We start from the raw sequence: 55,376 nt of genomic DNA, 5'->3' as shown, positions 1-55,376 counted from the left end.
CGAGGTCGATCTCGGTGCGGATCGTCGTCTGCCCGCGCAGGGCCGCGTCCCGGTCGCGCCGCAGCAGCGCGGCGATCTCCTGCGCCTTCAGCCCGAGGCGGGCCGGCCCGTCGAACGGCCGCGCGCGGGGCAGGGCGAGCGCGGCGAGCAGCGCCAGGATCAGGAGCGCCAGCGCGAGTTCGAGCAGCACGAAGCCGCCGGCTCTCTCCCGCGCGGGTCCGCGGCCGGGCGGGCGGGGGGCGGGCATGGGGCGAATCGGGATCATCCGGTGGTGGCCGCGCGGGGCCGCGATCCTGCCCGGGCGGCGCCTCGGGCGCCAGCCCGGCGGTGCGCCGGGCCGCTCAAGCACTTGCCGACGAACACTCGCCGACGAACACTCGCCGACGAATAGGCCGCCGGTTCGTCGCGGACGATGCGGCACGATCAAGAATTTCGGGCAGGATCCGATCGCGGCGCGATCGGATCCTGCTCTGGCCGGGAGCGGGCCGCGCCCGCCCCCGGTCTCGTCCGACCTTACGAGTTCGGCGGGAACACCGCGCCCTGGGTGCCGGTGTCGTTCGGGCAGCGCGGATGGCCGCCGGTGGCCGGCGTCGCGTTGTTGACGAAGGTCAGCTTGTCGGTCTCCGGGCCCTGCAGGTTGAGGAGCCGGCGGGTGCGCCACGCCACCGAGTGGTCGGCGCAGGCCGTGTCGCCCGACAGGCCGAGGCCGCCGACGCGGAACGGGCCGCTGTAGAGCGCGAGGCCGCCGCCGAAGGTGATCGTGCCGCCGACGCGCTGCGTCAGCATCGGGTCCTGCGTGGTGCCGAACTTGGCGTAGTCGCCCGCGTAGACGAGGCTGCTCTCGACGTTGCCGCCCTCGAGCCCGAAGAGCGGGTTGCCGCCGCTCGGGGCCGGCTGCACGAAGCCGTAGAGCTGGGCCGTCGAGAGCGGGCCCTTGGGCAGGTTGAGGCTGAAGGCATTCGCCGTGTAGGCCTTCGCGGCCGCGATCTGGCGGCTGCCCAGCCACTGCGATTCCTGGAACGGCCCGGACTTCGCCACCGCGCAGACCTGGCCGGTCAGGTTCACCACCACCGCCCAGAAATCGTTGTCGAGGCCGGTGGAATCCGCCGCCGCCGCCTGGCGCACCGCCGATTCCAGCTGCGCCTGCTCGACCGGGCAGGGCGACTGCAGCGTGTTCAGGGTCGGAGCGGCCTGCGCCCGCGCCTCCTGCCCCCAGGCGAGCGCCCCGAGCAGCGTTCCGGCCAGCGCGGCAGTCACTCCGTGCAGAGTGCTCTTTGTCATGTGTCGCGTCCCCTATTTTGCCAGCTGATGAGCAGAGTTGCGCCCGCAGCGAACGCTCTAGCTTGGCAGCACCAATGCATCCTCGTTTCCCGAGCCGAAATCCATACGCCTCGACTGATGGAGCGCAGGTCGCGCCGGAGCCGCCCGGGCGCCGCCCTGACCGAAAAACCGCAATGGTTGAGGCATGTTAACCCTTTTCCAAGCCGGATCGGACAGGATCGGGCGGGTCCTGGCCCGCAAAAGTCGAAGCCAAGTGTTGCAACGTAGCAACAAAGCCGCATGACTCGGAGATGTTGTAGTCGATTTGCTTATTAATTATTCGTGAACATGAATTTCAGCTGCGGGCCTGACGCAAGCTGCTGATTCCCGGTGGATTCCCGGAGATTGGCTGATAAACAGCCTTCGTTCAGGATGCGAAATCGGCGGCACCAGATCACGCGGCCGTGATCCCGCGCCGTCCACTCAGCTTTGATTGTCGGTCGGCAGCGGCGCGATCTGTCGAGGAAGTGAACTGGACGACGGCGAGGGGCGGTCCGGAGCGCTCTGCCGGCGCGCCGCCGCCGGATCGAGCGATCCGGCCGCCGCCGGTCTGGCCTCGGCCTCGCTCCGGCGGTATCCCGGCAATCCTGCGCGTCCCGGGTGAGGCCGCCGCCCGGTCCGGGCGGCGGGTCCGGCGGCCGGCGGACATGCGTGCGAGACGGCCCTCCGGCCGGGGGATGCCCGTGAAGAGAAGCCTCGTCATCCTGATGAACTGCCACGGTCGGGAGGTGGGACGCTACCTCGCCTCGCACCCCGTCATCCGCGAGCAGTACGAGATCACCACCTTCGTCACCTACCTGAGCGCCGACGACGCCGCGGCCCGCGCGGCCATCGAGGCGGCGGTGGCCGCCGCCGACGTCGTCATCTGCCAGAACGTCAAGAGCATCCCGTGGCTGCGCAACGAGGCCCTGCGGGCGCTCACCGGGAAGGGCTGCGCCTTCCTGCCGCTCGAGTTCTGGCGCTGCAACGGGTTCTGGCCGATCCCGCTCGAACCCTTCTCGAACTGGCTGAAATTCCCGCCGGACGACGCGCCGGGCCGCAGCTTCGCCGAGTACATCGCGCATGATCCCGGTCGGACCTGGACATTCCAGCACTTCGATCGCGCCCTCGACACCTTCCGGGAGGTCGACGCGCTCTCGGAGATCCCGATGTTCGATTACTTCGTGAATAATTACCGCAGCGACAACCTGTTCACGGAACACTTCCATCCGACTTCGCTGTTCTTCCTCGAACTGTGCCGGCGGATCCTGCGCTGGCTCGGCCTGTCGGACGCGATCGGCCTGCTGCCGAACGACGCGATCGGCGCCGACAGCTACCGGCTGATCCTGGACCCGGTGGCCGAGACGCTCGGCCTGCGGTTCGACCGGACGCTCCTGCACTTCCACGACACGGTGATCGACCGGCAGACCTACTTCGAGTTCGCCCGCCACGCGCAGCGGCAGCTCCCGCCCGACACCTCCTACGAGGCGGCGCTGCGGGCCTTCTACGCCTGGGCGGCGGACCAGGGCATGCGCAGGGAGCTGCGCGACGTGGCGGGGCTCGGCCGGCAGGGCCGGGACCCGGCCGGGCGCGCCCCGGCCGAGATCGACCTGGGCGAGATCCGCGACCTGCGGGCCGTCACCTTCACGGCGCCGGCCCCCCTCGGGCCGGGTCTCGAGGCCTACGGGTCTGTGGACGGCGTCCGCTGGGAGCGCCTCGGCCCCCCGGAGGCGACGGGGCCGCGCGAGGTCCGCTTCGCGGCCGCCCGCGCCGCGGATGGCGGCGCGGCCGGGGGCTCGGCCTGCTTGCGCCACCTGCGGGTCGGCGGCGGGGCGCCGCTGCCGGCGGGCGGGCGGATCGGCGCCCTCGTGGAGGCCCTGGTCCATCCCGCCTGCGACCTCTCCGCCCCGCGTCCGGGCGGCCCGGTCGCGGCGCCCCTGCGGGTCGACAGCCCGCAGGACTGCTTCTTCACGCACACGATCGAGCTGCCCGGCCACGGCCTGATGCGGGGCGAGTGGGACGCGCGGGGCCGCGTCGAATCCTGCCTCGGCCACGTCGACGTCGCGGGAAAGCGGGTGCTCGACATCGGCTGCGCCAGCGGCTTCCTCAGCTTCGAGCTGGAGGCGCGCGGGGCCGAGATCGTCTCGCTGGACATCCCGGGCGCCCGGCACTGGGACGTCGTTCCCTTCCCGGAACTCGACGGCGACGCGGCCCTCGACCTCCTCGGGCGGCACCTCGACGCGATCCGGCGGGCCTATTGGCTGTCGCACCGGGCCCTGGGATCGCGGGCGCGCTACGTGCAGGGCACGGCCTACGCCATCCCGGCCGAGGTCGGCCCCGTCGACGTCGCGCTCCTCGGCAGCGTGCTGCCCCACCTGCGCGACCCGTTCCGGGCGCTGCACGCCGCCGCCCGGATCGCGCGCGACAGCCTGATCGTGATCGAGGTCGCCCCCCGGCGCCGCTGGCCCTTCGGGTCCCCGGACCGGCCGCCGGCCTTCCTGCCCCGGGCCTCGCGGCCCGACCGCTGGGAATCCTGGTGGCGCCTCGCCCCGGGGACGATCCGCGAGATGCTCGCCGTCCTGGGCTTCGCGGACGCGGCGCTGCATCGCCACCGCCTGATCCATGCCGGCCGGCCGCGGGACTGCACCACGCTGGTGGCGCACCGCACGGCGCCGACCAACGCCGCCTTCGGCCCGGACTAGAGCAGCGCCCGATCACGCCGCACTCGGGGGCTGCTCTCGGTCCGTCATGCTGCCGTGTTGTCTCCGACGGACCGGCATCCACGTCGTCGGAGAACGCTCTCGCCGCGGGCGCCCGCTCAGTGCCGCGCGCCGGCCAGGACCGCGACCGCGTCCCCGTCCCGCCGGGCGCGGCGCGGGATGCCGATCACCCGGCCTAGATCCTCCGGCCGCGGCAGCCGGGCGTGGCACGCCCGCATCACCGCGAGGTTGGCGAGGATGTCGGGCGGGAAGGGCGTCACCCGGCGGCTCGTCGCGTCGACGTGCAGCGCCATGTTCTCGGACGACGCCGCCACCCAGCCCTCCTGGGCGTGGCGGATCTCCAGGTAGAAGTGCAGGCGCTTCTCGTCGAAATCGACCAGCTGCAGCGTCACGCGCACCCGGTCGTCCGCCGTCAGCTCCCGCCGATAGCGCACGTGAACCTCGGCGGCGAAGTAGGTGGCGCCGCGCTCCGCGATATATTCGGGCCCGAGCCCGACGATTTCGAAGGCCTCGTCGACCGCGCGATCGAAGATCACGTGGTAGTAGGCCATGTTGAGATGGCCGTTATAGTCGATCCAGGCCGGTTCGATCGGCATCGTCGACGAGACGAATGGCGCGAAGAAGAATACCGATGCGGAACGCTCGTCTGCCATGGCGGACTCCTGGCAAGCGCGGCGGGATCTCGGGACAGCGTCACCCGAGGTAGCACGCTCGGCCAAAAGGTCTACCCCCCAGGAGGAGGGGGCCGATGCGGCCAAGCCGGCCCTCAAAGACTTGACCGTGATATTTGCACAACAAATCAGCAGGCGCGACATTCCGCCGCAAAAGCAGCGGGATGGGTTCGCGGCCGGCAAGCCCCCGGCAGGTCCCCCGGCAAGCCCCCGGCAGGTCCCCCGGCAAGCCCCCGGCAGGTCCCCCGGCAAGCCCCCGGCAGGTCCCCCGGCGGGATTTCGTATGACACCGGGATGAAGGGCGCGTAGAGGGCTTTGGAAGAATCGAGGCCCGGGGACCGGACCGGGCGCGCCGGCCGCGTCCGGAGAGCCATGAGGGAGACGAGCATGAACGCCGCGAGCCCCGCCCCCCTGCCCGCGCTGCGCGAGCGCCCGAGCCCGGAGACCGTGGCGGCCGTCACGGCGGCGCTGGCGGCGCAGTTCGGCAACCGCCTCGTCACCTCCCAGGCGGTGCGCGAGCAGCACGGCAGCACCCTGACCTGGGTGCCGAACCAGCCGCCGGACGCGGTCGTGTTCGTCGACAGCACCGAGGAGGTGCAGGCGGTCGTGCGGGTCTGCGCGGCCCACCGCATGCCGGTCGTCGCCTTCGGCACCGGCACCTCGCTGGAGGGCCACGTGAACGCCCCCTACGGCGGCGTCTCGGTCGACCTCTCGGGCATGAACCGGGTGCTGGCCGTGCACGCGGAGGATCTCGACTGCGTGGTGCAGCCGGGCGTCACCCGCAAGGCGCTGAACGAGCACCTGCGCGACCAGGGGCTGTTCTTCCCGATCGATCCCGGCGCGGACGCCTCCCTGGGCGGCATGGCGGCGACGCGGGCCTCGGGCACCAACGCGGTGCGCTACGGCACCATGAAGGACAACGTCCTGGCGCTGACCGCGGTGCTGCCGAACGGCGAGATCCTGCGCACCGGCTCGCGGGCGCGCAAGAGCTCGGCCGGCTACGACCTCACCCGCCTGCTCGTGGGTTCGGAGGGCACGCTCGGCATCATCACGGAGCTGACGCTGCGGCTCTCGGGCATCCCGGAGGCGATCTCGGCGGGGATCTGCCCCTTCCCGACCATCAAGGCCGCCTGCGACGCGGTGATCCTGACCATCCAGTCCGGGCTGCCGGTGGCGCGGATCGAACTCCTCGACGAGGTGCAGGTGGCGGCCTGCAACGCCTACTCGAAGCTCTCGCTGCCCGAGACGCCGCTGCTCCTCGTGGAGTTCCACGGCTCGGAGGCCGGCGTCGCCGAGCAGGCCGAGCGCTTCGGCGAGATCGCGGCCGAGTTCGACGGCGGCCCCTACGAGTGGGCGACGAAGGCCGAGGAGCGCTCGCGCCTCTGGCAGGCCCGGCACGACGTCTACTGGGCCGCGAGCGGGATGCGCCCCGGCGCCAAGGTGATCGCCACCGACGTCTGCGTACCGATCTCGCGCCTCGCCGAATGCGTCGACGCGACCAAGCGGGACATCGTCGAGAGCGGGATCATCGCGCCGATCGCCGGCCATGTCGGGGACGGCAACTTCCACACCTCGCCGCTGGTGATGATGGACGATGCCGACGAGATCGCCCGCGTGACGGGCTTCATCGAGCGCCTCGTCGCCCGGGCGATCGCCATGGAGGGCACCTGCACGGGCGAGCACGGCATCGGCCAGAAGAAGATGCGCTTCATGGAGATCGAGCACGGCGCCCCGGCCCTCGCCCTGATGCGCGGCCTCAAGCGGACGATCGACCCGGACAACATCATGAATCCGGGCAAGGTCCTCCCCCTCTAAGCGGCGGCCCGCCTACCCGCCCGGGGCGTGCAGGCTCAGCACCCGCGCGGCCCGCTCGCGCGGCGCCTCCTCGCCCCGCGCGCCCCGGCAATCGGCGATGGCCGCCCGGGCCGCGTCCACCGCCAGGATCAGCGCGCTCATCGTGCGGATGTCGGTGTCGTGGGCGCGGGCATGCCCGACCACGTCGACCACGAGCCCGTCGATCTCGACCGCGAGCGCGTCGAGCGCGGCCGGGTCAGGGGCGGTGCGGGCCTCCCTCAGGATGCCGAGCAGCCGGTCGAGCACGGCGTCGACGCGCGCCCGCTTCTCCCGCGCCAGCCGCTGGCCGATCCAGGCCCCGGCCGAGCCCAGCCCGCCCCCGAAGAAGGCCACGAGGTAGATCAGGTCCTCGTAGCGCTGCAGGAAGGTCTGCTGCTCGCGCTCGAAGTAATCCACCGCCCCCGGGTGGTTGGGGAGCCGCGCGCTCGTCGCCGCGACGGAACTGTCGAAATCCGGCGCCTTGACGAGGTTCGCGGTCGTGGTGCGGGCCGCGAGCCGGGAGCGCAGCTCGAACAGGTGCTGGGTCACCCGCGCGGCGGTGTCCCGGTCGAGGGAGGCCCGCGCCATCAGCCGGTAGGAGGCGCCGACCGTGCGCACCTCCTCGTCGGGGCGCTTGGGGCGTCCCCCGAAGGTGCCGGCCGGGATGGTCACGCTCTGCAGTTCGGGCAGGCGCTGGAGGATCGCCTCGCCGTCCGGCACCGCGACGAAGCTCGCGCGGTGCTCCGGCGAGGCGGCCTCCACGGCCCGGACCACGTGCCCCGCCCAGCGCGAGGACGGGGCGGCGATCACCGCGACCGCGTCGATGCGCCCGCCCGTCAGCGCCGCCGTCACCTCCTCGGCCCGCAGGGGCACCAGCGCCACGGTCCCGGGCACGCCGGCCCGCTCCGCCGGAGCCTGGGCGAGGTCGTAATAGGTGAGGAGGCTGGCCATGAAGGGCAGGTCGGCGCCGTGCCGGGCGACGAGGCCGAGGCGCTTGCCGGTGAGTTCGGGGAGCTCGCCGAGGCCGGCGCCCGCGGGAGCGGCGATGATCAGCGCCTCGTCGTGCAGCACCGCGAGCGTGAGCCCGTTCTCGGGCAGCTTCACGTCCGGCCGCACCACCGCGAGGTCGGCGCGCCCCTCCTGCAGGGCCGCGGCGCTGTCGCGCACGTCGTCGTAGGGCACGACCTTGAGGCGTATATCCTCCTGGCCGCGGGCGAGCGCCTCCGCGTAGGCCGCGATCAGCCGGGCCTCGACGCCGTCGCGCGGCCCGACCGCGACCCGCAGCGTCGTCGGGCGGGTGAGGACGAAGGCGAGGGCGGTCACGGCCACCAGCAGGAGGCCGACCGTCAGGAAGAGGATATCGCGCCTGTGCAGTATCGTGGGCATCGCTCCTCGCAACGGATGCGCCCTATGAACCCGGACGAGCCCCGCGCGATCCCTGCTCCCGGCCAGGATGCCGACCGGGATGGCGGAAAGACGGCGCGGCCGATCACCCCGGCCTCCCTGGAGCGCGCGGCCCTGGCCTACCTGGAGCGCTACGGCGCCTCGACGGAGATGCTGCGGCGGGTGCTGCTGCGGCGCGCGGAGGCGCGCTGCCGGCTGCGGGGCGAGGCGCCGGAGGATTTCGCCGCGATGGTGGAGGCGGTGGTGGCGCGGGCCGGGCGGGCCGGGCTCGTCGACGACGCCTCCTTCGCGGATGCCAAGGTCCGCAGCCTGCGCCGCCGCGGCGGCTCCGCCCGGGCGATCCAGGCCAAGCTCGCCGCCAAGGGGGTCGACCGCGACACGGTGCGGGCGGCCCTGGCCGCGCATGCGGGCGAGGGGCAGGAAGGCCCCGAGGAGGACGAGGAAGCGGCGGCGCGCGCCTATGCGCGGCGGCGGCGGCTCGGGCCCTGGCGGCGATCTCAGGACCGGGTCGAGGCGCGTCAGCGCGACATCGCCGCGCTGGCGCGGGCGGGTTTCGCGCCGGCCCTCGCCCGCCGCATCGTCGACGAGGAGGACGAGCCGGCCCCGTGAGCGCGGGTCAGAGCGGGCGGGCCCGCAGGATCGCCGCGCGCACGGCGTTGCGCCGCGCCGTCGCGACGATCGCCTCGTCGGCGACCACGCGGCAGGCCCATTCGTGCGCCGCCACCGCCGCCGCAATGTCGAGGCGGATGCCGCGGGCGATCTCGCGCGGACCGGGCCGCGGATCGGCGAAGAAGGACGTCACGGCGGCGCTCAATTCGCCATCGGTGACAGCCCGGACCCGGAACAGCTCGCCCAGCGTCGGAATCTCGTTGCCCGTCATCAGCCCTCCTGACGGATGCCGCCGGTCCCCGCCGGCCCGCCAGCTCCTGCCCGAGTTGCGTTGCAGCAGGATTGCGTGGGCCGGGCGCCGCGTCCCTGCGCTGGCGCACGGGGCGGATCAGCGCCCCATGCTGCGGAAGACGCAGGCCCGCCCGGTATCCTCGAAGCCGCCCGGGCAGCTGCGCACGCAGGCCCCGGCCGCGACCTTGTAGCCCGGCGGGCAGGAGGAGGCCTGCGCCGCGGCGGGACCGGGCCCGGCGGCGAGCAGGGAAGCGGTGAGGGCGAGTGCGCACCGGAGGCTCGAGAGCATGACGCATCCTCTTCGGCGGGGCGCGGGCCGCGCGGCCCGGCGCCCTCTGCTGCGCGCTCCCTCCTTGGCCGCCCGGCCGGCGTGGTAGTTTAGGGCCGGCCCGGGAAAAAGGGACCCCGCTCAGCCCCGGCGGCTGACGAGGGAGCGGTAGGGGCGCAGGCGCGCGTTGAGGATCGCGCGGCCCGCGACCTGCCGGCCCTCGCGGGTCTGGGCGCGGGCCTCGTGCGACCGCGCGTCCTGCGCCCGCAGCGTCTCGGCGGCGGCGAGCGGCACGATCGCGAGGCCGGCCGAGGCCAGCGCGTCGCCGTAGGCGGCGATGGCCGCGCGGGCGAGCGCCTGCGCGTCGCGGGGCTCGATCCCGTAGGGAATGACGAACTGCGCGTCCACCTCCCGGATCGCCTCCGCCACGAGATCGGTGATGACGGTGCTCATTCCCACCTCGTCCGGTATGCGCCAGGGCTGACATGAGGACAGGGTGTGACCCGGCCATGACCGTGCGCGCGAGGTCGGTGCGCCAGCGCACCGATCGCGCCCGCGCCGGGACGCCGCATCCCGCGTCGAACCCGCGGGCCCGTCCCGTCGTTTGTAGGCGGATCGTGGAGACGGAGACCTGGCGATGGCAGCTACCGGGAGGGCGCGCGCGCCCGGACGAATCGTCGAGATCGGCACCTACGGGCTCGCCCGCTACGCGCGGATGAGCAGCGGCGAGACGATCTGGTGGGGCTCCGAGGAGGACGTGCCCGACCAGGTCGCGCTCGCGGCCGGCCGGAGCGGCGCCGGGCCGGGCCGGGCGGAGGCGGGCCGCGCCGGGTCCGACGCGGCCGCCTGAGAGGCCCGGGCGGAGGGGCCGTCCCTTATCCTTAGGCCACGCCGTGCTGCCGGAACCAGGCCTGCAGCCGCTGCCAGCCGTCCCGGGCCGGCCCGGGACGGTAGCTCGGCCGGTAATCGGCGTTGAAGGCGTGGGGGGTGTCGGGATAGACCACGAGATCGCAGGTCTTGCCCGCCGCCCGGCAGGCCTCCCGCATCTGGTCGACCGTGCTCACCGGGATGCCCGGGTCGGCGCCGCCGTAGAGGCCGAGCACCGGCGCCTTCAGCGCGGTCACGAGGTCGAGCGGGTTCTTCGGCTGCAGCGGCGTGGCGGCGCCCGCGAGCCGCCCGTACCAGGCGACGCCGGCCTTCAGGGCGGGGTTGTGCGCCGCGTAGAGCCAGACGATGCGCCCGCCCCAGCAGAAGCCGGTGATCCCGAGCCGCGCCGTGTCGGCCTGCCCGGATTCCTTGGCGAAGGCGACCGTCGCGTCGAGGTCGCCGAGCACCTGCGCGTCCGGCACCTTCGCGACCACGTCGCGGACGATCGCCTGGATGTCGGTCATGCCCGAGACGTCGCCCTGCCGGGCGTAGAGTTCCGGCGCCACCGCGTAGAAGCCGAGCTTGGCGAGGCGGCGGCAGACATCCTTGATGTGCTCGTGGACGCCGAAGATCTCCTGGACCACCAGCACGACCGGGAAGGGGCCGCCGCTCGCCGGCATCGCCCGGTAGGCCGGGATCGCGCCATCCTGCGTCGGGACCTTCACCTGGCCGGCGGTGAGGCCGTTCGCGTCGGTGGCGATGGCGGTCTGCGCGGCGATGGGCTGCGCGGCCAGCGCGAAGCCGGTGGCGAGGCTCGTCACCATCACGGCACGGCGAGACGGCCGGGTCTCGCCCGCGAGGCTGCGCAGATCGGGCTCGAAGATGCTCATCGGGATTCCCCTCAAGACAGCGGGACGGGCGGCGCCGCCCGCGCCGCGAAGCGAGGCGGAATTGCGCCGTGCAATTCTACCTCGCCACTTGGTGTCGCATCATTCTTCGCTGACGCGGTCCTTCGGTTCGCCGCCGAAGCGGTGACCGCTTCGGCGCATGATGCGCGAGCCGTGGCGGAGGCGGCGGGGCCGGTCCGTCCTCGGGTCAGCGCGCCTGCGGCAGCAGCGGCTCGGCCGGGGGCGGCGGGGCCGGCGCCGCGACGAGCCGGCCCGCCGCCAGGAGCCGCAGCGTCCCGAGCACCAGCCAGCCGACGAGCAGATTGGCGCCGAGGAAGACCGGCGGCGCCAGAGCCGCGACCGCGGGCGCCTGCCCGGTCGCGCCGATCCGCAGGCCGAGGGACGCCAGCGCCGTCGCGCCGAACGAGAAGCTCCAGAAGGCCGGGGAGAAGCCCTGCCCGCGCAGGAAGGGGACGAGCCGCAGCATCACCAATCCCTGCAGCAGGCCGTAGCCGAACAGCCCCAGCGCCACCGGCCCGGCCGGATCGCCCCCGAGGCTCAGGAAGGCGACGCCCCCGACCGCCGGCGGCGCGAGCTGGATGCCCAGCGTCGGGCGCAGGGCCGCGCCGAGGGTCGGGCCGGTGTAGAGCCGGTGCAGCAGCACCGATTCGATCGCCAGCCACGACAGCAGCGCCGCCCCGAAGGCGAGCTGCGCGAGGTCGTGCAGGCCGAAGGCCGAGGCGGCCGCCGCCGTGACGAAGCCGCCCGCCACGGTCGGCAGGTAGAGGACCGGGGTCGTCGCGGCGACGTCGCGCCCGCCCTGCCAGAGGCCCCCCGTGCGCCAGACCGCGAAGCCGAGCGTGAACAGGCCGCCGAGCCCGAACAGCACGAAGGCGAGGGGCCGCGCGTACGGGAGGGCGGCCAGGGCGACCAGCATGGTCGAGACCCCGGCGAGCCCGATGAAGCAGCACTGGACCGGGTGCAGCGCCTCGTCGAGGGCGGCCGGGCGGGCGCGCAGCCACTTCGCCCCGTAGAGCGCCGCCACGGCGGCCCAGACCGCCACACCGAGCAGCATCACGGCCTCGCCGACGAGGGACGGGGCGCCCCAGAGCTGGGCGGCCGCCCGCCACGCAGCCCCGAGCCCCACGAGGCCCAGCACCATGCCGAAGAACGAGGCCGGAACGGCCGGAAACGAACGGGCCATCACACTCTCCTGCCGAAGCGAGGCGGCGCGGACGCTGCCAGATCAACCTCGAGTTGGCGAGAGGCCGAACAGACAGCCAGCGGTCTGGGCGGCCCCGGCCCGTCCGGAGGCCGCCGCACCCTGCCGGGCCGGCCGCACGGCGCGGCGTTGAACGCCAGAAGGAAAGCGGGTAGTTCTTCTCGGATCGAGCAGGAAGTCGAACGACCGGGTGCAGCCGCTCATCAGCTTCCTGACCGAGAGCCTCGCCGGCCACGACGCGCTCGCGGCCTGACTGAAGCCGCCCGGCCGCGGACCATCCGCGGTCCGGGCGATCACGTCCGGAGAGCGTCTGCCAAGCCCGCGCGGCGCCTGAGCGAAGCCGACATCGCATGGCCGAAATGGGAGATGGCGAAGCAATCCGTCGGATGTCGGATCAGGTCTCGAAGATCGCCCGGATCCTGGTGGCGAGCGCGTCGACCGCGAAGGGCTTGGTGATCATCTGCATGCCGGGCGCGATCTGGCCGTTGCCGAAGGCGGCGTTCTCGGCGTAGCCGGTCATGAACAGCACCTTCAGCTGCGGGCGCGACAGCCGGGCCTGATCGGCGAGCTGGCGGCCGTTGATGCCGGGCAGGCCCACATCGGTGATCAGCAGGTCGACATGGGCGTCGGATTGCAGGACGCGCAGGCCCGCCGGCCCATCCGGCGCCTCGAGGGCCTGATAGCCGAGTTCCTGCAGCACCTCCGTCACCAGGGCGCGCACCGTGGCATCGTCCTCCACCACCAGCACGGTCTCCCCGCGCTCGGCCCGCGGCGCCTCCCCGCGGTGGTCGCCCGCGGACTCGATCTCGCCGCGGTAGCGCGGCAGGTAGAGCTTCACCGTCGTGCCCTGGCCGGGCTCCGAGTAGATCTTGACGGTGCCCTCGGATTGCTTGGCGAAGCCGTAGATCATCGACAGGCCGAGCCCCGTGCCCTGGCCCAGCGGCTTCGTCGTGAAGAACGGGTCGAAGGCGCGGGCGATCACGTCGGGCGGCATGCCGGTGCCGGTGTCGCTGACCCCGATGCAGACGTATTGCCCGGCCCTGACGCCGATCTCGCGCGCCGCGTAGGCCTCGTCCAGGTGGGCATTGGCCGTCTCGATGGTCAGGCGCCCGCCGTCCGGCATCGCGTCGCGGGCGTTGATCGCGAGGTTGAGGACCGCGTTCTCCAGCTGGTTCGGGTCGCACAGGGTGAGCCAGAGGCCGCCCGCCACCACGATCTCCAGCCGGACCTGCTCGCCGAGGGTCCGGCGCAGCAGCTCGTCCATCGAATTGACCAGCCGGTTCACGTCGACCGGCCTCGATTCGAGGGGCTGCCGGCGCGAGAAGGCGAGGAGCCGGTGGGTCAGCGCGGCGGCGCGCTGGGCCGAGGTCATGGCGAGGCCCGCGTAGCGGGACAGGTTCTCGGTGCGCCCCTCGGCGATCCGGGTCTGCATCAGGTCGAGGGAGCCCACGATGCCGGTGAGGAGGTTGTTGAAGTCGTGGGCGATGCCGCCCGTGAGCTGCCCCACCGCCTCCATCTTCTGCGATTGGCGCAGCTGCTCCTCGGCCTGCTCGCGCTCGGCGATCGCCTCGCGGACCCTGGCCTCCAGCGTGTCGTTGAGCTCGCGCAGCGCGACCTCGGCCCGCTTGGTCGCGGTCACGTCGTAGATCACGCCGACGTGGCGCAGGTCGGCGGTCTCGTTGTCGCGGATCGCCTCGCCCCGCCGCGCGAGCCAGCGCGTCTCGCCGCTGTCGGCGAGGCGCACCCGCATCTCCGCGTGGGGCAGTTCGCCGACCTCGCAGAGGCCGGGATCGAGGAGCGCCGGATCACCCTCGACCACGAGGGCGTTGACCGCGCTCACGGCGAGCGTCTCGGCCGGCATCAGGCCGAGCAGGCTGCAGAATTGCGGCGAGACCGCCACCGTGGCGAAGCCCGGCACGTACTCGAAGGCGCCGACCCGGCCCGCCGTCTGGGCGATGCGCAGGCGCTCCTCGACGCGCTTCTGGTCCGTCACCTCGACGAGGACGCCCGTGAAGCGAAGCGGCGTCTCGTCCGCCCCGTACAGGCAGCGCCCGCGCGCGTGGACCCAGCGCACCGCCCCGTCCGGGGTGCGCAGGCGGAACTCCTTGTCGAACACCTCGGCGCCGTTGAGCATCCCGCTCACCGCGAGGCGGATGCGGGCGCGGTCGAGGGGGTGGATGCTGGCGAAGAAGGATGCGGTCGGCACCCCCGCCGGGTCGACCGGCAGGGGAAGGCCGGTGAGGAGCGCGAAGCGCTCGTCGACGTGAAGGCGCCGGTTCGGGATGTCCCAGTCCCAGGTGCCGGCGATTCCGGCCGCCGAGAGCGTGAGGGCGAGGTGGCGCTGCACCTCGGCGAGCCGTGCCTCGGCGGCGCCGAGCCGCTCGTGGGCGGATTGCGCCGCGTGGGCCTGGCTGGCGTCGATCTGCGAGGCGAAGAAGTTGATCAGCCGGCCGGCCTCGTCGAAGACCGGGCAGACGAAGAGCTCGTTCCAGAAGCTGGTGCCGTCCCGGCGGTAGTTCAGGATCGCGACCCGCGCCTCGCGGCCCTCCGCGACCGCGGCCCGGATGCGGGCGACGGTCTGCGGGTCGGTGCCCGGACCCTGCAGCAGGCGGCAGTTGCGCCCGACGAGGTCCGCCTCCCCGTAGCCGGTGAGCGCCTGGAAGGCGGGGTTGGCGAAGACGATCGGGTTGTCGGGCAGCCGCGGGTCCGTGAAGATCATCGGCTGGCGCGTCCGCTCCAGCACGGTGAAGAACGGCCCGGCATGGCGGCGCAGGGCCGCCGCCGCCGCGGCGAGGTCGGCCACGCCCTGCGGCTCGCACCGCTCTGCGCTCATGACCTGCCGCGCCCTGGCATGCCGCGCCCTGGCATGCCGCGCCCTGGCATGCCGCGCCCTGGCATGCCGCGCCCTGGCATGCCGCGCCTTGGCGCGACCGGCCCTGGCCGCGGCGGAGCGCCCGCCCGCCGCTCGCGCCCGACGCCCATCACTCCCCCGTCTCGCCGATCGCCCGCACGATGAAGTCGTCGATGAGAATCCTCAGGTTCTCCAGCGAGGGCAGGTCCATCAGCATCGCGATATAGCCCCGGATGTCGCGCTCGCGGACCGAGAAGTTGATGTAGAGGAACAGCACCAGCGTGTCCGCGTCGGCCGCGTCGCCGGGGCGGAAGATCTGGCGTCCGTCGCCCCGCATCACCGCCGGCAGCGACATGGTCAGCGTGCGCTGGAGCATGTTCGCCATGGTGGCGAGGCAGCCGTTGAGGATGATGTTGCCGGTCTCGGTCAGCGCCTCGTCCTCCAGGGCCTCGACCTCCTCGGCCGAGAGCTCCTCGCCCGTGACGGCGCGGACGAGCTCGCGGCTGGTCTCCTGGGGAAAGATCAGCAGGGCGCGCCCCGAGAAGGCGCCCGCGAAGCTCTGATGCACCACGACGAGGTCGCTCGCCTCGCGCTCGGCGACGAGGCGGGCGGCGTCGCGGCGCGACACGATCTCGACCGACGGCACCGAGAGCAGCACCTGCACGCCGATCATCTTGCGCAGGCTCGCGGCGGCGCGGCTGACCCCGATATTCACGAGTTCCGTGAAGGCGTCCTGCTGGAGCGGCGTCAGTTCGACCGGCGCGGGGCTCACGGAGCGCCCCTGCGCAGGCGCAGGGAGGCGCCCGAGACGAAGCCGCCGAGGGATTCCTCGGTCAGGGGCTTGGCCAGGAAGGTGGCGTCGACGCTGCGCGCCCGCGCCACGACCTCGTCCTGGATGTTGGCCGAGATCACCGCGATCGGCATCTCGGGCCGGGCCGCGCGCAGGTCGGCGGCGAGGTCGAGCCCGTCCCGGCCCGGCATGTTGAAGTCGAGGAGGGCGACGTCGATCCGCTCCGCCTCCATCCGGGCGACCGCCTCCTCGGCATTGCCCGCCTCGGCGAGCGTCCAGTCCGGCCGGAGCTGGCGCAGGAGCTTGGCCACCACGAGGCGGGCGAGCTTGCTGTCGTCGACGATCAGGGCAGTCACGGACATGGGGTCATCACAGGCGGGAGCGACGTCGGGCAATGCGAGCGGTCAGCGGCGTATATGCGCCCGCGATCCGCTCAGGTGAAGCCGCAATCGGGCCGGGCGGCCTCGTCCGGGCTCGATTGGCCGGGATCGAGGAAGCGGGCGACCAGGGGATCACCGCAGGGGCCGCGCAGCGGCGGCCGCAGGCGCAGGAGCACCTGGAGCACGGCGGTGTGGAGTCGCGTGCAGGCCGTCCAGTCGACGCGCGCGCCCGGGCGCGCCAGGAGGAGCGCGGCGAGGGTCTCCGCCTCCTCGACCGGGCAGGGGCCTTCGAGGCGGATCAGGGCAGGGTCGTCGGGATCGGGTTGGACGCTCATCGCTCACGCCTCTCCGGGCCGCGACCTGACGGCCGCATTTGGTCGCCGCACTTGGTCGCCGAACCTGGTCGCCGAACTTGGCGGCTGCACCCCGCGTCGCCCGCGCACCGCGCTCACGCCGCGCCCTCCCCGAGCGCCAGGGCGAGCAGGGCCGGGGGATCGAGGACGAGCAGCACCCGGCCGTCGCCGAGGAGCGCCGTGCCGCCGAGGCCCGGCGCCGCGGCGAGGGCCGGGAGGGGCCGCGTCAGCACGTCGAGTCGCTCGCCGAAGCGGTCGACCTCCAGCGCGAGGGCGTCGGCGCCGCTGCCGAGGACGACGAGGCGCGCCTCCCCGGACGCCTCCGCCCCCGGCACGCCGAGCAGGGAAGCGAGCCGGACCACCGGCACGGTCCGCCCGCGCAGGACGGCGGCGCGGCCGGGACCGACCGCGCGGATCTGCGCGCGCGGCACCCGCGCCGCCTCCGCCACCGCCTCCAGGGGCAGGCCGTAGAGGTCGGGTCCGACGCCGACCAGCACGATCCGCGTCAGGGCGAGGCGCTGCGGCAGGAGCAGGCGGATCGCGGTGCCGCGGCCGACCTCGCTCTCGATCGCGACCCGCCCGCCGAGGCGCTCGGCCGCCGCCCGCACCGCGTCCATGCCGACCCCGCGGCCGGACAGGTCGCTGACCCGCTCGGCGGTCGAGAAGCCGGGGGCGAAGACGAGGTCGATCGCGGCCGCGTCGCTCATCGCCGCCAGGGCCTCGGGGGCGCGCAGGCCCGCGGCGGCGGCCCGGCGGCGCAGCCGCTCCGGATCGATGCCGCGCCCGTCATCCGCGACCGTCACCGCCAGCGTCTCGCCGACGAGCGCCGCCCGCAGGGTGATCCGCCCCGCGGCGGGCTTGCCGGCGGCGAGACGCACCTGCGGCTCCTCCAGCCCGTGATCGACGGCGTTGCGGATCACGTGGAGCAGGGGCTCGAACAGCGCATCCACCAGCGCCCGGTCCGCCGCGACCTCCTCGCCCTCCTGCACCAGCACGACCTCCTTGCCGAGGCTGCGGGCGATCTCGCGCAGGGGCCGGGGGAAGCGCCGGAACAGGGGGCCGAGCGGCACGAGGCGCAGGGCCGCCAAGCCCCGGTGCAATTCCCCGGCGAGGCGGCCGAGCTGCGCGTCGGTCCCGCGCAGGGCCCGGGCCAGGGCGGCGGCCTCCGTCCCGGCCTCGGCCCGGGCCGCGAGGTGGCCGAGGCCGGTGCGGGCCGTCACGAGGTCGCCGGCGAGCGCGACGAGCTGGTCGATCCGGGCCGCCTCGACCCGAAGCAGGCGCTCGCCCGGCGCGGCCTGCGCCGCGCCCGGCGCCCCGCCCGGGGCGGCCCTCGGTCCGTCCGGGGTGGTTTCCACCCCGCCCGGGGTGGCTTGCACCCCGCCCGGGGTGGTTTGCACCCCGCCCGGGGTGGTTTGCACCCCGCCCGGGGTGGTTTGCACCCCGCGCGCGAGCAGCGCCGCGAGGCAGGCGGACAGAGCCTGCGTGCCCTGCGCGGCGGCGTCGAGGACCGCCAGGGAGGCCGCTGCCAGCCCCGCCGCCCGCAGGGCGTTGGCGGCGGACCGGGACGCGGCCTCGCGCCGGCCCGCCTCCCCCTCCGCCTCGCCCGGCGCGCCGACGAGGTCGAGCTGCTCGCGCAGGATCGCCGCGGCGAGCGGCGGCAGGGCGGGGGCGGCGGGGGCCGGGAAGGCCGCCACGCGGGTCTGGTCGCGCACGAGGCGGAACGGCGCCTCGACCTCGGCCAGGGGGGCGGCGCTGAGGAGCGCGATGTCGAGGTTGCAGGCGAAGACGTCGACCTCTTCCGGCCAGGGCCCGGCCGGGGCGAGGCGCAGGGCCAGGAGCGCGGGGACGCGCCGCACCAGGCCGATCGGGTCGTCGCCCGCGAAGAAGCAATCCGCCCGCGGGCGGTAGCGCAGGGCGACGAGGCCCGTGCCGGGCGCGACCGGCTGCGCGCCCGCCAGGAGCGCCTCCGCCCAGTCCGGCACCGCCGCGTCCGGCGGGTCGGGCGGGGCCTCGGCCTCGGTCCCGCCGCGCAGGAGCCGCCCGAGCCCGTCCGCCTCCCGGGCGGCGCCGGGCGGCAGCGCGCCGGACGCGGCGATCGCCTCGGTGAAGCGGGAGGCGGCGTCGAGGGCCTGCAGCGCGCGGTCGACCAGCCCGTCCTCCGCGCGCCGCGCGGCCCGCGCCGCCGCGAACCCGTCCTCGGCCGCGTGCAGGAGGGCCAGGAAGGGCGGGAAGTCGAACAGGCCGACCGACCCTTTCAGGGTATGGAAGGCCCGGAAGACCCGGTCGAGGGCCGCCGCGTCGTCCGGCGCCCGCTCGAGGGCGATGAGGTCGTCGGCGGCGCCCTCGATCAGGTCCCGCGCCTCGATCAGGAACTGGGCGAGGAGGTCGCTCACGACGGCCGTCCGGTCAGGGCCGCCGCGTGCGCGCGCAGCACCTCGGCGGCGATCGGCTTGACGAGGTAGAGATTCGCCCCCGCGGCCCGGGCGGCCGCCCGGTCGGCGGCGCCGGCCTCCGTGCTGGTGACGAGGACCGGCAGGCCGCGCAGCGGCGCCTCGCGGGCGCGCAGGGCGCGCAGGAAGGTGAGCCCGTCCATCTTCGGCATGTTCACGTCCACCACCAGGAGGTCGTAGGGCCCCGAGAGCAGCCGCTCCAGGGCCTCGATGCCGTTGATCGCCTCGTCCACGGCGAAGCCGCCGGCCTCCAGCACCTCGCGGTAGTAGCGGCGCACGAGGCTCGCGTCGTCCACCACGAGGATGCGCGCCGGTCCGGTCTCAGCCATCGTCCTGCTCCGGGCGCTGGTAGACGATCACGTCCGCCAGCCGGCAGACGCGGAACAGCGGCGAGATCCGGCTCATCGACTCGGTGTGGCCGAGGCACACGAAGCCCCCCGGCGCGAGCGCGTCGTAGAGGTGGTCGGCGGCGACCCGGCGGGACGCGTCGTCGAAGTAGATCAGCACGTTGCGGCAGAAGACGACGTCGAAGCGGCCCTCCGCCGCCATGGCGGCCCGGTCCATCAGGTTGCAGGGCGAGAAGCGCACCGAGCGGCGCAGCTCCTCGATGATGCGCCAGCGCGGCGCGGAGCGCGGCCCGGGGCGTGCCGCCGCTTCCGGCGCGAAGTAGCGGCCCACGAGGTCCGGCGTCAGCCGCATCAGCGCCCTCTCCCCGTAGGAGCCCCGCGCGGCGGCGGCGAGCGCCGCGGTGTCGATGTCGGATCCCACGATCTCCACCTCGTAGCGGTCCACCTCCGGCCAATGCTCCAGCAGCCAGATCGCGATCGAGTAGGGCTCCTCGCCGGTGGCGCAGGGCATCGACCAGATCCGCACCGCGTCGCCGGGCCGCTTGCGCGCGGTCACGAGCCCCATCAGCGAGGCCGTCAGGCAGCGCAGCTGGTACTCCTCGCGGAGGAAGTAGGTCTCGTTGACGGTGAGCGCGTTGATGAGGTGCTCGACCTCGCGGTCGAGATCGGCCCGCAGCCGCGCGAAGTACTCCGCGAAGGTGGCGGTCCCGGCCTCCCGCATGCGCTCCGCGACCCGCCGCTCGACCATGCCGCGCTGGCCGGGCGCGAAGCGCAGGCCCGTGCGCCGGTAGACGAACTCGCCGAAGCGCGCGAGATCCGCCTCCGCCAGGGCCGGGATCGCGGAGGGGGCAGGGAGGGTCACGGCGCCTCGGCGAGGCGGGACAGGACGTGGTCGATCGCGCCCGGCAGGAAGGGCTCGGCGGAGAAGCGCGCCCGGGCCGCCCGCAGCGCCGGAACCGCCAGGGCGGTGCCGGTCTCGGCCAGCACCTCCACGGCCGCCCCGCAGACGTTCGGGTGCGTCTCCCCGTCGAGGAGTCCGGCGAGGAGCCGGGTCGCGGTCTCGGGCGGCTGCGCGCGCGCCACCCCGGCCGCGAGCAGCCGCACGTCCGGATCGGGATCGGCGAGGAGGTCCGGCAGGAGCGGCAGCACCGCCGCCGGCATGTCCTGCAGCGCCTCCACGCAGGCATTGCGCAGGGCCGGGTCCTGCGCGCCGAGATGGGCCGCCAGCGCCGCCGCGGCCTGCGGGTCGGCACAGGCGATCAGCGCGCTGAGCAGGGCCTCCCGCACCCGCGGCACTCCCTCGCGGCCGAGCGCCTCGCCGAGCGCGCCCGCGGCCTCGCGGCGGCCGGACAGCGCCCGGATCGCGGCGAGGCGGCGCTCGGGCTCGGGCGCCGTCAGGTCGTCGGGCGCGGCCGGGCCGGGCGGCGCGCAGCCGGGGGGATCGCGGCGGATCAGCGGCATGGGGGGACGCCCCCTGGAGGAACCACGCTTGCGGGCACGAGGGCTGGGCGCACCAGGGTCAGGAGTTCGGCCGCGATCCCGTCGAGGGGCACGACGCGGCTCGCGCCCCCCGCCCGCACCAGCTCCCCGGGCATGCCCCAGACCACGGCGCTCTCCTCGGCCTCCGCGATGGTGCGCCCGCCCCGCGCCTTGAGCGCCGCCATGGCGCGGGCCCCGTCGCGCCCCATCCCGGTCATCAGGATGCCGATCAGGCTGGCGGGGTCGAGATGGGCGAGGGCGCTCTCGACCAGGCGGTCCACGCTCGGGTGCCAGGGATGGTCGGGATGGGCCGGGGCCGGCGCCACGGCGAGGCCCGCCGGCCGGCGGGTGACGATCACGTCCGCGTCGCCGCGCCCGAGATAGACGTGGCCCGGCGCGAGCGGCGTCGGCCGCGTCACCTCCCGGACGGCGAGCGGGGAGAGGCGGTCGAGGCGCTGGGCGAGCGGACCCGTGAAGGTGCCCGGCATGTGCTGGGCGACGACGATCGGCCAGGGGAAGCCGGCGGGGAGGCCCGACAGCAGCGCGTCGAGGGCCGGCGGGCCGCCCGTCGAGGTGCCGACGAGGACGAGCCCGGCGAGGGGGCCCGGCGCCGGGTCGGGTGCGGGGTCGAGGGGCGGCGCCTCCCGGCGGGCGGGCGCCTCGAGGCCGGCATGGCGCGCCCGCAGCCGCGCGGCGAGGCGCAGGGCCGGGGAGAGCCGGGCGCGGGACGCCGCCCGCACCTTCTGGACCAGGGTGGGCGCGAGCGCGTCGCTGGTCAGGGAGGCGACGCCCTCGGGCTTGGCGAGGACGTCGACGGCGCCGCGGGCGAGGGCGTCGAGGCTGGTCTCGGCGCCCTCGGCGGTCAGGCCCGACAGCATCACCACCGGGCAGGGCCGCTCCAGCATGATGCGATCGAGGCAGGCGAGTCCGTCGAGCCCCGGCATGGTGACGTCGAGGGTGATCACGTCCGGCCGGAACCGCTTGAGCATCCCCAGCGCCTCGACGCCGTCCCGGGCCGAGGCGACCTCGAAATCGCCCTCGGCCGCGAAGATGCCGCCGATGACCTTCCGCATCAGCGCCGAATCGTCGACCACGAGCAGGCGGATCATGCGGCCGCCCCGGGCGGGAGGTCGGTCGGGAGCCGCCGCTCGCGCGCCACGGCCTCGCGCAGCTGCGCCGGATCGAGGCGCCGCGGGGGCCCCGCCGCCGCGTCGGGCGCCGGGCGCATGTCCCGCCCCAGGCCCGCCACCGCGTCGACCATGAGGCCGAGGCGCTCCCGCCCGTCGAGGACGAGGATGGGCCGGCCGGGGACCGCGGCGCCCGGCGGGTGGCCGAGGAGGCGGCGCAGGTCGATGACGGGAAGCGCCTCGCCGCGCCGGCCGATCAGGCCGAGGCAGGAGGCGGGGGCGTGGGGCAGCCGCGTGATCATGCCGGACCAACGCAGCACCTCGGCGAGCGCACCGGCCGGCAGGCCGTAGCGCGTGCCCGCGAGGTCGAAGGCGAGGACCGGCTCCCGCGCCGCGCCCGGGACCGGCGCCGCCCGATCGGGCGCGGCCTCGGGACGCGGCAGGCGCTCGGGCGCGAGGAGCGGGACGAGGTCGCCGTCATCGAGCCGGGCGACCGCGGCGAGCGCTCCCCCGGCGCGGCGCAGCACCCGCGGCAGCGGATCGATCGCCTCGTCCGGCAGGCGCAGCACCGGGCCGAGCGCCTCGGCCACGAGGCCGAGCGGGGCGCCCCCGATGCGCAGGACGATCACCGGGCTCCCCGGCCGCGGCGGCCCGGCCTCCTCCTCCAGGAGGGCGGCGAGGCCCAGGAGCGGCAGCCACGCCCCGCGCCGCCGCATGCGGCCGAGGGCGCCGGGCGCCGGCCCCGCCGCCGGGAACCACTCCGCCGGCAGGCGCAGGACCTCCTCCACGGCGTCGAGGGGGAGGGCGTAGGGGCGCCCGCCGGCGCGCAGGCGCAGCAGGCCGACGGCCGCGGCGCGCGCCTCGGCCTGCGCCCGGGCGAGGGCGAGCCCGGCCCGGCGCGGCGCCTCCCGGGCCGGCAGGGCGGCGAGGCGCCCGGGCAGGTCGAGCCGCTCGGCCTCCCCGGCCGCGGCCGCGAAGCCGAGGACGCGCTCGACCAGCAGGCCGACCGGGTCTCCGGCCTCCGCCACGATCAGGCGGCCGGGGGCGGCCGCCTCCCGGCCGAGCAGCCGACCGAGGTCGAGCACGGGCAGCGCGAGGCCGCGATGGGCGCAGAGGCCGAGGAGCGGCGCGGGGCTGCCGGGACAGGGGGTGAGCGGCCCCGGTTGGCGGATCTCCCGGACGAGCCCGGCCGGCACGGCGACGAGGCCGGGGCCGTGCCCGACCAGGAGGACGCGGCCGCCGGCCGGGCCGGGGCCCGCCTCAGCCATTCGCCCCCCGCAGCGCCTCGGAGAGGGCCGCGATCTCCTCGACCGCGGCGGCGAGGTCCTCGGCGGCGCGCGCCTGCTGGCGGGCGGCGGTGGCGGCCTCGCTGGCGGCCCGGTCGGCCTGCTCGGCGGCGGCCGCGATCTGCGCGGCGCCCTGCGCGGTCTCGCGGGCCGCGAGGAGGATCTCGTCGGCGCCCTCGGCGATCGCGGCATTCGCGCGCTCCAGTGCGTCCACGTCCTGCGCCACGGCGTCGAGGCTCTCCATGAGGGCGCGGTTGCGCAGCACCTCGGCCTCGGCGGCGGCGCCGACCTGCTCCAGGGCGCGCCGGATGGCGGCGGCGCCGTCCTGGATCGCCCGCACGGTCCCGCGGATGCGCTCCGCGCTCGCCCCGGCCTCGCGGGCGAGCGCCCGGATGTCGCCCGACACCATCGCGAAGCCCTGGCCGCCCTCCCCGGCGCGGGCGGCCTCGATGGCGCCGCTCACCGCCAGCATGCTGATCTGCACCGCCACCAGGGCGAGCGTGTCGACGATCGTCTCGATGCGGCGATTATGCCCCTCCAGGGCGGCGACGCGCTCCAGGCCGGCCAGGGTCTCGGCGAGGCTCCGCGCCACCGCCGCCGCCAGCCCGTCGAGGATCCCGCGGATCTCCCGGATCGTCCCCGCCAGGGCCGCGACGCGGGCGAGCGCCGCCGCGGCGCTCTCCCGGGTGCGGCCCGCCCCGCGCTCCACCTCCACCATCGCGGCGCTCGATTGCCGGGCCGCCGCGCTCTGGATGGCGGTGCCGCGGCTGATCTGGTCGACGGCCGCGAGGATCTGGGTGGCGGTGCCCGAGAGTTCCTGGATCGTCGCCGCCAGGGTCTCGCTGGCGCCGGCGATCTCGGCGGCCCCCTCCCGCCGGCCCCGGCGGCGCCGGAGCGCGTCGGCGAGGTCCGACAGGGCCTGGGCGGTCGCTTGGCTCTCGTCGAGGGAGGCGGTCTGCTGCCCGACCGCCGCCTGGGCCTGCGCGGCGGCGGCGGATTGCTCCTCGGCGGCGGCGGCGATCTGCCCGGCGCCGCGCTCGGCCTCCCGCACCATCGTCTCGGCCTCGACCGCGGCGGCGAGGATCGCCTGGGCGCCCTCCGCCACCACCCCGAGCCCGCTCCGCGCCTCGTCGAGGGCGTGCGCGACCCGGGTGCCGGCCGCAGCCTCGTCGGCGGCGCGGCTCGCCGCCGCCCGGACCGTGGCGCCGATCTCCCGCACCTCGGCCCGGATCGCCTCGGCGAGGGGCAGGACGTCCCGCGCATGGCTCTCGGCGGTCTCCGCGAGGGCACGCACCTCGTCCGCCACCACGGTGAAGCCGCGCCCTTCCGCCCCCGCCCGCACCGCCTCGATCGCCGCGTTGAGGGCGAGGAGGTTGGTCTGCTCGGCGACGTAGCCGACCGCCCCCGTGACCTCGCCGATGGTGGCGGCGCCGCGGTCGAGCGCGTCCACGATCGCGACGATGCCGCTCTGGCGCTCGGCGCTGGCCCGGATCGCCGCGACCGAGCCCGTGACCTGGGTGTTCGCCTCGATCAGCAGCGCCTGGAAGGCGTGGGTGCGCTGGCGGGAGAGGTCGGCCCGGGCGCGGGCCTCGGTGAGCCGCCCGGCCATGGTGGTGACGGCGGCGAGCGATTCCTGGGCCGCGCCCGCGGCCTCGGCAGCGCCGCCCGCGATCTCCTCCATGGCGCGCCGGAGTTCCTCGGCCGCCGCGGAGGCTTCGCCGAGTCCCGCCGCGAGTTCCTGGGTGGCGGCGGCGAGGCGCTCGGTCGCCTTCTGGTGGATTGCGGGGCGCGGCGCCGGGCGGGGTGCGGGGGGCTGCGCGGGCGCGGTCTCGTCCCGGGCCGGGTTCCCGGCGGTCTCCCGGGCCGCGAGCTTCGCCTTCTTGACCAACGCCATCGCGCACCTTCACCGCCCCCGCCCGGGACGCGGCCGGACCTGATCGGACCGGTTTGCCGGAGCTTGGGCGGAGGAGCAAGCCGCCGGGGCGGGGCGGGGGTTATGGCGGGGTATGGCGCAGCCCCGGACCGGGAGAGGCCGGCCGATCCGCGCGGGTGCGGCCCCGCGCCGCGCGCGCGAGCATTGTCCGACGAAGCGGATACCGGTTCGTCGCAGAAAATGCGGCAAGATCAAAGATCTGGAGCGGCACCCGATCGCAACGTGTCCGGGTGCCGCTCTGGCGCTGCGCCCGATCACGGTGTTCGTCGGAAAATGCTCTAGGATGGCGCCGACCGGAGGCCCGACCGTGCGACCGAGGGGAACTGCCGCCGCCATCGGGCGCTCGCTGCGCCTCTATCACGGGCCCGGGGCGCCGCGGGACGCCATGGACGCGCTCTACGGGCGCTTCCTGCGGCCGGGCGATCTCGCCTTCGACATCGGCGCCCATGTCGGGGACCGGGTCGCCTCGTTCCGGCGGCTCGGCGCCCGGGTCGTCGCCGTCGAGCCGCAGGCCGGCCCGTTGCGTGCCCTGCACCTCCTCCACGGCCGCGATCCGGGCGTGACGCTCGTCGCGGCGGCCGTCGCGGAGGCGGAGGGCGAGGTCACCCTCGCCATCAACCGCCGCAACCCGACGGTCTCCTCCGCCTCGGCGGAATTCGTCGCGGCGGCGCGCGGGGCGCCCGGCTGGGAGGGTCAGGTCTGGGACGAGGCGGCGGCCTGCCCGGCCACGACCCTCGACCGGCTGATCGCCCGCCACGGTGCCCCAGCCTTCGTGAAGATCGACGTCGAGGGCGTCGAGGACCGGGTGCTGGCGGGGCTGGGCAGGCCGCTGCCGGCCCTCTCCTTCGAGTTCACCACCATCGCGCGCGGGCCGGCCCGGCGCGTCCTCGACCGCCTCGACGCGCTCGGGCCCTACCGGGTCGACTACTCCCTCGGCGAGGAGCACCGCCTGCGCCTCGGCCGCTTCGTCCCGGTCGCGGCGATGCGCGGGATCCTGGAGCACCTGCCGCACGAGGCCAATTCCGGGGACGTCTACGCGGTCCTCGCGGCCTGACGGGCGCGGGCGGTCCGCGAGGGCGGGGGCGCGGCCTTCGCCCGATCGGGCGGGCGCCGCCGATGACGCCCCCGCCCGGGTTGCGATGCTGAGCCGAGCGCCGGATCATGCCAACGGCTCAGGATGCCGGCGCATCGAGCCGTTGCTCCATCTCGAATTTTCGATTTCAAGCCAGAGGCTTGGCGAACCAGAGGCTTGGCGAAAATTCGAGAGCCGCACCACCGGTACCACCGGTCATGAGAAATGACCGGTGGTATCAGCCCGCCCGCAGGGCCGAGATCCGCTCGTCCCGGCTCGCCGCGAGCGCCGCCTCGATCGTGCGGGCGAGGGTCGCCTGGTCGAACGGTTTGGCGAGCCGGGTCACCGCCGGGGCCGCCCCGCTCGGGATCTCGGCGAAGCCGGAGGCCAGGATCGCTCCGATTTCCGGCCGCGCCGCCCGCACCTGTTCCAGGAGCTGGAGCCCGGTCATCGCCGGCATGATCTGGTCGGTCAGGACGAGGTCCAGGGGCATCGCGGAGGCGAGCAGGCCGAGCGCCTCCGCGCCCGAGCGCGCCTCGATCACGCGGTGGCCGAGATCCTCCAGCATCGCCGCCGTGTTCTCCAGCACCAGGAGATCGTCGTCCACGACCAGCACGGTGAGCGCGCGCTCGGCGGCGCGGGGCAGGCTCCGCGCCGGGGCCGGCCTCTCGCTGCGCTGCGGCCTCGGCGCCGCCGGCAGCCAGATCTCCGCCAGCGTGCCCTCCCCGGGACGGCTGCGCAGCACCAGCCGCCCGCCCGATTGCTCGGCGAGCCCGTGCACCATCGACAGGCCGAGCCCGGTGCCCTTGCCGACCCCCTTGGTCGTGAAGAAGGGCTCCCGCGCCCGGGCGAGGGTGGCCTCGTCCATTCCTTGCCCGGTGTCGCGCACCGACAGGCAGACGTAGCGGCCGGGCGGCAAGCCCTCCGGGGCGGCTTCGCCGCCAGGGGCCTCGTCCGCCGCGCGCTCGCGCGCCGCGATGGTGAGCTGCCCGCCCTCCGGCATGGCGTCGCGGGCATTCACCGCGAGGTTGAGAAGCGCCAGTTCGAGCTGGTGGGCATCGGCCGTCGCCGCGGACAGGTCGGGGGGAAAGCGGGTCTCGATCCGCACCGCCGGGCCGAGGGAGCGCTCCAGCAGGTCCGACATGCCCTGGACGAGGTCGGGCAGGATCACGGTCTCGGGCCTCAGGTCCTGGCGCCGGGCGAAGGCGAGCATGCGCTGGGTCAGCGCCGCGCCGCGCTGCGCCCCCTGGACGGCGTTGTCGAGGAGGCGGGTGAGCTTCGGGTCGTCGGGGAGGCGCTTGCGCAGGAGTTCCAGGCTGCCGAGCACCGCCATCAGCAGGTTGTTGAAATCGTGCGCGACGCCGCCCGTGAGCTGGCCCAGCGCCTCCATCTTCTGCGCCTGGAACAGGGCGACGCGGGCCTGTTCGAGCGCCTCCAGCGCCTGGCGCCGCTCGGTGATGTCGCGGGTGACCTTGGCGTAGCCGATGAGGCGGCCCTCGGGGTCGCGCACCGGGTCGATGACCACGCTCGCGAAGAAGCGGCTGCCGTCCTTGCGCAGGCGCCAGCCCTCGGTCTCGAACTTGCCCGCGCCCGCGGCGATCCGCAGGGCCTGTCCGGGCAGGTCGCGGGCCCGGTCCTCCTGCGTGGAGAAGCGCGAGACGTGGGTGCCGATCACCTCGTGGTCGCGGTAGCCCATGATGCGCTCGGCGCCGGCGTTCCAGTTCGCGACCCGCCCCTCCCCGTCGAGCATGAAGATGGCGTAGTCCGTCACGCTGCGCAGGAGCAGGCGGAAACGCTCCTCGCTCTCCCGCAGGGCGATCGCCTCGCGGGAGGCCCGGTCGGCGAGGTGGCGGTCGAACGTGGCCGCGATCAGGGCGAGCATCAGGATCAGGAAGGTGGTGCCGGTGACCCACAGGGCGAGGTGGGTCTGGCGCAGGCTCGCGGCCCCGTGCCCGGGATCGATCGGGGCGCTGGCCGAGAATTCCGCGCCCTGCATCGCCGCGTAGTGCATGCCCGCGACGGCGAGCCCCATCAGGGTCGCGGCCGCGATGCGCTCGGCGAAGCCGACCGTGCGGGCGGAGAGCCGGAGGGCGGCGGTCGCGGCGCCCACCGCGATCAGGAGCGAGACGGCGACCCAGGCGGGGGCGTGCTGCAGGTCCGCCCGCATCCGCATCGCGCGCATCCCCGTATAGTGCATGGCCGCCACCCCGAGGCCCATGACGAGCCCGCTCGCCGCCAGCGCCGGCAGGCTCCGCGGCCAGCGATGGGCCACCAGGAAGCCGAGGGCGGTGACGCCGATCGGCAGCGCGAGGGAGATCAGCGTGAGGGTGAGGTCGTAGCTCACCTCCAGCCCGGGCAGGGTGAAGGCCAGCATGCCGACGAAGTGCATCGACCAGACGCCGCCGCCCATGGCGAGCGCCGCGGTGGCGAGCCATGCCAGGGCCGCCCAGCCGCTCGCCGCCCGCATCCGCGCGGCGAGGTCGAGCGCGGTGTAGGAGGCGATCATCGCGATCACGACCGAGAGCGCAACGAGCGTGGTGTCGTGGGTACCCGGATGCGGCATGAAGCCCGTGTCGGACGATCGGCGATCGCGCGTCGTTAACGATCCGTGTGGGTTGTATCAATCGCTCTCAGGTGAGGGCGGCGCACGCCGCCGGCCCGCGCCGCGCGCCGGCTGGAAACGGCCCGTGCGATCCGGTGTGCGCGGCGCGGTGTCCCGGCGTTCCATTCCGCATCGACTGCTCGGGTCGGCGCCGCCGATGGCTGCCTCGTGGCAGCCTTGCCAAGGTGCGATGCCGACCGGGCCTCAGGCGCCGGTCTCGCCGCCCGGCAGCGCCGCCGGGTCCTTCACCAGCAGCCAATCCTCGACCACCAGCGCGTCCAGCCCGGTGGTGTAGAACATCAGGATCGCGTCCTCCGCCGTGTGGAGGATCGGCTTGCCCATCACGTTGAAGCTGGTGTTGAGCAGGATCGGCACGCCGGTGCGGGCCGCGAAGGCCTCGATCAGGGCCGCGTAGGCCGGGTTGCGCGCCCGCGTGACGCTCTGGAGCCGGCCGGTGCCGTCCTCGTGCACCACCGCCGGCACCCGCCCCCGCACCGCCTCGCGCCAGACCAGGGTCCGCTCCATGTAGGGACTGTCCTGGTAATCCTCGAACCAGGCGGGCCCGGCCTCGGCCAGGATGGAGGGCGCGAAGGGCCGAAAGGCCTCGCGGTACTTCACCTTGGCATTGAGAATAGCCTTCGCGTCGGCCGGGCGCGGATCCGCCAGGATCGAGCGGTTGCCGAGTGCGCGCGGCCCGAACTCCGCCCGGCCCTGCACCCAGCCGACGAGGCCCCCCGCCGCCAGGATCGCGGCCGCGGCCTCCGTCACGCCGGCCCGCCCGAGCTGCCGCAGGCGCGGCTCGGAGCCGGCCATGCGGGCGAGGGGCTCCGTCGAGACGGTCGAGCCGAGATAGGGGGTCAGCGCCGCGCCGTCCCCGGGGCCGGTCCAGTCGGGGTGGTCCTCCGCGAAGGCGAGCCACGCGGCCCCCACCGCGTTGCCGTCGTCGGCCGGCGCCGAGGGCACGTGCAGGGCGCGGTAGCCGCTGCGGGCGAGCGCCCGTCCGTTGTAGGACGAGTTGAGCGCGCAGCCCCCGGTCAGCACGAGGTTCTCGCCCGGCGCCAGGGCCTCGGCCTGGCCGAGCAGCGCGTCCATCATCTCCCCGAAGGCGTCCTGGCCGCAGCGGGCGAGGTCGGCCCAGCCGGTCTCGATCGCGTCGGCGGGGCGCATGGCCAGGATCTCCGCCACCGTCGCCCGCACCGTCTCGGCCGGGGCGAAGCGCAGCCGGCCGTCCTCGATCCGGTAGAGGCGGCGCAGCAGCCCCATCAGCGCGGGATCGGCCCGGCCGTAGGGGGCGAGCCCCATGATCTTCCATTCCTCGCCCTTCGCCTGGTCGAAGCCCGCGAGGTCGGTGACGAGGCCGAAGAAGAAGCCGACCGAGTCCCGGCCCCGGTGGCGCTTCACCTCGGCGAGGCGGCCCGCCGTCATCCGGTAGATGGCCGAGGCGCCGGTCTCGCCCATGCCGTCGACGACGAGGCAGGTCGCGTCCCGGAACGGGCTGCCCCACAGCCCGTAGGCCGCGTGGGTCAGGTGGTGCGGGTAGCGCCGCAGGCCCGCGAGGCGGCTCGCCCCGCCATGCGCCCGGTCGAGCCCGAGCAGCGTGCCGTAGCCCGCCCGCGCCTGCGCGAGGCCGAGCTGCGCGATGAAGGTGCGCTCGGCCCGCTCGGGCACCAGCGAGCGGTTGAGCTCGGGCGAATGGGCGGCGAGCGCGTCGAGCCCGAAGGCGCCCGCGGCCGCCGACTGGGCCAGGAAGGCCGAGAAATCCGGCCCCCAGCTCGTCGCCACCACCAGCTCCGCCCCGGCCGGCAGGTACCGGGCGAGCAGCTCGGCCATGCGCGGCGCCGAATCCGGCTCGCAATTGGGCGCGCGCTTGTACTGCAGGTAGCGCTCCGTCGCCTCGGCGAACAGGATTCGTCCGTCCGGCCCGACCAGGGCGAGGGCCGGGTCGTGGAAGGTGGTCGCGAGGCCGAGATAGAAGCGCATCGGTGCGGGCCGGGTCTCCGGGGGCGTGAGGCGCGCTTAACAGGCCGCTGCGGCGCTGTCAGGCCGTGGCATTCCGGCATCGCCCCCGCGAAGACGCGGGGCGCCGCCCGTGGCAGGCTGCGGATTGGGCGCTGCCGCCGATGCCGATATGCTAGCGGTGTCAGGATTCTACGGCCGCGGCCGGGTCCCGGCGGAAGGGGAGGGGAAGGCTTCTTCGTGCGCGACATCCTGACCGCCCTGGCGGGTCTCGTCATCGTCGTCCTGGTCGCCGCGCTGGCGGTGCCGCCCTTCGTGAACTGGGAGGGGCATCGGGCCGCGGTGGACGCGGCGGTCAGCCGCTCCCTCGGGCTGCCCGTGCGCAGCGACGGCCGCCTGGAGATCCGCCTCCTGCCCTCGCCCCGCCTGAGGATGGACCACGTCGTCCTCGGCAGCCCCGGCCGGACCTCCCTCGACGCCCGCTACGTCAAGGCCGAGGTGGCGCTGACGCCGCTCCTGTCCGGCGAGATCCGCTTCACCGAGACCAAGATCGGCCGCGCCGAGGTGACGGTGCCGGTGAGCGAGGCCGGCGCCCTCGTCCTGCCCCCGGATCTGGGCGCCGTCCTGGGCGGGCGCGACCTCGCCGTCGAGGACCTGCGCATCGCCCAGCTCCTCCTCACCACGGTGGTGCCGGCGACCGGGCGCACCGACCAGTTCTACGCCGAGGCGGTGCGCCTCTCCGCGCCGCGCCTCGCCGGTCCCTGGCGGGCCGAGGGGATGGCGGGCGCCCTGCCGTTCCGCCTCGCCACCGGCATGCCGCTCCCGGACGGGGCCCTGCCGGTCAAGGCGACGGCCGGGGGCGAGACCCTGCCGCGGATCGAGATCGACGCCCGGCTCGCCCTTGTGGGCGATGCCGTGCGGGGCCTCGCGCCCGAGGCGAGCGGCACCGCGCGGCTGACCGTGGCGTCGCCCCCGCCCGCCGCGGGCCCGCCCGGGGCGGGCGGGGCCGGCAGGCACGCCCCCGTCCTGCCCTTCACCCTCCAGGGCGGTTTCAAGGCGAAGGGCCGGGTCGCCACGTTCGACGCCCTGACCCTGGAGATCGACGGAGGCGGCGCGCCCCTGCGCCTCGGCGGCCGCGGCACGCTCGAATTGCCGAGCCTGAAGGCGGCCCTCGCCCTCGACGCGCGGCGCCTCGACCTCGACGCCTTCCTGGCCTCGCCCAACGGGCAGGCCCTCCTCGCCCGCGGCTTCACCGCCTTCGGCCCGCCGCTGCCCGGCACGGTCGCCCTCGACCTCGCCGTCGAGAGCGCGGCGATCGCGCAGGGCGAATGGTCCGAGATCGCGGCGGCGGCGATCCTGCGCCCCTCGGGCGCCCTGGCGCTGCGCCGCGTCGAGGCGACGGCGCCCGGCGGCGCCCGGCTCTCCCTCGACGGCGACCTCTCGGGACCGGGCAGCTTCGCGGGCCGCGTCTCGGTCAGGGCGCCGGCCTCCGAGCGGTTCGCGCGCCTCCTCCACCGCTTCGGGTTCGGCAGCCCGCTCCTGCGCCTCCTCGACGGGCGTCCCTTCGAGGCCGCCGCCGACGTGACGGCGGCCCTGCCGGTCCTCTCCCTGCGCAACGCGCGGGTGGCGCTCGGGGAGGCGCGGCTGACCGGCAGCGCCCGCTACAGCCCGGCCGCCGAGGAGGGCGGGCGCCCGCGCCTGGACGCCCAGATCGTCGCGGACGGCCTCGACCTCGCGGAACTGCCGCCGCTGCGCGGCCTGTTCGAGACCCTGCACGACCACGATCTCGGCCTGACGCTCCAGGCCCGCGACCTGCGCTACGGCCCGGGCGGGCCTCGCACGGGCGCCATCGCGGCGAGCCTGCAATCCGAAGGGACTGCTCTGCGGGTCGGCAGCCTGGAGGTGCGCGGCCTCGCGGGGGCGGAGGCGAGCCTCGCGGGCCGGATCGCCGCCGACGGATCCGGGCGCATCGCCGGGCGCATCACCGCGCCGGTGGCCGCGCCGCTGATCGACCTCCTGGAGCGCAACCTCGTCGCCGAGGCGGAGGCGGTCCCGGACTTCCTGCGCGCCGCGCCGCTCGCCCTCGACGTCACGCTGGAGCGCGACCCGGGCGGCGGGAGCGGGCGCCTGCGCAGCCACGCCCGCGGCGAGGCGGGCGGCGGGCGCCTCGGCCTCTCGATCGTGACGAGCGCCGGGCGCCTGGAGAGCGTCGAGGCGCGCCTCGACCGGGTCCGCTCGGGCGCATGGCTCGGCCGCCCGAACGACCCCGCCCTCGCCATGCCGGCCGCCCTGCGGGTCAGCGGGCGGCGCGGCGCCGATCCGGCCTCGCCCCTCGCCGTGACCGTCGCGGGCGATCTCGCGGGCGTGCGGATCGCCACGAGCCGCCCCCTCGCCCTCGACGGGATCGCGCTCCCGCGGGACGGCGAACTGACCCTCGACAGCCCGGACCTGCGCCCGCTGGCGGGCTTCCTCGGGCCCGGCGCCGCCCCGCCGGGCCCGGTCCCGGCCCGGCTCACCATCGGGCTCGGCCGCGAGGGCGAGGTGCCGCGCCTGTCCCTGGCGGGGAGCGTGCTCGGCAGCGCGGTCTCGGCGACGGTGCTGCGGCCGGAGGAGGGCGGGCTCTCGGGGAGCGCGCGGCTGGACCAGCTCTCGCTGCCCTGGCTCGCCTCCGCGCTCGTGCTCGACGCGCGCGGCGGCCCGGCCGATCCCTGGCCGGAGACCCGCTTCGGCCCGGCGCCCGCCCCGGCCTTCCGGGGCCGCCTCGCCGTGAGCGCGCAGCGCCTCGCGCTCGGGCGCGGGCTCACCGCCGAGGGCGCCCGCTTCGACCTCGGCCTCGGGCCGGACGGCCTGTCGCTCGGCCAGTTCGAGGGCGCCGTCGCGGGCGGGCGGCTCTCCGGGCGCGTCACCCTGGCCCGCCAGGGCGGGCAGGCGACGGTCTCGGGCGAGGGCTTGTTCGAGGACCTGGCGATCCCGGTCCTGACGGGTGGGGAGGCCGTGCGCGGCCGGCTGTCGGGCCGGCTGCGCGTCGGGGCCGCGGGCGACTCGCCGGCCGCCCTGGTGGGCAATCTCGCGGGAAGCGGCGAGGTCGGCTTCTCCGACCTGACGATCCGCGAGATCGACCCGTCCGGGGTCGAGCGGGCGCTGGTGCGGCTGCTCGCGGAGGAGGATCCGCTGCGCGCGGGTCGGGTCGAGCAGGTGGTGTCGGAGGAGTTCGGGCGCGGGATGCTGAGGCTGACCGGCTCGGTCTCGGTGCCGGCGGCGCTCGTCGGCGGCGTCCTGCGCACCGGCACCTTCACGGTCGATCCCGGCCCCTTCACCTGGGCCGGCATGGTGCAGCTGGACCTGCGGACGCTGCGGCTCGACGCCCGCGGCACCTTCACGGCCGAGCGCACGCCGCGGGCCTGGACGGCGCCGCCGCCGAGCCTCGCCCTCTCGCTCTCGGGCCCGCTGGCGCGCCCCGCCCGCGACGCGGACGTGACGACCCTGACGACGGCGCTCGCCGCCGTGGTGCTGCAGCGCGAACTCGACAAGATCGACACGGTCGAGGCCGACCGCAGCGAGCAGGCCCGCCGCCGCAGCCGCCTGGAGATGGACCGCGCCCGCGCCGCCGCCGAGGTGGAGTGGGCGCGCCGGCAGGCCGAGGAGGCGAAGGTCGCCGCCGCGCGGGCCGCCGAGGAGGCGCGGCGTCGGGCGGAGGAGGAGGCCCGGCGCCAAGCCGAGGAGTCGCGGCGGCGGGTGGAGGAGGAGTCGCGGCGCCAGGCCGAGGAGGCGCGCCGGCGGGCCGAGGAGGCCGCCCGGGCCCGCGAGGCGATGCCGGCCGAGACCAGCCAGTAGCGTCCCTCGCGGGCGCGGCGACCGAGCGGGTTGCGCGGCCGCTCGGCCGTCCCGCTCGCGAACCCGCCGGAGACCTCACCGGCGAAACCGGGTGCGCCCGAGCCCTGCCCCGTGATAGGCGCGGACCATGACCGTCCGCACCGCCACCCTCACCGGCTCCGGGGCGATCCTGCTCTGGTCGCTCCTCGCCCTGTTCACCGCGGCCTCGGGCCGCGTGCCGCCCTTCCAGCTCGCCGCGATGACCTTCCTGCTCGGCGGGCTGATCGGCTGCGCCAGCTGGATCCTGCGGCCCTCCGGCATCGCCGCCCTGCGCCAGCCGCCCGCCATCTGGGCGCTGGGGCTCGCGGGGCTGTTCGGCTACCACGCCCTCTACTTCGCGGCCCTGCGCCTCGCGCCCCCGGCCGAGGCGGGGCTGATCAGCTATCTCTGGCCGCTCCTGATCGTGCTGTTCTCGGCCCTGCTGCCCGGAGAGGGCGGCCTGCGGCCGGCGCACCTGATCGGGGCGCTGCTCGGGCTCGCCGGCGTCGTCGCGCTGTTCCTCGGGCGCGGCAGCCTGAGCTTCGAGGCGGCGGCGCTGCCGGGCTACCTCGCGGCCCTGGCCTGCGCCTTCCTGTGGTCGGGCTACTCGGTGCTGTCGCGGCGGGTCGGCGCGGTGCCGACCGACGCGGTGGCGGGCTTCTGCCTCGCCACCGCATTCCTGAGCCTCCTCTGCCACCTCGCCTTCGAGACCACGGTCTGGCCCGCGACGCCGGGCCAGTGGGGGGCGGTCGCGGCGCTCGGCCTCGGGCCGGTCGGGGCGGCCTTCTATCTCTGGGACATCGGCGTGAAGCGCGGCGACATCCGGCTCCTCGGCGTCGGCTCCTACGCCGCCCCGGTCCTCTCGACGCTGATCCTGGTCGCGGCCGGCTACGCGCCCGCCACGCTGTCGCTGGCGCTCGCCTGCGCGCTGATCGTGGCGGGGGCGCTCGTCGCCACGCGGGCGGACCGAGCGGAGCGGGCGCGGGCGGCGTAGCCGGCGGCCGCGCGCCTCGCGCGCTTCCTCGGGAGGCCGCGCAGGTGCCGGCGGCTCAGCCCGAGCGGACGAACGTCCACTCGCCCAGTGCGCCGGGAAGACCGGCTCCCGACGTGCTCACGCCGTTCGCGGGCGTCTGGGCATGGCCGGATGTGAGGTCATCGAGCGCCCGTTGCGGCGTGAGGTAAGCGCCCAGATTCTCGCCGTCGCAGATGGCGAGCCAGCGCCCGTCCCGGGATAGCCGGATCGCGAAGGTTCCCCACCGTGTCCGCCGCACCCAGTAACCTCTCATTGCCAAGCCTCCAATTGCCAAGCTTCCAATTGTCGAGCCTCCAGCGGCAGTGACGAGTCCGAGATTTGCAATTTCGAGATAGTTTCCGCAGATCTGCGCTGCCAAGCCTTGATCATATCGTGGCCGGCAACGACAATGGGGATCTATGGCGGGATATGCCTGAAGTGTAGGCCCCAATCGGCAATTGATTTCGGCGCACGAAGCGGGGACGAACCCTCTCGGGTTGGTCCGGGGACCGGCGGGCGCGGCCCGGGCGGGCGCGGCATCAAGGGCACCCGCGCGTCCGCGGCGCGCGGAGCCGGGCAGTCGATCGAGGTCATCCGCCATCCGGTTGATGGCTTCGCCATCTTCCATTTCGGCCATGCGGATGCCGGCTTCGCTCGGGCGCCGCGCGGGCTCGTGATCCGGGACCCGCTTCGATCAGGCGGAGCCCGGATCGGCCCCTCATCGCCGCGGCAGCGGGCGCCAGTCCTTCGGCGCCATTTCGAACCCCTCGAAGCGGAAGCCCGGCGCCACGGTGCAACTCACCAGCGTCCAGGCGCCGAGGCTGGTCGCGGTCTGCCAATGGCCGGCCGGCACCACGGCCTGCGGCCGCTGACGGTGGGCGAGGTCGGGGCCGAGATGCACCGCCTCGGCGTCGTGGCCGTTCGGGCTCACCGTCAGCACGAGCGGCGCGCCCGCGTGCCAGAACCACAGCTCGGCCGCATCGACCCGGTGCCATTCCGAGGTCTCGCCGACGTCGAGCAGGTAGTAGATCGCCGTCGAGGCGGCCCGACCCTCGATCTGGTGCGGGTCGCGGAAGGTCTCGCGGTAATGGCCGCCCTCCGGATGCGGCTTGAGGTCGAGGAGGCGGATCACCTCGGCGGCGGTGAGGCTGGAGGCTGTCACGGAACGGGGTCCTCGGCGCGGGATGAGGCGGGTTCGGGGCGGAGCCGCGCGCGATGCTGCGCGACGGGCCCGGCCAGCGGCGGCCGGCGCCGCGCCGGCCGGTCCGCCGTCAGAACCGGTTCTTCCATTCGCGCAGGGCCGTGAACACCGCGGCCGGGTCGGAGCCCGGGGCCATGCCGACGGCGCGGGCGAGGGCGGGCTCGGTGGCGCGCAGGAAGGGGTTCGTCGCCTTCTCCTCCCCGAGCGTGGTCGGGATCAGGAAGCGGCCGTCCCGCTTCACCCGCTCGGCCAGTTCGGCCCGGGCCTTGAGGTTCGGGTTGTCCGGATCCGCCGCCAGGGCGAAGCGGGCGTTCGAGAGCACGTAATCGTGGCCCGAATAGATCGCGGTCTCGTCCGGCAGGGCGAGGAAGCGGCTGAGCGAGCGCCACAGCACCTCGGGGGGGCTCTCCATCACCCGCCCGCAGCCGAGCGTGAACAGGGTGTCGCCCGCGAAGGCGATGCGCTCGCGCTCGAACCAGTAGGTGACGTGGTCGGCGCAATGGCCCGGCGTCTCCCAGACCGCCGCCACGAGGGAGCCGAGCTTGACCGCGTCGCCTTCCCGCACCGTGGCGTCGACCTCCGGCACGGCGTCGCCGGCCTTGGCGGGGGCGGTGACCCGGGCCCCGGTGCGCGCCTTCACCTCGGGAATGCCCTCGACGTGGTCGAAGTGGCGGTGCGTGACCAGGATGTCGGTGAGCGACCAGCCGGTCTCCCCGAGGACGCGCAGCACCGCCCCCGCCTCCGGCACGTCGATCGCCGCGCAGGCGCCCGTGGCGGGGTCGCGGATCAGCACGCCGATATTGTCGCTCCGGCACAGGAAGGTGCGGATCTCGGGCATGGGCGTCTCCGTCGAATCGTCTGGCCGGGAAGGTAGGGCGGCGGGCCCGCGCGGGGATTCCGGCGGGCAGATTCGCGGCGAGTCAAGGCGGCGCCTCCCCCGACGCCTTGCCGCCGGGCCTGACAGCGCCCATTGATGACCACGACGCGACCGGCGGTGGCGCCGCGTCGCGCCCCCGGGTGCCCAGTCGTATCGCATGAGTGTCGACGTCACGGATCTTCGCGCCTTCTACGGCGGTCCCCTGGGCGCCGTGGCGCAGCGCCATGTCGGGCGCGCCGTCCACCGCTTCCTCGGCTCGGTGGCGGGGCTGCGCGTGCTCGGGCTCGGCTACGCGGTGCCCTATCTCGGGCCGGTGCGGCACGCGGCGGAGCGGACCCTCGCCTTCATGCCGGCGACGCAGGGCGTGGTGAACTGGCCGACGACCGGGCGCACCGCCTCGGCCCTCGTCGATCCGACCATGATGCCGCTCCCGGAGGCGGCGGTGGACCGGGTGATCGTCATCCACGCCATCGAGGCGGTCGAGAGCCCGGCCGAGCTGCTGCAGGAGGTCTGGCGGGTGCTCACGCCGGGCGGGCGCCTCGTGCTGGTGGTGCCGAACCGCCGCGGCCTGTGGGCGCGCCGGGACGCGACGCCGTTCGGGCACGGCCAGCCCTACAGCCGCTCGCAGCTGAGCCGGCTGATGCGCGAGACGCTGTTCTCGGCCGAGGGCTGGGCCGAGACGCTCTACATGCCGCCGGTCGAGGGCTGGGTCACCCTGCGCACCGCCAGCGCCTGGGAGCGGGTCGGGACCGGCCTGTCGCTCCCCTTCGCGGGGCTGCACGTGGTCGACGCGATCAAGCAGCTGCACCGGCCGGTCGCCGTCTTCGCCCGCCGGGCGGCGCGGCTGCGGGCACCGGTGCTGGTGCCCGCCCCCGCGCCCGCTCCGGTGCCGGGCGGGGTCTGACGCGCGATGCTGCCCGTCCCCGGGCTCGACGCGGCCCTGCAGAGCTTCCTCCTCGCCCTCCCGGCCCTGTTCTCGATCGTCAACCCGCTCGGCGCCGCCCTGATCTTCGCCGAGGTGACGGGCGGGCGCAGCCACGGAGAGCGGGCGCTGCTGGCGCGGCGCATCGGCCTCTACGCGGCGGCCGTGATGCTGATCTCCCTGTGGATGGGCGCGGCGCTCCTCAGCTTCTTCGGCATCACGCTGGCGGCCCTGCGCATCGCCGGCGGCCTCGTGGTGGCCGCGCAGGCCTGGCGCCTCCTCGCCGCGCCGGAGGAGCGCGAGGCCCGCAAGGCCGCGCAGGCCGAGCCGGCCAAGTCCCGGATCCCGAACCCCTCCCGGATCCCGGACCCGTCCCGGATCCCGGACCCGTCCCGCGCCCCCGACCGCGGCCCCGAGGGCGTCGCCGGGGCGGGCCTCGACGAGATCGCGTTCTTCCCCCTGACGCTGCCCTTCACCACCGGCCCCGGCACGATCTCGGTCGCCATCGCGCTCGGGGCGAGCCGGCCGGAGAGCGGGGCGGCGCGCTACGGCTTCCTCCTCGGCGCCTCGCTGGCGGCGCTGGCGATCGCGCTGTCGGTGCACCTCGCTTACGCCTCCGCCGACCGGGTGGTCGCGCGCATCGGCCCTGCCCGCGCCCGGGTGCTCGGGCGGCTCTCGGCCTTTCTGCTGCTCTGCGTCGGCACGCAGATCACGCTCACCGGCGTCGTCGACGTCCTGGCGCCGCTGCTCGCCGCGCGGGCGGGCTGAGCACCGGCGCCTTGGCAGAGGGGCTGCCGCCCTGTAGGAGGCACGCGGCCGGATTGGCCTTTTGGGGGAGCGAGAGCGCGATGCGTCTCGTGGTGGTGGGCGCCTCCGGGCGCATGGGCCGGATGCTGATCCAGGCCGTGACGAGCACCGAGGGCTGCACGCTCGCCGGCGCGGTCGAGCGCGAGGGCGCGGAGGCGGTCGGCACGGATGCGGGCCTGCTCGCCGGCCTGCCCCCCCTCGGCCTGGCGGTCACGGACGACCCCCTGCGGGCCTTCGCGGAGGCCGACGGCGTCCTCGACTTCACCGCCCCGGCCGCCACCGTGTTCTACGCCGAACTCGTCGCGCAGGCGCGGCTCGTGCACGTGGTCGGCACGACCGGCCTGTCGCCGGACGATCTGCGCAGGCTGGAGGCGGCCTCCCGCCACGCCCGCGTCGTGCGCTCGGGCAACATGTCTCTCGGCGTCAACCTGCTCGCCGGCCTCGTGCGCAAGGTCGCCGCGGCGCTCGGCGAGGACTTCGACATCGAGATCCTGGAGATGCATCATCGCCACAAGGTCGACGCGCCCTCCGGCACCGCCCTGCTCCTGGGCGAGGCGGCGGCCCAGGGCCGGGCGGTGGCCCTGGCGGAGCGCAAGGTCGCGGTGCGCGACGGCCAGACCGGCCCCCGCGTGCCCGGCACGATCGGCTTCGCGACCCTGCGCGGGGGCAGCGTGGTCGGCGAGCACAGCGTGATCTTCGCCGGGGCGGGCGAGCGGATCGAACTCACCCACCGGGCCGAGGATCGCGGGCTCTTCGCGCGCGGGGCGATCCGGGCCGCCCTCTGGGCCGCGCCGCAGAAGCCCGGCCTCTACGACATGGACGACGTCCTGGGCCTCTGAGGGCCTCAGGCTTCACGGAGCGATACGGAAGATCATGGAGCGCCTTCTCGTCCTCGCGCGGCACGGCCAGAGCGAGTGGAACCTGAAAAACCTCTTCACCGGCTGGCGCGATCCCGACCTGACCGAGGTCGGCATTGCCGAGGCGCGGGCGGCGGGCCGCCGGCTGAAGGCGAAGGGCATCCGGTTCGATATCTGCTTCACCTCGGCGCTGACCCGCGCGCAGCGCACCGCCGCCCTGATCCTGGAGGAGCTCGGCCAGCCGGACCTGCCGACCATCGCCGACGAGGCGCTCAACGAGCGCGATTACGGCGACCTGTCGGGGCTCAACAAGGACGATGCGCGCGCGCGCTGGGGCAAGGACCAGGTCCATATCTGGCGCCGCTCCTACGACGTGCCCCCGCCCGGCGGCGAGAGCCTGAAGGACACGGTGGCCCGCGTCCTGCCCTACACGATGCGGGAGATTCTGCCCCGGGTGATGCGCGGCGAGCGCGTGCTGGTCGCGGCCCACGGCAATTCCCTGCGGGCGCTGGTCATGGTGCTCGACGGGCTCACCACCGAGACGATCCCCGGCCTGGAATTGTGGACCGGCGTGCCGCTGGTCTACCGCCTCAAGGCCGACACCACGGTCGAGAGCAAAGAGGTGCTCGACAAGGACGCGTGAGCGGCACGGTGTGGCGCGGCGGCGGCTCGCGGCCTGCTGCGCGCCAGCATCCCACGCCGTGAGACGCGGCGTTCGCACGCGGCTGCGGCACGCCCCTGTCCGGCGTGCCGCAGCCCGGCCATGGCCGGTCTCAAGCCGGTCGCGCCTCGACGCTGGAGCAGGGTTCGATCAAGTTGCAACGGAACCCTGCTCTAGGTCTTTGATTTTGCTGCATTCTCTTCGACGAACCGGCATCCACTTCGTCGGAAAATGCTCTATACGCGAACGAAATATCAGCTATCATGTCCGTAGTTCCTGAGTCCGTTATAAAATTACTTGAGCCGCGCATCTTTGCGCCATCTGGAAGGAGGAATTTCTTTTCATCTGATGACAGATTTATTTTTGGTATGTTGTGTGCGGCGAGTGTCGTCAGCTCCCCGTTCTGAGCAAACCCATCGTGATTTGCGTCTACCCATGTTCGAGTTTTTTTGCTTCCATCGTAATTATTTACACATCGGCTCGCCTTTTATGTTTCCATCTATACGGCGTAGCCAAGTTCAAATCGGGCTTGACCGCGCAAGCAGATAACGAGATCACCAACCACCCATTCGTCATGTTTTATGCCGTTTCTGTCCAACATATCTACCGTGACAGAGACGAAATTAACTTCACTTGTTGCATCTATAACATAGCTTATAATTGCCAACTGGCTGTTCGTGAGAACGGTGCTCTCCGCTTCAGTCACTAATGCTTTAAATCTAGTCCAAAAATTAGAATCTTGTTTTGCTATACGGCTCCAAAGTTTGATTTCTTCCTCAGTTGGATATCTTAGTACTTTCATATTTATCTCATCTTTTCTTTTAAGACGTCTGGCGATGTTCGGGTTCACCCACCCTCCCGTTATCATCCTGTCGGGGCTAAGATGCGCGTCCGTGTGCACATGCGCGATTGGCCTCACATCAGGCTATTTGGTCTATGATTCTCCTCGTCTCCAGAGAACACAAACGATCTAATTGGCAATTCTAACGAGATATGCGTCGAGAAATCAAGAATATCGAAACCCTCTTCCATTTCAGGGCCTTCGCAAGTTAAATGAATTTCCTTAGGATGTGCAAGCGAGATACGTTGCATCCTGTGCCGAGGCGAACGGACAATCTGTTCGCCGTGCCTCCAAGTCCATGGTACCGATCCACGACGCGCCGAGAGGGCGCTCCCGATGGGCCTGTCCCGCGCGGTTTCGGAGGGACCGCGCACGCGAGGGCGGAAGCGCCTCGGCGGTGACGGCGACGGCCGGGCGCCCCGCGCGTCGGGCCTGCCCTGGGCTTCAACCTCAGCGGAGGCGGGACCGGCCCATCCTCCGGGCCGGACGGGCCGGGACGAGGCCGGAACGGCCGGCCGGGCCTCGCGCCGGTCAACGGGGCGCACGGCTCCGGCGGTTCGCGCCTAAGCGGCCCCTGGCCCGGCGGCGGGAATGATGCGAGGACGAGGACCCCGGCCGAGATGGGCCGCGCCGTCTCGCTCGCGAGGGCGTCGTACCCTTGCCGGCGCGATGCACCCCGCCACATCGCCTGCCTGAGAGGCGCGCGACGAACCACCCCCGCCCGACGGCGGATGCGCAGTGAGAAGGAGCCCGCATGATTGAAGCGGCGATGATCTGGAACGAGCCCAACAACAAGTCGCACTGGGATCCCGAGATCGATCCGGGCTGGCACCTCTTCGCCGACACCCTCACCTGCGCGGCCCGCGCCCTGAAGCAGGAGGCGCCGACGCTGCCCACCGTGCTCGGCGGCCTCTCGCCGATCGACCCGACCTTCGTGCAGTTCCTCGAGTCCAAGCGCGCCCTCGACCACGTCGACGTGGTGGCGGTCCACGGCTTTCCCCTCGACTGGAATCTCTGGCAGATCGACGAGTGGCCCCGGAAGCTCGCCGAGATCCGGGCCGTCACCCCCAAGCCGGTCTGGGTGACCGAGGTCGGGGTCTCGACCTTCGGGGCCGAGGAGGTGCAGGTCTTCGGGCTCGACCGCACCGCCGAGTTGCTGATCGGCCGCACCCCGCGCATCCACTGGTACAGTCTCTACGACCTGCCCCAGGCCTGGGGCGCCACCACCCGGCACCGGGAAGCGGAGGGCTCCTCCTACTACCGGCACTTCTACATGGGGCTGCTGCGCGAGGACGGCACGCCCAAGCCCGCCCTGGAGCACTTCGCCCGCCACACCCCGGCGATGGGTCTGTGCCAGTGGTTCCACTTCGAGGACCACCGGCTCGACGACGCGGTGGCCTGGATGCGCCGCCTCGGCGTGCGCTCCCTGCGCACCGGGCTCTCCTGGGCGGATTCCTTCCGGCCGAACGCCCTCGACTGGTTCGACCGGCAGATGGAGGCCCTGGCGGAGTTCGACGTGACGGTGACGTTCTGCTTCACCCCCGAGCACCGGGGCATCGCGCCCCACCACACCAGCCCGCCCCAGGTGAAGGAGGAATTCGCGGAGTTCTGCGCCGCGATGATCCGGCGCTACGCCGCCCAGCTCCGCCCGCGTCCGGAGGCGCTGGTGATGCCGGCGCCCCTCCCGTGAGCCAAGTGGTCACCGGCCCGCTGGCGCCCTCCTCGCCGGAGGCCGAGTCCTTCCTGAGCGCCCTGGCGCATCCGGCCCGCGGCCGGATCGAGGCCGGCCGGGCGGCCCTGGTCGTGGCGCATCCCGACGACGAGAGCATCGGCTGCGGGGCGCAGCTCCCGCGCCTCGCCGGGCTGACGGTGATCCACGTCACCGACGGGGCGCCGCGCGACGGCCGGGACGCGGCGCGCCGCGGCTTCCCCGACCCGGCGGCCTACGCGGCGGCCCGGGCGCGCGAGCTCGACGCCGCCCTGACCCGCGCCGGCGTGCCGCCGGAGCGGCGCCTCGCCCTCGGCCTTCCCGACCAGGGCGTGGCGGAGGCGCTGGCGCCCCTGGCGCGGCGGCTCGCCGGGCTGTTCGCCGCGCGGGGCATCCGGGTCGCCCTCACGCACGCCTACGAGGGCGGGCATCCGGACCACGACGCGGTGGCGCTCGCCGTGCAGGGGGCGAAGCGGCTGATGGGCGGCGCGCTCGCGGTGATCGAGATGCCCTACTACCACCGCGGCCCGGCCGGGCCGGAGGAGGGGCACTTCCTGCCGGCCGATCCGCCGCGGCGCGCCGTCGCCCTCCACCTCGACCCGGAGGATTGCGCCCTCAAGGCCGACCTCTTCGCCGCCCATGCCAGCCAGGCCGCGATCCTCAACCGGCTGCCGATCGCCCTCGAACGCTTCCGCGAGGCGCCGGACCTGCGCTTCGACGCGCTGCCGAACGGGGGGCGGCTGCTCTACGAGGAATGGGGGCTCGGCCTGACCGGCGCGCGGTTCCTCGCCCTGGCGGGGGCGGCGGAGAGCGCCCTCCGCGAGCCTCCCGCGCCCTGACCTTGCGGAAGCCTCTCCGATGGCTCATCCTCGCCGCCCTCATCGTGAGGATTCCGGGAGACGGACGATGAGCGAGCCAGTCGCGGTCGAGATGGTGAAATGCGCCTGCGAGGATTGTGTCTGCGTCGTCCCGCTCGCCAAGGCCGTGCAGCATGACGGGCGGGCCTATTGCTGCGACGAGTGCGCGACCGGTCATCCGGACCATGCCGGCTGCGGACATGCCGGCTGCACCTGTCACGGCTGATCACACCAGGGCCGCGCGGCGCTCCTCGCTGACCACCGCCCCGCGCGGTCCATCCTCCGCCTCGTCGGCGAACCACAGGATCGTGGCCTTGAGGCCCTGCTCCAGCGGCACCGCCGGCGACCAGCCGAGCAGCTCCTTCGCCCGGGCGATGTCCGGCCGGCGGCGGCGCGGGTCGTCGGTGGGGAGCGGGCGGGTCACGACCGGCGAGGCCGAGCCCGTCATCGCGAGGACGCGCGCCACGAGGTCGGACACGGTCAGCTCGACCGGGTTGCCGAGGTTGACCGGCGACACCGCGAGGCCGGGCGCCTCGTGCAGCGAGAGCCGGATGATCCCCTCGATCAGGTCGGCCACGTAGCAGAAGGAGCGCGTCTGCGAGCCGTCCCCGTAGACCGTGATGGCGTCGCCCGCCAGCGCTTGGCAGACCACGTTCGAGACCACCCGCCCGTCATCCGCCCGCATCCGCGGCCCGTAGGTGTTGAAGATGCGCGCCACGCGCACCGCCACCCGCCCGGCCCGGGCGTAGTCGTAGCAGAGCGTCTCGCCCGCCCGCTTGCCCTCGTCGTAGCAGGCGCGCGGGCCGGTCGGGTTCACGTGGCCCCAGTAGCCCTCCGGCTGCGGATGCACCTCCGGGTCGCCGTAGACCTCCGAGGTCGAGGCCTGGAAGAAGCGGGCGCCCGACGCTTCCGCCGCCAGGAGCAGGTGGCGCGTGCCGAGCACGCTCGTGAGCAGGGTGTGCTCCGGGTCGGCCTGGTAGTGCGGCGGCGAGGCCGCGCAGGCGAGGTTGTAGACCCGGTCGAAAGTCTGGCGCCGCAGGGCGGCCGGGAGGGGGCGCACGACGTCGTGCTCGACGAGGTCGAAGCGCGGGTCGCGCTCCAGGTGGCGCAGGTTGCGGCGGCGGCCGGTGAGGAAACTGTCGAGGGCGATCACCCGGTCGCCCCGGGCCAGGAGCGCGTCGCAGAGATGGGAGCCCAGGAAACCCGCACCGCCGGCAACGAGGACGGTCGTGGACTTGCGGTGCGTCATGGATCCTCCTGCGGTTGCGGCGGGAAGGCCCGAGAGCCCCTCGCCGAAAGGTACTTAGCTCCGCCCCCTAACGCCCTCGGCAAGCGGGAGTTTCGATACTTCCTGCGAGTATTTGGGCGAAGGCGCCGCCGCCTCGAGGAGCGCCGCCTCGAGTTCCTGGGCCCGGTGCGCGGCGCTGTGCCGGGCCAGCACCCGGCGGCGGGCCGCCTGCGCCAGGGCGGCGCGCTCGGCCGGACTCGTCCGGGTGAGCGCCGACAGCACCGCGTCGGGGCCCTCGGCCACCACGATCTCGCGGCCCGGCGCCAGGATCGTGCCGAGGCCCGGCCAGTCGTCCGAGAGGATCGGCGTGCCGCAGGCGGCGGCCTCGAACAGGCGGACGCTCGGGCTGTAGCCGGCCGCGCGCATGTCGGCGCGGGTGACGTTCAGGGTCCAGCGGCTCAGGCCGTAGAAGGCCGGGTGATCGGCGGGGCCGACGTGGTCGCGCCGCTCGACGTTCGGCGGCCAGGCGATGTCGGCGGGATATTGCGGCCCGGCGACCACGAAGCGCAGCTCGGGCGCCCGCCGCGCGGGCTCGATCAGGAGCCGCTCCAGGGTCGGCTGCCGGTCCGGGCTGTAGGTGCCGAGATAGGAGAGGTCGTAGACCGGCTCCGCGCCGGTCGGCGCGTAGAGGGCGGGATCGACCGAGCAGTAGAGGGCGCGGGCGCGGGGCGCGCCGAACTCCCGCTCCAGGCGCTCCAGCACCGGCCCGCCCGTGAAGGAGAGGTAGAGGTCGTAGGCGCGGATCAGGTCGGGGGTGAGGTACTCGTGGTCGCCCCGGGCGAGCTTGGCGAGCGTCACCGGCGTGTCGATGTCGTAGAAGGCGGCGACGCCCCCCGCCTCCCGCATCGTCGCGACCGCCAGGGCGCCGACCGCGACGCCCTCCGGCACGTAGGAGCCGACCATCACCGCGTCCGCCCGCAGCAGGCGCGGGCGCAGGTCGCGCAGGGCCGCGAGGTCGGGATAGAGGACGAGGTCGCAGTAATCCGGCGCGGCGAGGTCGCGATGGGCCGCGTACCAGGGCACGTCCCGCTCCAGGAAGGTGACGCGGTGGCCGCGCGCCGCGAAGGCCCGCAGCAGCGCCCGGTAGGTGGTGGCGTGGCCGTTGCCCCAGGACGAGGACAGGCTGAGGCCGAGGACGACGAGGTCGAGGGGGCGGGTCACGGGGCGCGCCCTCCGCGCTTCTCCGCCAGGGCCGCGCGCAGGATCGCGTCCACCGCGGCGCCGCGGCGCGCGTAGGTGTGCTCGGCGAGGATGCGGCGGCGGGCCGCCCGCCCGATCGCCGCGGCGCGCTCGGCCGTGAGGTCGGCCAGATGCGCGGCGACGTCGGCCCCGTCGCGGGCCACCAGCACCTCCTCGCCGGGGCTCAGGAACATCTCCAGGCCCGTCCAGGCATCGGTGATCAGGCAGGCCCCGGCGCCCGCCGCCTCGAAGACCCGGGTGGCGGGCGACCAGCCGGTCGCCGCCATCGAGTCGCGGGCGATGTTGAGCACCGCGCGCGGCGTCGCGTTGAAGGCGTTGTGGTCGCGGGTGGAGACGTGGCCGAGATGCCGGACATTGGCCGGAAGCCCGCGCGACTCCCAGCCGTTGCCGCCGATCAGGAAGGCGCGTTCGGGCAGGCGCGCCGCCGGGGCCAGGAAGAACTCCTCCACCCGCGCCTCCCGGTCCGGCAGGCGGTTGCCCAGGAAGGAGAGGTCGGCGGCGAAGCGCGGATCCGGCGGCACCGGGTGATGGGTGTCGGGGTCGAGGGCGTTGTAGATCGGGATGCAGCGCCGGGCGCCGAACTCCTCGTAGGCCTCCACCACCGGCGGGCCGCCCCCGTAGGTGAGCACGAGGTCGAGGTCCGGCAGGGCCCGGCGCAGGGGGTGGTCGGGGGCGGTGCGCAGCTCCGCGAGGGTCGCCGGGGCGTCCACGTCCCAGAACAGCCGCAGGGCGTCGGGCCGGGACGCGGCGGCGAGCCCGGCGAGGAGAAGGTCGTCGAACACGCCGACGCCGGAGGCCTTCACCACCACGTCGGCCCGCGCCGCCTCGGCGATGACCGCCCGCGCCGCCTCCTCGGTTGCCGGGTAGACCGTCACGGCGGCCCAGTCCGGCGGGTCGATGTCGCGGTGGCGTTGCCGGTCGAACGCGTCCGGCTCGTAGAAGGTCGTGCGCCAGCCCCGCCCCGCGAGGTCACGGATCAGGCCCCGATAGTAGGTCGCCGCGCCGTTCCAGTAGGAGGAGAGGAGGCTCGAGCCGTAGAAGGCGATGGTGCTCATCGGGCCCGCGCTCCGTCCGTCGATTCCACCCGCACCCTCCTCATCCGGCCGTTCTCGCGGCCGTTCTCGCGGCCGCTTCGGCGGCCGGCCCTCGGCGCCGCGCGTCATCCGCGCCGCGCAGCCTCTCCGCCACGGCCAGCAATTCCTCGGCCCGGTGCGCGCAGGTGTGGCGCGCCCGGATCGTCGCGAGGCCGTGCGCCGCGAGCTCCGCCCGCAGCGCGGGATCCTCGCGCAGCGCCCGCAGGTGGCGGGTCATCGCCGCCCCGTCCGCCGCCGTCAGGAAGTCGCGGCCCGGGGTGAACAGGCCCTCGCTGTCGCGCCAGGGCGCGCTGACGAGGGGGATGCCGCAGGCCAGCGCCTCGAAGACCCGGATGGTCGGGATGCCCGGCAGCGCCTCGACGTAGAACCGCCGCGGCACGTGGACGGTGGCGAGATGGCGGGCGAAGACCTCCGGCGCCCGGGCGTTCGGCAGCCAGCCGCGGTAACGGATCCCGTGCCGGTCGAGGGCGGCGAGGGCCTCGGGCGGGTAGCGCACGCCCCAGACGTCGAGGGGGAGGCAAGCCGCCCCGGCCGGCCCGAACAGGAAGGTCTCCAGTTCGGCGCTGCGCTCGCCGTCGCCCCAATTGCCGATCCAGACCAGGCCCGCGCGGGCCTGCTCCCGCGGCGGCGGGCGGAACAGGCGGGTGTCGGCGGCCTCGTGCCAGACGAAGACGCGGTCGCCCCAGCCCCAGCCGCGATAGACCTCGGCCAGCGTCTCGCCGAAGGCGAGCACCCCGTCGTAGCCCGTGAGGTCGAAGGCCCGCATGGCCTCGGGCTCGCTCACCGCCCGGTGATGGGTGTCGTGGAACAGCAGCGTGAAGCGCCCGCCGGCCTTCCGGAGCGCGCCGATGCGGGCGACGAGGGCGGGCTCGTTCCACTCGTGGACCAGGACGAGGTCCGCCCCGTCGAGGAAATCGGCCGGGTCGGAGCCCGGCGGGTCGATGCGCGAGGACAGCTCCGGATAGGGCGCGAGCGAGGCGGCGGCGCCGGCCTCGCCGTGGTCGGCGCGCAGGTTGGCGAGGCTCCAGGCGCCCTCGGGCTCGTGCACGGCGACCGCGTGGCCGCGCGCGATCAGCTCGCGCAGGACGCCGCGCAGGAAATGCGCGTTGCCGTGGTTCCAGCAGGAGCGCAGGGAATGGGTGAAGACGCTGATCCTCACGCGGGGGCTCCGGCGCGAAGCGGAGCTTCGCCGAGCACGGCCTCGTAGGCCGCGAGCACGCCCGCGCCCATGGCCTCGACGGTGAGCCGGTCGGCCCTGGCCTTCGCCTCGGCGCCGAGCCGCGCCCGGATGGCCGGATCCCCGGCCACGAGCGCGACCGCCGCCGCGAAGCCCGCGTCGTCCTCCGGCTCGATGAAGATGGCGGCCTCGTCCCAGAGCTCGCGGAAGGTCGGGATGTCGGAGAGGACCAGGGGGCAGCCGGCGCTCGCCGCCTCCAGGACGCCGAGACCGAAGGGCTCGTAGCGCGCCGCCGAGACGTAGATCGGCGCGCCCGCGAGCCAGCGCGCCATGTCCTGGTCGGTGAGCCGGCCGAGGCAGCGCAGGTGCTGGGGCGAGACCCGGGCGGCGTTGGGCCCGTCGAGGGGGCCGGCGGCCAGGAAGGGGAGCGGCGCGATCCGGGCGGCGACCCGGTCGAGGGTCGCGGTGCCCTTGCCCTCGTCCCACAGGCGCCCGCCCGTGAAGGCGAAGGGCGAGGCGGCGGCGCCGCGCGGGGTGCGGTGCCCGCGCTCCGCCGGGCTGCGCCGCCCGTTCGGCACCACCCGCGGCGGGCTGGCGAGCCCGTAGGTCGCCCGGGTGGCTTGCGCGAAGGCGTGGGTGGGGGCCAGCACGCAGGCGGCCCGCCGGTAGCCGGACCCCGCCAGCGCCGCCCGCCAGGCGAGGTCGGGCGGCAGCGGCCCCGGGCGATTGGCCGCCCACCACGTCGCCACGCAGGAATGCGCCACGGCGACGACCGGCCGCGGGAAGGGCACCACCCCGGCCAGCGCCGGGCTGTTGAGGTGGATGAGGTCGGCCTCGGCCCGCTCGGCCTCGCGGGCGACGCGCCAGGCCGCGGTCTCGACCTCGCTCCTCGTCAGGGCGGTCCAGTCGAGGGGGACGTCCATCACCCGCAGGTCGAGCCCCCTGATGGCCCGGGCCGCCCGCAGCTGGTCGAGGCTGGGCTCGGGGCCCAGCACCGCCAGCGTGACCCGCAGGCCCCGCCGGTCGAGGTCGAGGCAGAGGTCGAGGGCGTATTGCCAGACGCCCCCGACCGCGTCCGCGGTCATGAACAGGTTGAGGGACGGAGCGCGCGGGCGCGCGGCGGTCAGGCCGGGCAGCATGCGGATTCCAATTCGGTCAACGGGGCCGGCCGCTCCTCCTGGATCTCGCTGAAGCGGTCGAACTGCGCGAGGTAATGGGCGTGGGCCCGCTCCCAGGCCTGCCCGTCCGGCGCGCCCCACAGGCGGCGGTAATCGGGCGACGAGGGATAGGGGTAGAGCGGGACCGGGTCGTTGGCCCAGACCCCGGCGGCGCGAAGCCGGTCGCGCCACGCCGCCACGAGGTCGGGGTCGTCGCCCGCCACCTTGATCAGGTTCGCCTGCACGAAGGGCACCGAGCGCCGGGCGTGGATCAGCCGCTCGGCGAGGTCGTCGGTCGAGGCGCGGCAATTCTTGTCGAGGAGGGCGCGGCCCTCCTCGGTCAGGCTCTCCACCCCGGCCTCGATCGAGACGCAGCCGGCCCGCCCGAGGAGGTCGAGCATGTCGGGTTTCCACAGGTCGATCCGGGTCTGCACCCCGAACGCCACCTCGCGGCCGACCAGCGCCTCCAGCAGCGGCTTCTGCGGCAGGAAGATCTCGTCGATGAAGTAGATGTAGGTCACGCCCTGGGCGATCAGCCGGTCGATCTCCGCCAGCACGAGGGGGAGCTCGCGGCGGCGATAGGTGTCCCGAAAATCGATCTTGGCGCAGAAGGTGCAGCTGTAGGGGCAGCCGCGGGAGGCCTCGACCTCCGCGCCCGGGCCGTCCGGGGCGCGGTCGAAGCGGTGGTGATGGTGGTGGTGCCGGGCGATCCAGCCATCCGGCCAGGCGAGCGCCGGCAGGTCGGTGAAGCGCGTCGCCGCCGGCCCGCCCGTGACCGTGATCGCGCCCTCCTCCCGGAAGGCCAGGGAGGGGACCCGGGCGGGGGCGGCGAGGCCGCCGGCGGCCAGGGCCGCCACCACCTCCTCGCACTCGCCCCGCACCACGAGGTCGCAGCCGAGCTTGGCGAGCGTGGTCTCGGGCGTCACCGAGCCGTGCGGGCCGACCGCGACCGTGGTGCCGCCGCGGTCGCCGAGGGCCTCCAGGAAGGCCCGGGGCACCCGCAGCTCCGGCTGGGCACAGCGCCAGAACAGGTAGGTGGGGGCGGTCGTCACCACCGTCATGGCCGGGCGGAAGGCCGCGACCTCCTCCGCCAGCGCGTCCAGGCCGAGCCCGTCCAGGGCCCCGTCCCGCATCAGCACCTCGTGGCCCGCCGCCTCCAGCAGCACCTTGCAGGCGCCGAGCTCGATCGGCAGATGCGCCTCGCGGCAGCCGAAATAGATGCTTTGCGTGAAGGTCCAGGTCGGGTTGACGAGGGCAATTCTCACCGATTGAGGTCCTGACGCCGGCTGAATACGCGTTGCGGGAACTGGTGGGGCGATCTTCGGCGACAAGGCCTTTTCGCCCGATCCTGGTTAAGCGGAAGATACCGGCTCGGGTTCGCGGCGCGGGGCGGATTCCGGCAGGGCGAGGCCGCGCGCCTCGGCGAGCCAGCGGGCGAGGTCGGCGAGACCCCGCCGCCACGGGATCGGCGCGGCGAGGTCGAGATCGGCGCCGGCGCGGCGCGTGTCGGAGACGTAGTAGCGCTGATCCCCCGCGCGCCAGTCGTGGAAGCTGAGGTCGAGGGGGCGGCCGACGATGTCGCGGATCGCGGCGAGCACCTGGCGCAGGCTCACCGCGTTGGCCGGTCCGCCGCCGAGATTGTAGGCGCGCCCGCTCACGAGGTCGATCCGGGCGAGCGCCGCCCGGTAGGCCGCCACCGCGTCCGCCACGTGCAGGATGTCGCGCACCTGGCAGCCGTCGCCGTAGATGGCGATCGGCTGGCCCTCCAGGGCGCGGATCAGGAAATGCGCCACCCAGCCCTGGTCCTCGGTGCCCATCTGGCGCGGGCCGTAGATGCAGCTCATGCGCATCACGCAGGTCGGCACGCCGAAGCTGCGGGCGTAATCGAGCACGTACTGGTCGGCGCCGCCCTTCGAGCAGCCGTAGGGGGTGTGGAAGTCCAGGGAGCGGTCCTCGCCGATGCCGTGGCGGTGCAGCCGCTCCTCCGCCGGCCGGTAGGCCTCGCCCTCGCGCCGGAAGGCGAGGTCGCCGAGGTCCCCGTAGACCTTGTTGGTCGAGGAAAACAGCAGCGGGGCGGGATCGGGCCGGCCGCGCAGGGCTTCGAGCAGGGCGAGCGTCGCCCCGAGATTGACGGCGAAATCCTCCGCCGGCGCGACGAGGCTCGTCGTCACGGCGACCTGGGCGGCGAAGTGGAACACCGCCCCCGCCCGCGCGGCGGCGGCCGAGAGGGAGGCGGTGTCGCGCACGTCCGCCACCACGGCCGAGACGCGGCGCGGGTGCCGGCGCTTGAGCCAGTCGAGATTGGCCTCGACGCCGGGCCGCAGCAGCGCGTCGTAGATCAGCACGTCGCGGCCCTCGGCCGCGAGCGCGTCCGCGAGGTTCGCGCCGATGAAGCCGGCGCCGCCGGTGATCAGGATGGGTCCCCCGTCGCTGCGCCCGCTCATGCGACGAGCCCGTGCTTCTCGAGTTCGCGCCGGGCCTCGGCGACGCGGTCCTGCGCATCGGATTGCGCGGCGACCCAGGCCGCGAGCTCCGCGAGCCCGTCCGCGAAGTCGCGGCGGGGCGCGTAGCCGAGCTCGGTTTGCGCCTTGGTGATGTCCGGGATGCAGTGGCGGATGTCGCCCGCCCGCAGCTTGCCGGCGATCTCCGGGCGGATCTCGCTGCGGCCCATGGCGCGGGCGAGGAGCGTCCCGACCTCGCTCACCGAGCGGGAGACGCCCGAGCCGATGTTGTAGACCTGACCGGCCGCCTCCGGCCGGTCGAGCGCGAGCAGGAAGGACTGCGCGACGTCGTCGACGTGCACGAAGTCGCGCAGCTGCTGCCCGTCCTCGAACATCACCGGGGCCGCCCCGTTGTGGAGGCGCGAGGCGAAGATCGCCAGGACGCCCGTGTAGGGGTTGGAGAGGGCCTGGCCCGGCCCGTAGGCATTCCAGAGGCGCAGGGCGACGCCCTCCATCCCGTAGGCGGGGGCGAGCATCAGGGTGAGGCGCTCCTGCGCGTATTTCGACAGGGCGTAGACCGAGGCCAGGGCCGGGCGCTTCCATTCCGGCGTCGGCACCGGGGTGAGCGGGCGGCCCGCCGCATCGAGGGGGTCCCAGGGCGCGTCCGGCCCCGAGCGGGGCTGGCGCACGACGTCCTCCACGAGCCGGCCCTCCGCGTCGCGGTAGAGCCCCTCGCCGTAGATGCTCATCGAGGAGGCGACGACGACCCGCTCGACGGGCCGCTGGATCAGCGCCTGGAACAGCACCGCCGTCCCGACGTCGTTGACCGAGACGTAGCGCTCGACCGCGTACATGCTCTGGCCGACCCCCACCTCCGCGGCGAGGTGGATGACCTTGTCGACGCCGATCAGCACCTGCGCCACCGCGGCCGGGTCGCGCACGTCGCCGCGCCGCAGGTCGACCGCGTCCGGCAGGTCGTCCGGCATGTCGTCCGGCCGCGCGAGGCCGCCATGCACCTGCTCGATCAGGCTGTCGAGGACGCGAACCCGGTCGCCTCTCGCGACAAGGGCCCGGGCGACCGCCCGGCCGATGAAACCGGCTCCGCCGGTGATCAGGATGGTCTGCGGCACGCACACGCCCTTCCGCTGCCGATCCCGCGGGGGATCGAGGTACATACATCCCGCCCGTATCTAAGTTCCCTGATCCGGCCGGACAGGCCCGGTTCTCCACCGATTTCGACGCGCCGCCGCCCGGCTCGGCGCCGCCTGCCTCACTCGTGCCTTGGCGGCGCGCGGAAAATCGGGCTCGGTGGAGCGGGAGGTGCAGGGCAGCGATGCAGCGGCACAACACAGTGTTGCGGATCGCCATCGGGCCCGCATCCGAAGTCGAGCCGCGTCGAACGGGGCGTAGCCGTGGCCGGACGAACGGCTAAGTATGCGGAAGGACGGCCGGTCGGACGAGGTCCGCCGGGGTGAGGGAGTCTGCGATGAGCGGTGCTGGGTACGCAAAGCCCTATCTCGGGGTAGGTCTCGCGGCGTTCATGGTCGCGGCGGGCGCGGCCGAGGCCGCCCAGTGCGGCAACGGTCCGGGCGGGTTCGAGGCGTGGAAGCGAGAATTCGCCGAGGAGGCGCGGGGCCGGGCGAGCGCGGCGAGCCTCCAGGCGCTGATGGGCACCTCCTACTCCTCCCCCACCATCGCGGCGGATCGCGGCCAGAAGAGCTTCCGGCTCTCGCTGGAGCAGTTCATGGCCAAGCGCGGCGGGCCGGCCATCGTCTCGCGCGGGCGGGCGCTGAGGGCCTCGAACGCCGCCCTGTTCGCCGGGATCGAGCAGCGCTACGGCGTGCCGCCCGGGCCGCTCCTGGCGATCTGGGGCATGGAGACGGGCTTCGGCGCCGTGAAGGGCAACGTGAACACCCTCTCGGCGGTGGCGACGCTCGCCTACGATTGCCGCCGCTCGGCCTATTTCACGGACCAGCTCTACGCCGCGCTGGCGCTGATCGACCGGGGCGTCATGTCGCCGAGCACCCGCGGCGCCGCGCATGGCGAGGTCGGCCACACCCAGTTCCTGCCCAAGAACGTGCTGAATTACGGCACGGGCGGCAGCCTCGACAACGTGTCGAACGCGCTCAATTCGACGGCGAACTTCCTGCGCGCGCATGGCTGGCAGCGCGGCGCCGGCTACCAGCCGGGCGAGCCGAACTTCGCGGCGATCCAGGGCTGGAACGCCGCCTCCGTCTACCAGCGCGCCATCGCCATCATCGGCAAGCGCATCGACGGAGGGGAGTAGGGGCGGTCCCGGCGCCCTCGCCCGCGCGGGCGATCGACGTCCGTCGCGCACGCCGCGGCGCGAGGGCGGCCGAGGCGGGGCCTAGGCATCATTCCGCCGGCCGGTCCCGGCCGGTGCCGAAATGGTCACCGGTTCGGCGGCCAAAAAGATGCAGGAACAAGAGTTAAGCAGAGTTGCCGGGCGCAATTCCGCTTAGGCGCCCCCGCCGGTGGCGGGCCGCTCCGACAGGCCGATGCGGCGGTCGGGCGCGGCGGGCGGCCCGTCCGGGCCGCGCCCCGCCACCACGACGAGGCGCTGCACCTCGCCGCGCAGGAAGGCCTGCAGGAAGCGGTCGTAGTGGCGGAACGAGACGCAGCCGTTCGAGGCGCCGGTCGGGCCGAGCATGTAGGTGTGGGCGAGGAGCCCGACCCGGCCGTGGACGGCCCCGTTGCCGCCGACCG

General features: G+C 74.5%; 50 protein-coding genes (1 of these 50 cut by a window edge). 15 read left to right on the top strand and 35 right to left on the bottom strand.

The window, feature by feature from the left end; translation table 11 throughout:
• Both MET2598_RS0117415 and MET2598_RS0117410 read right to left on the bottom strand, forming a co-directional pair.
• A protein-coding gene (locus tag MET2598_RS0117415) for a hypothetical protein (RefSeq protein ID WP_026190789.1) crosses the window boundary here: on the bottom strand, positions 1-247 show its 5' portion. The gene continues 230 nt to the left of window position 1, outside the view; 247 of the gene's 477 nt are visible here — the first part of the coding sequence; it begins with the start codon at positions 245-247; its stop codon lies beyond the left edge, outside the window.
• A gap of 266 nt (positions 248-513) precedes the next feature.
• Positions 514-1,281, bottom strand: coding sequence for a heme-binding protein (locus MET2598_RS0117410; protein WP_012331905.1), 768 nt, complete (start codon positions 1,279-1,281; stop codon positions 514-516).
• 716 nt (positions 1,282-1,997) lie between these two features.
• Between MET2598_RS0117410 and MET2598_RS0117405 the strand changes: the two genes are divergently transcribed.
• Entirely contained in the window at positions 1,998-4,001 is a 2,004-nt protein-coding gene (locus tag MET2598_RS0117405) for a class I SAM-dependent methyltransferase (RefSeq protein ID WP_018261730.1), read from the top strand.
• Between the two features lie 116 nt (positions 4,002-4,117).
• On the opposite strand, the gene MET2598_RS0117400 is transcribed toward MET2598_RS0117405, so the two are convergent.
• Positions 4,118-4,672, bottom strand: a complete 555-nt coding sequence (locus tag MET2598_RS0117400; protein WP_012331907.1) for a thioesterase family protein — start codon at positions 4,670-4,672, stop codon at positions 4,118-4,120.
• 405 nt (positions 4,673-5,077) lie between these two features.
• Between MET2598_RS0117400 and MET2598_RS0117395 the strand changes: the two genes are divergently transcribed.
• Complete coding sequence (locus MET2598_RS0117395) at positions 5,078-6,505, top strand: FAD-binding oxidoreductase (RefSeq protein ID WP_018261729.1); 1,428 nt, start codon at positions 5,078-5,080, stop codon at positions 6,503-6,505.
• Positions 6,506-6,517: 12 nt separating this feature from the next.
• On the opposite strand, the gene MET2598_RS0117390 is transcribed toward MET2598_RS0117395, so the two are convergent.
• On the bottom strand, positions 6,518-7,909 hold the full coding sequence (locus MET2598_RS0117390; protein WP_018261728.1) for a TAXI family TRAP transporter solute-binding subunit: 1,392 nt from the start codon (positions 7,907-7,909) through the stop codon (positions 6,518-6,520).
• Positions 7,910-7,933: 24 nt separating this feature from the next.
• Here MET2598_RS0117390 and MET2598_RS0117385 point away from each other — a divergent pair, with 24 nt between their 5' ends.
• Positions 7,934-8,536, top strand: a complete 603-nt coding sequence (locus MET2598_RS0117385) for a regulatory protein RecX (RefSeq protein ID WP_018261727.1) — start codon at positions 7,934-7,936, stop codon at positions 8,534-8,536.
• Positions 8,537-8,543: 7 nt separating this feature from the next.
• Here the strand turns inward: MET2598_RS0117385 and MET2598_RS0117380 are convergent, their stop codons facing one another.
• From MET2598_RS0117380 to MET2598_RS0117370, 3 genes are all read right to left on the bottom strand, one after another.
• Positions 8,544-8,807, bottom strand: coding sequence for a hypothetical protein (locus MET2598_RS0117380; RefSeq protein ID WP_012331911.1), 264 nt, complete (start codon positions 8,805-8,807; stop codon positions 8,544-8,546).
• A 117-nt stretch (positions 8,808-8,924) separates the two neighbouring features.
• Positions 8,925-9,116, bottom strand: coding sequence for a hypothetical protein (locus MET2598_RS0117375; protein WP_012331912.1), 192 nt, complete (start codon positions 9,114-9,116; stop codon positions 8,925-8,927).
• Positions 9,117-9,236: 120 nt separating this feature from the next.
• On the bottom strand, positions 9,237-9,548 hold the full coding sequence (locus MET2598_RS0117370) for a hypothetical protein (RefSeq protein WP_012331913.1): 312 nt from the start codon (positions 9,546-9,548) through the stop codon (positions 9,237-9,239).
• 184 nt (positions 9,549-9,732) lie between these two features.
• Here MET2598_RS0117370 and MET2598_RS0117365 point away from each other — a divergent pair, with 184 nt between their 5' ends.
• Positions 9,733-9,945 carry a hypothetical protein gene (locus MET2598_RS0117365; RefSeq protein ID WP_012331914.1) on the top strand — a complete coding sequence of 71 codons (213 nt, stop codon included), beginning with the start codon at positions 9,733-9,735 and terminating at the stop codon, positions 9,943-9,945.
• 31 nt (positions 9,946-9,976) lie between these two features.
• Here the strand turns inward: MET2598_RS0117365 and MET2598_RS0117360 are convergent, their stop codons facing one another.
• From MET2598_RS0117360 to MET2598_RS0117300, 13 genes are all read right to left on the bottom strand, one after another.
• Positions 9,977-10,852 (bottom strand): dienelactone hydrolase family protein, encoded by an 876-nt coding sequence (locus MET2598_RS0117360; protein WP_018261726.1) that lies wholly within the window; start codon positions 10,850-10,852, stop codon positions 9,977-9,979.
• Positions 10,853-11,057: 205 nt separating this feature from the next.
• Entirely contained in the window at positions 11,058-12,053 is a 996-nt protein-coding gene (gene tehA, locus MET2598_RS36775) for a dicarboxylate transporter/tellurite-resistance protein TehA (protein WP_018261725.1), read from the bottom strand.
• A 412-nt stretch (positions 12,054-12,465) separates the two neighbouring features.
• Entirely contained in the window at positions 12,466-14,904 is a 2,439-nt protein-coding gene (locus MET2598_RS0117350) for a PAS domain-containing protein (protein ID WP_026190788.1), read from the bottom strand.
• 148 nt (positions 14,905-15,052) lie between these two features.
• Entirely contained in the window at positions 15,053-15,694 is a 642-nt protein-coding gene (locus MET2598_RS0117345; protein ID WP_012331918.1) for a chemotaxis protein CheX, read from the bottom strand.
• A complete protein-coding gene (locus MET2598_RS0117340; protein WP_012331919.1) occupies positions 15,691-16,074 on the bottom strand; it encodes a response regulator transcription factor in 384 nt (127 codons plus the stop codon). The genes MET2598_RS0117345 and MET2598_RS0117340 overlap by 4 nt, the downstream gene beginning before the upstream one ends.
• Positions 16,075-16,145: 71 nt before the next feature.
• Positions 16,146-16,427, bottom strand: coding sequence for a hypothetical protein (locus MET2598_RS0117335; RefSeq protein ID WP_018261723.1), 282 nt, complete (start codon positions 16,425-16,427; stop codon positions 16,146-16,148).
• A gap of 113 nt (positions 16,428-16,540) precedes the next feature.
• The gene (locus MET2598_RS43410) at positions 16,541-18,838 is read right to left on the bottom strand and encodes a chemotaxis protein CheA (protein WP_018261722.1); all 2,298 of its coding nucleotides are present in this window, start codon (positions 18,836-18,838) and stop codon (positions 16,541-16,543) included.
• Positions 18,835-19,224 carry a response regulator gene (locus tag MET2598_RS0117325; protein WP_018261721.1) on the bottom strand — a complete coding sequence of 130 codons (390 nt, stop codon included), beginning with the start codon at positions 19,222-19,224 and terminating at the stop codon, positions 18,835-18,837. The genes MET2598_RS43410 and MET2598_RS0117325 overlap by 4 nt, the downstream gene beginning before the upstream one ends.
• The gene (locus MET2598_RS0117320) at positions 19,217-20,104 is read right to left on the bottom strand and encodes a CheR family methyltransferase (RefSeq protein WP_018261720.1); all 888 of its coding nucleotides are present in this window, start codon (positions 20,102-20,104) and stop codon (positions 19,217-19,219) included. Before MET2598_RS0117320 ends, MET2598_RS0117325 begins: the two co-directional genes overlap by 8 nt.
• The gene (locus tag MET2598_RS0117315) at positions 20,101-20,703 is read right to left on the bottom strand and encodes a HEAT repeat domain-containing protein (RefSeq protein ID WP_012331924.1); all 603 of its coding nucleotides are present in this window, start codon (positions 20,701-20,703) and stop codon (positions 20,101-20,103) included. The genes MET2598_RS0117320 and MET2598_RS0117315 overlap by 4 nt, the downstream gene beginning before the upstream one ends.
• On the bottom strand, positions 20,694-21,830 hold the full coding sequence (gene cheB, locus MET2598_RS0117310; RefSeq protein ID WP_012331925.1) for a chemotaxis-specific protein-glutamate methyltransferase CheB: 1,137 nt from the start codon (positions 21,828-21,830) through the stop codon (positions 20,694-20,696). The genes MET2598_RS0117315 and cheB overlap by 10 nt, the downstream gene beginning before the upstream one ends.
• Positions 21,827-23,116, bottom strand: a complete 1,290-nt coding sequence (locus MET2598_RS0117305) for a chemotaxis protein CheW (protein WP_018261719.1) — start codon at positions 23,114-23,116, stop codon at positions 21,827-21,829. Before MET2598_RS0117305 ends, cheB begins: the two co-directional genes overlap by 4 nt.
• Entirely contained in the window at positions 23,109-25,028 is a 1,920-nt protein-coding gene (locus MET2598_RS0117300; RefSeq protein WP_018261718.1) for a methyl-accepting chemotaxis protein, read from the bottom strand. The genes MET2598_RS0117305 and MET2598_RS0117300 overlap by 8 nt, the downstream gene beginning before the upstream one ends.
• Before the next feature lie 322 nt (positions 25,029-25,350).
• Between MET2598_RS0117300 and MET2598_RS0117295 the strand changes: the two genes are divergently transcribed.
• Positions 25,351-26,121 (top strand): FkbM family methyltransferase, encoded by a 771-nt coding sequence (locus MET2598_RS0117295; protein ID WP_018261717.1) that lies wholly within the window; start codon positions 25,351-25,353, stop codon positions 26,119-26,121.
• A gap of 256 nt (positions 26,122-26,377) precedes the next feature.
• Here MET2598_RS0117295 and MET2598_RS0117290 read toward each other — a convergent pair whose 3' ends face one another.
• Complete coding sequence (locus MET2598_RS0117290; protein WP_012331929.1) at positions 26,378-28,702, bottom strand: MHYT domain-containing protein; 2,325 nt, start codon at positions 28,700-28,702, stop codon at positions 26,378-26,380.
• Between the two features lie 243 nt (positions 28,703-28,945).
• On the bottom strand, positions 28,946-30,721 hold the full coding sequence (locus MET2598_RS0117285; RefSeq protein ID WP_018261716.1) for a carbamoyltransferase family protein: 1,776 nt from the start codon (positions 30,719-30,721) through the stop codon (positions 28,946-28,948).
• Between the two features lie 216 nt (positions 30,722-30,937).
• On the opposite strand from MET2598_RS0117285, the gene MET2598_RS43405 reads away from it, so the two are divergent.
• Together MET2598_RS43405 and yddG are read left to right on the top strand one after the other, a co-directional pair.
• The gene (locus MET2598_RS43405; protein WP_018261715.1) at positions 30,938-34,531 is read left to right on the top strand and encodes an AsmA family protein; all 3,594 of its coding nucleotides are present in this window, start codon (positions 30,938-30,940) and stop codon (positions 34,529-34,531) included.
• Positions 34,532-34,658: 127 nt separating this feature from the next.
• Positions 34,659-35,543 (top strand): aromatic amino acid exporter YddG, encoded by an 885-nt coding sequence (yddG, locus tag MET2598_RS0117275; RefSeq protein ID WP_012331932.1) that lies wholly within the window; start codon positions 34,659-34,661, stop codon positions 35,541-35,543.
• 55 nt (positions 35,544-35,598) lie between these two features.
• Here the strand turns inward: yddG and MET2598_RS41230 are convergent, their stop codons facing one another.
• The 3 genes from MET2598_RS41230 to gloB form a co-directional block, all read right to left on the bottom strand.
• Positions 35,599-35,835 (bottom strand): hypothetical protein, encoded by a 237-nt coding sequence (locus MET2598_RS41230; RefSeq protein ID WP_012331933.1) that lies wholly within the window; start codon positions 35,833-35,835, stop codon positions 35,599-35,601.
• 444 nt (positions 35,836-36,279) lie between these two features.
• Positions 36,280-36,723, bottom strand: coding sequence for a cupin domain-containing protein (locus MET2598_RS0117270; RefSeq protein ID WP_012331934.1), 444 nt, complete (start codon positions 36,721-36,723; stop codon positions 36,280-36,282).
• A 109-nt stretch (positions 36,724-36,832) separates the two neighbouring features.
• A complete protein-coding gene (gloB, locus tag MET2598_RS0117265) occupies positions 36,833-37,600 on the bottom strand; it encodes a hydroxyacylglutathione hydrolase (RefSeq protein WP_018261714.1) in 768 nt (255 codons plus the stop codon).
• A gap of 196 nt (positions 37,601-37,796) precedes the next feature.
• Between gloB and MET2598_RS0117260 the strand changes: the two genes are divergently transcribed.
• The 4 genes from MET2598_RS0117260 (at position 37,797) to MET2598_RS0117245 (ending at position 40,868) form a co-directional block, all read left to right on the top strand.
• Positions 37,797-38,543, top strand: coding sequence for a class I SAM-dependent methyltransferase (locus tag MET2598_RS0117260; protein WP_012331936.1), 747 nt, complete (start codon positions 37,797-37,799; stop codon positions 38,541-38,543).
• Positions 38,544-38,549: 6 nt separating this feature from the next.
• On the top strand, positions 38,550-39,329 hold the full coding sequence (locus tag MET2598_RS0117255; protein WP_018261713.1) for a MarC family protein: 780 nt from the start codon (positions 38,550-38,552) through the stop codon (positions 39,327-39,329).
• Positions 39,330-39,409: 80 nt separating this feature from the next.
• A complete protein-coding gene (gene dapB / locus MET2598_RS0117250; RefSeq protein WP_018261712.1) occupies positions 39,410-40,207 on the top strand; it encodes a 4-hydroxy-tetrahydrodipicolinate reductase in 798 nt (265 codons plus the stop codon).
• Positions 40,208-40,241: 34 nt separating this feature from the next.
• Complete coding sequence (locus MET2598_RS0117245) at positions 40,242-40,868, top strand: 2,3-bisphosphoglycerate-dependent phosphoglycerate mutase (protein ID WP_012331939.1); 627 nt, start codon at positions 40,242-40,244, stop codon at positions 40,866-40,868.
• Positions 40,869-41,385: 517 nt separating this feature from the next.
• Here MET2598_RS0117245 and MET2598_RS41225 read toward each other — a convergent pair.
• Positions 41,386-41,736 carry a hypothetical protein gene (locus tag MET2598_RS41225; RefSeq protein ID WP_157182188.1) on the bottom strand — a complete coding sequence of 117 codons (351 nt, stop codon included), beginning with the start codon at positions 41,734-41,736 and terminating at the stop codon, positions 41,386-41,388.
• Between the two features lie 745 nt (positions 41,737-42,481).
• Here MET2598_RS41225 and MET2598_RS0117240 point away from each other — a divergent pair.
• The 3 genes from MET2598_RS0117240 to MET2598_RS0117230 all read left to right on the top strand — a co-directional run bounded on the left by MET2598_RS0117240 (position 42,482) and on the right by MET2598_RS0117230 (position 44,518).
• Positions 42,482-43,417 carry a glycosyl hydrolase gene (locus MET2598_RS0117240; protein WP_018261711.1) on the top strand — a complete coding sequence of 312 codons (936 nt, stop codon included), beginning with the start codon at positions 42,482-42,484 and terminating at the stop codon, positions 43,415-43,417.
• On the top strand, positions 43,414-44,274 hold the full coding sequence (locus MET2598_RS0117235) for a PIG-L deacetylase family protein (protein ID WP_236728739.1): 861 nt from the start codon (positions 43,414-43,416) through the stop codon (positions 44,272-44,274). The genes MET2598_RS0117240 and MET2598_RS0117235 overlap by 4 nt, the downstream gene beginning before the upstream one ends.
• Positions 44,275-44,341: 67 nt before the next feature.
• A complete protein-coding gene (locus MET2598_RS0117230; RefSeq protein ID WP_012331942.1) occupies positions 44,342-44,518 on the top strand; it encodes a metallothionein in 177 nt (58 codons plus the stop codon).
• On the opposite strand, the gene MET2598_RS0117225 is transcribed toward MET2598_RS0117230, so the two are convergent.
• The 8 genes from MET2598_RS0117225 to MET2598_RS0117190 form a co-directional block, all read right to left on the bottom strand.
• Complete coding sequence (locus MET2598_RS0117225) at positions 44,519-45,541, bottom strand: UDP-glucuronic acid decarboxylase family protein (RefSeq protein WP_018261709.1); 1,023 nt, start codon at positions 45,539-45,541, stop codon at positions 44,519-44,521.
• A gap of 54 nt (positions 45,542-45,595) precedes the next feature.
• Entirely contained in the window at positions 45,596-46,741 is a 1,146-nt protein-coding gene (locus tag MET2598_RS0117220) for a CgeB family protein (RefSeq protein ID WP_018261708.1), read from the bottom strand.
• On the bottom strand, positions 46,738-47,835 hold the full coding sequence (locus tag MET2598_RS0117215) for a CgeB family protein (protein ID WP_018261707.1): 1,098 nt from the start codon (positions 47,833-47,835) through the stop codon (positions 46,738-46,740). The genes MET2598_RS0117220 and MET2598_RS0117215 overlap by 4 nt, the downstream gene beginning before the upstream one ends.
• A gap of 40 nt (positions 47,836-47,875) precedes the next feature.
• On the bottom strand, positions 47,876-49,033 hold the full coding sequence (locus MET2598_RS0117210; RefSeq protein ID WP_018261706.1) for a CgeB family protein: 1,158 nt from the start codon (positions 49,031-49,033) through the stop codon (positions 47,876-47,878).
• Positions 49,030-50,190, bottom strand: coding sequence for a glycosyltransferase family 4 protein (locus tag MET2598_RS0117205; protein WP_018261705.1), 1,161 nt, complete (start codon positions 50,188-50,190; stop codon positions 49,030-49,032). Before MET2598_RS0117205 ends, MET2598_RS0117210 begins: the two co-directional genes overlap by 4 nt.
• A complete protein-coding gene (locus MET2598_RS0117200) occupies positions 50,175-51,473 on the bottom strand; it encodes a TIGR04295 family B12-binding domain-containing radical SAM protein (RefSeq protein WP_018261704.1) in 1,299 nt (432 codons plus the stop codon). Before MET2598_RS0117200 ends, MET2598_RS0117205 begins: the two co-directional genes overlap by 16 nt.
• An 87-nt stretch (positions 51,474-51,560) precedes the next feature.
• Positions 51,561-52,652, bottom strand: coding sequence for an NAD-dependent epimerase/dehydratase family protein (locus MET2598_RS0117195; protein WP_012331949.1), 1,092 nt, complete (start codon positions 52,650-52,652; stop codon positions 51,561-51,563).
• Positions 52,649-53,824: an NAD-dependent epimerase/dehydratase family protein gene (locus MET2598_RS0117190; protein ID WP_018261703.1), complete on the bottom strand. Its 1,176-nt coding sequence runs from the start codon at positions 53,822-53,824 to the stop codon at positions 52,649-52,651. The genes MET2598_RS0117195 and MET2598_RS0117190 overlap by 4 nt, the downstream gene beginning before the upstream one ends.
• Before the next feature lie 311 nt (positions 53,825-54,135).
• On the opposite strand from MET2598_RS0117190, the gene MET2598_RS0117185 reads away from it, so the two are divergent.
• Positions 54,136-54,936 (top strand): lytic murein transglycosylase, encoded by an 801-nt coding sequence (locus MET2598_RS0117185; protein ID WP_012331951.1) that lies wholly within the window; start codon positions 54,136-54,138, stop codon positions 54,934-54,936.
• Positions 54,937-55,128: 192 nt separating this feature from the next.
• On the opposite strand, the gene MET2598_RS36770 is transcribed toward MET2598_RS0117185, so the two are convergent.
• On the bottom strand, positions 55,129-55,376 hold a 248-nt coding region (locus tag MET2598_RS36770), incomplete at its 5' end, for a tlde1 domain-containing protein (protein ID WP_036270415.1).

The sequence above is a fragment of the Methylobacterium sp. WSM2598 genome (assembly GCF_000379105.1).
In the GTDB taxonomy this organism is placed as follows: Bacteria; Pseudomonadota; Alphaproteobacteria; order Rhizobiales; family Beijerinckiaceae; genus Methylobacterium.
This window is presented reverse-complemented; position numbering and strand designations above follow the sequence as displayed.

Excerpts from the sequence above, each read along its gene's own strand:
- cheB (WP_012331925.1), bottom strand. The coding sequence starts at position 21,830 with ATGATCCGCCTGCTCGTGGTCGACGATTCGGCGCTGATGCGGAAGGTC.
- MET2598_RS0117365 (WP_012331914.1), top strand. The coding sequence starts at position 9,733 with ATGGCAGCTACCGGGAGGGCGCGCGCGCCCGGACGAATCGTCGAGATC.
- MET2598_RS0117255 (WP_018261713.1), top strand. The coding sequence starts at position 38,550 with ATGCTGCCCGTCCCCGGGCTCGACGCGGCCCTGCAGAGCTTCCTCCTC.
- MET2598_RS0117305 (WP_018261719.1), bottom strand. The coding sequence starts at position 23,116 with ATGGCTGAGGCGGGCCCCGGCCCGGCCGGCGGCCGCGTCCTCCTGGTC.
- MET2598_RS0117205 (WP_018261705.1), bottom strand. The coding sequence starts at position 50,190 with ATGCTGCCCGGCCTGACCGCCGCGCGCCCGCGCGCTCCGTCCCTCAAC.
- MET2598_RS0117260 (WP_012331936.1), top strand. The coding sequence starts at position 37,797 with ATGAGTGTCGACGTCACGGATCTTCGCGCCTTCTACGGCGGTCCCCTG.
- MET2598_RS0117290 (WP_012331929.1), bottom strand. The coding sequence starts at position 28,702 with ATGCCGCATCCGGGTACCCACGACACCACGCTCGTTGCGCTCTCGGTC.
- MET2598_RS0117195 (WP_012331949.1), bottom strand. The coding sequence starts at position 52,652 with ATGAGCGGGCGCAGCGACGGGGGACCCATCCTGATCACCGGCGGCGCC.
- MET2598_RS0117230 (WP_012331942.1), top strand. The coding sequence starts at position 44,342 with ATGAGCGAGCCAGTCGCGGTCGAGATGGTGAAATGCGCCTGCGAGGAT.
- MET2598_RS0117410 (WP_012331905.1), bottom strand. The coding sequence starts at position 1,281 with ATGACAAAGAGCACTCTGCACGGAGTGACTGCCGCGCTGGCCGGAACG.
- gloB (WP_018261714.1), bottom strand. The coding sequence starts at position 37,600 with ATGCCCGAGATCCGCACCTTCCTGTGCCGGAGCGACAATATCGGCGTG.
- MET2598_RS0117390 (WP_018261728.1), bottom strand. The coding sequence starts at position 7,909 with ATGCCCACGATACTGCACAGGCGCGATATCCTCTTCCTGACGGTCGGC.
- MET2598_RS0117190 (WP_018261703.1), bottom strand. The coding sequence starts at position 53,824 with ATGTACCTCGATCCCCCGCGGGATCGGCAGCGGAAGGGCGTGTGCGTG.
- MET2598_RS0117325 (WP_018261721.1), bottom strand. The coding sequence starts at position 19,224 with ATGGCTGAGACCGGACCGGCGCGCATCCTCGTGGTGGACGACGCGAGC.
- dapB (WP_018261712.1), top strand. The coding sequence starts at position 39,410 with ATGCGTCTCGTGGTGGTGGGCGCCTCCGGGCGCATGGGCCGGATGCTG.
- MET2598_RS0117285 (WP_018261716.1), bottom strand. The coding sequence starts at position 30,721 with ATGCGCTTCTATCTCGGCCTCGCGACCACCTTCCACGACCCGGCCCTC.
- MET2598_RS0117370 (WP_012331913.1), bottom strand. The coding sequence starts at position 9,548 with ATGAGCACCGTCATCACCGATCTCGTGGCGGAGGCGATCCGGGAGGTG.
- MET2598_RS0117400 (WP_012331907.1), bottom strand. The coding sequence starts at position 4,672 with ATGGCAGACGAGCGTTCCGCATCGGTATTCTTCTTCGCGCCATTCGTC.
- MET2598_RS0117240 (WP_018261711.1), top strand. The coding sequence starts at position 42,482 with ATGATTGAAGCGGCGATGATCTGGAACGAGCCCAACAACAAGTCGCAC.
- MET2598_RS0117350 (WP_026190788.1), bottom strand. The coding sequence starts at position 14,904 with ATGAGCGCAGAGCGGTGCGAGCCGCAGGGCGTGGCCGACCTCGCCGCG.
- MET2598_RS41230 (WP_012331933.1), bottom strand. The coding sequence starts at position 35,835 with ATGAGAGGTTACTGGGTGCGGCGGACACGGTGGGGAACCTTCGCGATC.
- MET2598_RS0117185 (WP_012331951.1), top strand. The coding sequence starts at position 54,136 with ATGAGCGGTGCTGGGTACGCAAAGCCCTATCTCGGGGTAGGTCTCGCG.
- MET2598_RS0117380 (WP_012331911.1), bottom strand. The coding sequence starts at position 8,807 with ATGACGGGCAACGAGATTCCGACGCTGGGCGAGCTGTTCCGGGTCCGG.
- MET2598_RS0117225 (WP_018261709.1), bottom strand. The coding sequence starts at position 45,541 with ATGACGCACCGCAAGTCCACGACCGTCCTCGTTGCCGGCGGTGCGGGT.
- MET2598_RS0117375 (WP_012331912.1), bottom strand. The coding sequence starts at position 9,116 with ATGCTCTCGAGCCTCCGGTGCGCACTCGCCCTCACCGCTTCCCTGCTC.
- yddG (WP_012331932.1), top strand. The coding sequence starts at position 34,659 with ATGACCGTCCGCACCGCCACCCTCACCGGCTCCGGGGCGATCCTGCTC.
- MET2598_RS0117315 (WP_012331924.1), bottom strand. The coding sequence starts at position 20,703 with ATGCCGCTGATCCGCCGCGATCCCCCCGGCTGCGCGCCGCCCGGCCCG.
- MET2598_RS0117295 (WP_018261717.1), top strand. The coding sequence starts at position 25,351 with ATGGCGCCGACCGGAGGCCCGACCGTGCGACCGAGGGGAACTGCCGCC.
- MET2598_RS0117215 (WP_018261707.1), bottom strand. The coding sequence starts at position 47,835 with ATGAGCACCATCGCCTTCTACGGCTCGAGCCTCCTCTCCTCCTACTGG.
- MET2598_RS0117340 (WP_012331919.1), bottom strand. The coding sequence starts at position 16,074 with ATGTCCGTGACTGCCCTGATCGTCGACGACAGCAAGCTCGCCCGCCTC.
- MET2598_RS0117405 (WP_018261730.1), top strand. The coding sequence starts at position 1,998 with ATGCCCGTGAAGAGAAGCCTCGTCATCCTGATGAACTGCCACGGTCGG.
- MET2598_RS0117335 (WP_018261723.1), bottom strand. The coding sequence starts at position 16,427 with ATGAGCGTCCAACCCGATCCCGACGACCCTGCCCTGATCCGCCTCGAA.
- MET2598_RS0117300 (WP_018261718.1), bottom strand. The coding sequence starts at position 25,028 with ATGGCGTTGGTCAAGAAGGCGAAGCTCGCGGCCCGGGAGACCGCCGGG.
- MET2598_RS0117245 (WP_012331939.1), top strand. The coding sequence starts at position 40,242 with ATGGAGCGCCTTCTCGTCCTCGCGCGGCACGGCCAGAGCGAGTGGAAC.
- MET2598_RS0117385 (WP_018261727.1), top strand. The coding sequence starts at position 7,934 with ATGAACCCGGACGAGCCCCGCGCGATCCCTGCTCCCGGCCAGGATGCC.
- MET2598_RS0117395 (WP_018261729.1), top strand. The coding sequence starts at position 5,078 with ATGAACGCCGCGAGCCCCGCCCCCCTGCCCGCGCTGCGCGAGCGCCCG.
- MET2598_RS0117360 (WP_018261726.1), bottom strand. The coding sequence starts at position 10,852 with ATGAGCATCTTCGAGCCCGATCTGCGCAGCCTCGCGGGCGAGACCCGG.
- tehA (WP_018261725.1), bottom strand. The coding sequence starts at position 12,053 with ATGGCCCGTTCGTTTCCGGCCGTTCCGGCCTCGTTCTTCGGCATGGTG.